The 57,671-nt window shown below is 45.3% G+C and carries 49 protein-coding genes; 29 read left to right on the top strand and 20 right to left on the bottom strand.

Annotated features, from left to right (window positions below; all coding sequences use genetic code 11):
* Positions 1-123: 123 nt before the first annotated feature.
* A complete protein-coding gene (locus QZW47_RS24130) occupies positions 124-258 on the top strand; it encodes a hypothetical protein (RefSeq protein ID WP_293132693.1) in 135 nt (44 codons plus the stop codon).
* Between the two features lie 295 nt (positions 259-553).
* Here QZW47_RS24130 and QZW47_RS24125 read toward each other — a convergent pair whose 3' ends face one another.
* Positions 554-1,234: a retropepsin-like aspartic protease gene (locus tag QZW47_RS24125; protein ID WP_293132691.1), complete on the bottom strand. Its 681-nt coding sequence runs from the start codon at positions 1,232-1,234 to the stop codon at positions 554-556.
* Positions 1,235-1,426: 192 nt separating this feature from the next.
* Here QZW47_RS24125 and carA point away from each other — a divergent pair, with 192 nt between their 5' ends.
* From carA to QZW47_RS24095, 6 genes are all read left to right on the top strand, one after another.
* Positions 1,427-2,578, top strand: coding sequence for a glutamine-hydrolyzing carbamoyl-phosphate synthase small subunit (gene carA / locus QZW47_RS24120; protein WP_293132688.1), 1,152 nt, complete (start codon positions 1,427-1,429; stop codon positions 2,576-2,578).
* 637 nt (positions 2,579-3,215) lie between these two features.
* Entirely contained in the window at positions 3,216-3,572 is a 357-nt protein-coding gene (locus tag QZW47_RS24115) for an STAS domain-containing protein (RefSeq protein WP_293132685.1), read from the top strand.
* 320 nt (positions 3,573-3,892) lie between these two features.
* Positions 3,893-4,348 (top strand): ribonuclease III domain-containing protein, encoded by a 456-nt coding sequence (locus tag QZW47_RS24110; RefSeq protein ID WP_293132682.1) that lies wholly within the window; start codon positions 3,893-3,895, stop codon positions 4,346-4,348.
* Between the two features lie 281 nt (positions 4,349-4,629).
* Positions 4,630-6,126, top strand: a complete 1,497-nt coding sequence (rlmB, locus tag QZW47_RS24105; RefSeq protein WP_293132679.1) for a 23S rRNA (guanosine(2251)-2'-O)-methyltransferase RlmB — start codon at positions 4,630-4,632, stop codon at positions 6,124-6,126.
* A gap of 392 nt (positions 6,127-6,518) precedes the next feature.
* A complete protein-coding gene (locus QZW47_RS24100; RefSeq protein WP_293132676.1) occupies positions 6,519-7,469 on the top strand; it encodes an RRXRR domain-containing protein in 951 nt (316 codons plus the stop codon).
* Between the two features lie 419 nt (positions 7,470-7,888).
* Positions 7,889-8,167 (top strand): DUF1816 domain-containing protein, encoded by a 279-nt coding sequence (locus tag QZW47_RS24095; protein ID WP_293132732.1) that lies wholly within the window; start codon positions 7,889-7,891, stop codon positions 8,165-8,167.
* A gap of 190 nt (positions 8,168-8,357) precedes the next feature.
* Here QZW47_RS24095 and QZW47_RS24090 read toward each other — a convergent pair whose 3' ends face one another.
* The 4 genes from QZW47_RS24090 to QZW47_RS24075 form a co-directional block, all read right to left on the bottom strand.
* Positions 8,358-9,194 carry an alpha/beta hydrolase gene (locus tag QZW47_RS24090; protein WP_293132673.1) on the bottom strand — a complete coding sequence of 279 codons (837 nt, stop codon included), beginning with the start codon at positions 9,192-9,194 and terminating at the stop codon, positions 8,358-8,360.
* Between the two features lie 113 nt (positions 9,195-9,307).
* Complete coding sequence (locus QZW47_RS24085) at positions 9,308-11,752, bottom strand: bifunctional serine/threonine-protein kinase/ABC transporter substrate-binding protein (RefSeq protein ID WP_293132671.1); 2,445 nt, start codon at positions 11,750-11,752, stop codon at positions 9,308-9,310.
* 25 nt (positions 11,753-11,777) lie between these two features.
* Entirely contained in the window at positions 11,778-13,040 is a 1,263-nt protein-coding gene (locus tag QZW47_RS24080) for a serine hydrolase (RefSeq protein ID WP_293132668.1), read from the bottom strand.
* A gap of 519 nt (positions 13,041-13,559) precedes the next feature.
* On the bottom strand, positions 13,560-14,015 hold the full coding sequence (locus QZW47_RS24075) for a helix-turn-helix domain-containing protein (RefSeq protein ID WP_293132666.1): 456 nt from the start codon (positions 14,013-14,015) through the stop codon (positions 13,560-13,562).
* 217 nt (positions 14,016-14,232) lie between these two features.
* On the opposite strand from QZW47_RS24075, the gene gatA reads away from it, so the two are divergent.
* Complete coding sequence (gene gatA, locus QZW47_RS24070; protein WP_293132663.1) at positions 14,233-15,693, top strand: Asp-tRNA(Asn)/Glu-tRNA(Gln) amidotransferase subunit GatA; 1,461 nt, start codon at positions 14,233-14,235, stop codon at positions 15,691-15,693.
* A 122-nt stretch (positions 15,694-15,815) separates the two neighbouring features.
* Positions 15,816-16,901, top strand: a complete 1,086-nt coding sequence (locus tag QZW47_RS24065) for an alpha/beta fold hydrolase (RefSeq protein ID WP_293132660.1) — start codon at positions 15,816-15,818, stop codon at positions 16,899-16,901.
* A gap of 173 nt (positions 16,902-17,074) precedes the next feature.
* Here the strand turns inward: QZW47_RS24065 and QZW47_RS24060 are convergent, their stop codons facing one another.
* Positions 17,075-17,818 carry a pentapeptide repeat-containing protein gene (locus QZW47_RS24060; protein WP_293132657.1) on the bottom strand — a complete coding sequence of 248 codons (744 nt, stop codon included), beginning with the start codon at positions 17,816-17,818 and terminating at the stop codon, positions 17,075-17,077.
* A gap of 710 nt (positions 17,819-18,528) precedes the next feature.
* Between QZW47_RS24060 and QZW47_RS24055 the strand changes: the two genes are divergently transcribed.
* The 3 genes from QZW47_RS24055 (at position 18,529) to QZW47_RS24045 (ending at position 22,234) form a co-directional block, all read left to right on the top strand.
* Positions 18,529-19,182: an ATP-binding protein gene (locus QZW47_RS24055; RefSeq protein WP_293132654.1), complete on the top strand. Its 654-nt coding sequence runs from the start codon at positions 18,529-18,531 to the stop codon at positions 19,180-19,182.
* Positions 19,183-19,477: 295 nt separating this feature from the next.
* Positions 19,478-19,816 carry a DUF3593 domain-containing protein gene (locus tag QZW47_RS24050; protein WP_293132651.1) on the top strand — a complete coding sequence of 113 codons (339 nt, stop codon included), beginning with the start codon at positions 19,478-19,480 and terminating at the stop codon, positions 19,814-19,816.
* Between the two features lie 366 nt (positions 19,817-20,182).
* The gene (locus tag QZW47_RS24045; protein ID WP_293132648.1) at positions 20,183-22,234 is read left to right on the top strand and encodes a serine/threonine-protein kinase; all 2,052 of its coding nucleotides are present in this window, start codon (positions 20,183-20,185) and stop codon (positions 22,232-22,234) included.
* On the opposite strand, the gene QZW47_RS24040 is transcribed toward QZW47_RS24045, so the two are convergent.
* From QZW47_RS24040 to QZW47_RS24025, 4 genes are all read right to left on the bottom strand, one after another.
* Entirely contained in the window at positions 22,211-23,869 is a 1,659-nt protein-coding gene (locus QZW47_RS24040; protein WP_293132645.1) for an OB-fold nucleic acid binding domain-containing protein, read from the bottom strand. The two genes, QZW47_RS24045 and QZW47_RS24040, sit on opposite strands and share 24 nt — an antisense overlap.
* A gap of 209 nt (positions 23,870-24,078) precedes the next feature.
* Positions 24,079-26,742 (bottom strand): DNA polymerase III subunit alpha, encoded by a 2,664-nt coding sequence (locus QZW47_RS24035; protein ID WP_293132642.1) that lies wholly within the window; start codon positions 26,740-26,742, stop codon positions 24,079-24,081.
* A gap of 189 nt (positions 26,743-26,931) precedes the next feature.
* Positions 26,932-27,351 carry a lysozyme inhibitor LprI family protein gene (locus QZW47_RS24030; RefSeq protein ID WP_293132641.1) on the bottom strand — a complete coding sequence of 140 codons (420 nt, stop codon included), beginning with the start codon at positions 27,349-27,351 and terminating at the stop codon, positions 26,932-26,934.
* Between the two features lie 16 nt (positions 27,352-27,367).
* Positions 27,368-27,682, bottom strand: a complete 315-nt coding sequence (locus QZW47_RS24025) for a DUF2499 domain-containing protein (RefSeq protein WP_293132639.1) — start codon at positions 27,680-27,682, stop codon at positions 27,368-27,370.
* 330 nt (positions 27,683-28,012) lie between these two features.
* Between QZW47_RS24025 and csaB the strand changes: the two genes are divergently transcribed.
* From csaB to trmB, 3 genes are all read left to right on the top strand, one after another.
* Entirely contained in the window at positions 28,013-29,059 is a 1,047-nt protein-coding gene (gene csaB / locus QZW47_RS24020) for a polysaccharide pyruvyl transferase CsaB (protein ID WP_293132636.1), read from the top strand.
* Between the two features lie 74 nt (positions 29,060-29,133).
* On the top strand, positions 29,134-29,844 hold the full coding sequence (locus QZW47_RS24015; RefSeq protein ID WP_293132633.1) for a Uma2 family endonuclease: 711 nt from the start codon (positions 29,134-29,136) through the stop codon (positions 29,842-29,844).
* A gap of 236 nt (positions 29,845-30,080) precedes the next feature.
* Positions 30,081-30,713 (top strand): tRNA (guanosine(46)-N7)-methyltransferase TrmB, encoded by a 633-nt coding sequence (gene trmB / locus QZW47_RS24010; RefSeq protein ID WP_293132630.1) that lies wholly within the window; start codon positions 30,081-30,083, stop codon positions 30,711-30,713.
* Positions 30,714-31,211: 498 nt separating this feature from the next.
* On the opposite strand, the gene QZW47_RS24005 is transcribed toward trmB, so the two are convergent.
* The 4 genes from QZW47_RS24005 to QZW47_RS23990 form a co-directional block, all read right to left on the bottom strand.
* A complete protein-coding gene (locus tag QZW47_RS24005; RefSeq protein ID WP_293132627.1) occupies positions 31,212-32,402 on the bottom strand; it encodes a lipase family protein in 1,191 nt (396 codons plus the stop codon).
* Between the two features lie 272 nt (positions 32,403-32,674).
* Positions 32,675-33,571 carry a Uma2 family endonuclease gene (locus QZW47_RS24000; RefSeq protein ID WP_293132624.1) on the bottom strand — a complete coding sequence of 299 codons (897 nt, stop codon included), beginning with the start codon at positions 33,569-33,571 and terminating at the stop codon, positions 32,675-32,677.
* Between the two features lie 22 nt (positions 33,572-33,593).
* A complete protein-coding gene (locus QZW47_RS23995; RefSeq protein ID WP_293132621.1) occupies positions 33,594-34,223 on the bottom strand; it encodes a hypothetical protein in 630 nt (209 codons plus the stop codon).
* A gap of 172 nt (positions 34,224-34,395) precedes the next feature.
* On the bottom strand, positions 34,396-35,910 hold the full coding sequence (locus QZW47_RS23990) for a phospholipid carrier-dependent glycosyltransferase (protein WP_293132618.1): 1,515 nt from the start codon (positions 35,908-35,910) through the stop codon (positions 34,396-34,398).
* 159 nt (positions 35,911-36,069) lie between these two features.
* Between QZW47_RS23990 and QZW47_RS23985 the strand changes: the two genes are divergently transcribed.
* Both QZW47_RS23985 and QZW47_RS23980 read left to right on the top strand, forming a co-directional pair.
* On the top strand, positions 36,070-36,228 hold the full coding sequence (locus QZW47_RS23985) for a hypothetical protein (RefSeq protein WP_293132615.1): 159 nt from the start codon (positions 36,070-36,072) through the stop codon (positions 36,226-36,228).
* Between the two features lie 54 nt (positions 36,229-36,282).
* Positions 36,283-36,483 carry a tetratricopeptide repeat protein gene (locus QZW47_RS23980; protein WP_293132729.1) on the top strand — a complete coding sequence of 67 codons (201 nt, stop codon included), beginning with the start codon at positions 36,283-36,285 and terminating at the stop codon, positions 36,481-36,483.
* Between the two features lie 102 nt (positions 36,484-36,585).
* On the opposite strand, the gene acsF is transcribed toward QZW47_RS23980, so the two are convergent.
* Positions 36,586-37,659: a magnesium-protoporphyrin IX monomethyl ester (oxidative) cyclase gene (acsF, locus tag QZW47_RS23975; protein ID WP_293132613.1), complete on the bottom strand. Its 1,074-nt coding sequence runs from the start codon at positions 37,657-37,659 to the stop codon at positions 36,586-36,588.
* Between the two features lie 701 nt (positions 37,660-38,360).
* On the opposite strand from acsF, the gene QZW47_RS23970 reads away from it, so the two are divergent.
* Together QZW47_RS23970 and rpmF are read left to right on the top strand one after the other, a co-directional pair.
* The gene (locus QZW47_RS23970; protein ID WP_293132611.1) at positions 38,361-38,837 is read left to right on the top strand and encodes a TM2 domain-containing protein; all 477 of its coding nucleotides are present in this window, start codon (positions 38,361-38,363) and stop codon (positions 38,835-38,837) included.
* A 756-nt stretch (positions 38,838-39,593) separates the two neighbouring features.
* A complete protein-coding gene (gene rpmF / locus QZW47_RS23965; protein WP_293132726.1) occupies positions 39,594-39,767 on the top strand; it encodes a 50S ribosomal protein L32 in 174 nt (57 codons plus the stop codon).
* Positions 39,768-39,921: 154 nt separating this feature from the next.
* Here rpmF and queA read toward each other — a convergent pair whose 3' ends face one another.
* Positions 39,922-41,052 carry a tRNA preQ1(34) S-adenosylmethionine ribosyltransferase-isomerase QueA gene (gene queA, locus QZW47_RS23960; protein WP_293132608.1) on the bottom strand — a complete coding sequence of 377 codons (1,131 nt, stop codon included), beginning with the start codon at positions 41,050-41,052 and terminating at the stop codon, positions 39,922-39,924.
* A gap of 145 nt (positions 41,053-41,197) precedes the next feature.
* Here queA and QZW47_RS23955 point away from each other — a divergent pair, with 145 nt between their 5' ends.
* On the top strand, positions 41,198-41,587 hold the full coding sequence (locus tag QZW47_RS23955) for a hypothetical protein (protein ID WP_293132605.1): 390 nt from the start codon (positions 41,198-41,200) through the stop codon (positions 41,585-41,587).
* A 197-nt stretch (positions 41,588-41,784) separates the two neighbouring features.
* Here the strand turns inward: QZW47_RS23955 and QZW47_RS23950 are convergent, their stop codons facing one another.
* Positions 41,785-42,354: a YraN family protein gene (locus QZW47_RS23950; protein ID WP_293132602.1), complete on the bottom strand. Its 570-nt coding sequence runs from the start codon at positions 42,352-42,354 to the stop codon at positions 41,785-41,787.
* 14 nt (positions 42,355-42,368) lie between these two features.
* Between QZW47_RS23950 and QZW47_RS23945 the strand changes: the two genes are divergently transcribed.
* Positions 42,369-42,881, top strand: coding sequence for a pentapeptide repeat-containing protein (locus QZW47_RS23945; RefSeq protein ID WP_293132599.1), 513 nt, complete (start codon positions 42,369-42,371; stop codon positions 42,879-42,881).
* A 369-nt stretch (positions 42,882-43,250) separates the two neighbouring features.
* Here the strand turns inward: QZW47_RS23945 and dnaG are convergent, their stop codons facing one another.
* The gene (gene dnaG, locus QZW47_RS23940; protein WP_293132596.1) at positions 43,251-45,251 is read right to left on the bottom strand and encodes a DNA primase; all 2,001 of its coding nucleotides are present in this window, start codon (positions 45,249-45,251) and stop codon (positions 43,251-43,253) included.
* A gap of 332 nt (positions 45,252-45,583) precedes the next feature.
* On the opposite strand from dnaG, the gene QZW47_RS23935 reads away from it, so the two are divergent.
* The 3 genes from QZW47_RS23935 to QZW47_RS23925 all read left to right on the top strand — a co-directional run bounded on the left by QZW47_RS23935 (position 45,584) and on the right by QZW47_RS23925 (position 49,913).
* The gene (locus tag QZW47_RS23935; protein WP_293132593.1) at positions 45,584-46,519 is read left to right on the top strand and encodes an NAD-dependent epimerase/dehydratase family protein; all 936 of its coding nucleotides are present in this window, start codon (positions 45,584-45,586) and stop codon (positions 46,517-46,519) included.
* A 173-nt stretch (positions 46,520-46,692) separates the two neighbouring features.
* Complete coding sequence (locus QZW47_RS23930; protein ID WP_293132590.1) at positions 46,693-47,607, top strand: Rpn family recombination-promoting nuclease/putative transposase; 915 nt, start codon at positions 46,693-46,695, stop codon at positions 47,605-47,607.
* 212 nt (positions 47,608-47,819) lie between these two features.
* Positions 47,820-49,913, top strand: a complete 2,094-nt coding sequence (locus QZW47_RS23925) for a tetratricopeptide repeat protein (protein WP_293132587.1) — start codon at positions 47,820-47,822, stop codon at positions 49,911-49,913.
* 717 nt (positions 49,914-50,630) lie between these two features.
* On the opposite strand, the gene QZW47_RS23920 is transcribed toward QZW47_RS23925, so the two are convergent.
* Together QZW47_RS23920 and QZW47_RS23915 are read right to left on the bottom strand one after the other, a co-directional pair.
* Positions 50,631-51,368, bottom strand: a complete 738-nt coding sequence (locus tag QZW47_RS23920; protein ID WP_293132584.1) for a hypothetical protein — start codon at positions 51,366-51,368, stop codon at positions 50,631-50,633.
* Positions 51,365-51,691, bottom strand: coding sequence for an MgPME-cyclase complex family protein (locus tag QZW47_RS23915; RefSeq protein WP_293132581.1), 327 nt, complete (start codon positions 51,689-51,691; stop codon positions 51,365-51,367). Before QZW47_RS23915 ends, QZW47_RS23920 begins: the two co-directional genes overlap by 4 nt.
* A gap of 310 nt (positions 51,692-52,001) precedes the next feature.
* Here QZW47_RS23915 and cas10 point away from each other — a divergent pair, with 310 nt between their 5' ends.
* The 5 genes from cas10 to QZW47_RS23890 are packed head-to-tail and all read left to right on the top strand — an operon-like array spanning position 52,002 to position 57,608.
* The gene (gene cas10 / locus QZW47_RS23910; RefSeq protein ID WP_293132578.1) at positions 52,002-54,371 is read left to right on the top strand and encodes a type III-B CRISPR-associated protein Cas10/Cmr2; all 2,370 of its coding nucleotides are present in this window, start codon (positions 52,002-52,004) and stop codon (positions 54,369-54,371) included.
* Complete coding sequence (locus QZW47_RS23905; RefSeq protein ID WP_293132575.1) at positions 54,368-55,093, top strand: RAMP superfamily CRISPR-associated protein; 726 nt, start codon at positions 54,368-54,370, stop codon at positions 55,091-55,093. The genes cas10 and QZW47_RS23905 overlap by 4 nt, the downstream gene beginning before the upstream one ends.
* Positions 55,080-56,348, top strand: coding sequence for a CRISPR-associated RAMP protein Csx10 (gene csx10 / locus QZW47_RS23900; protein WP_293132572.1), 1,269 nt, complete (start codon positions 55,080-55,082; stop codon positions 56,346-56,348). Before QZW47_RS23905 ends, csx10 begins: the two co-directional genes overlap by 14 nt.
* 20 nt (positions 56,349-56,368) lie before the next feature.
* Entirely contained in the window at positions 56,369-56,893 is a 525-nt protein-coding gene (locus tag QZW47_RS23895; protein ID WP_293132569.1) for a hypothetical protein, read from the top strand.
* A gap of 52 nt (positions 56,894-56,945) precedes the next feature.
* A complete protein-coding gene (locus tag QZW47_RS23890; RefSeq protein WP_293132566.1) occupies positions 56,946-57,608 on the top strand; it encodes a putative CRISPR-associated protein in 663 nt (220 codons plus the stop codon).
* Positions 57,609-57,671 lie beyond the last annotated feature (63 nt).

Raw genomic sequence — 57,671 nt, 5'->3', positions numbered from 1 at the left:
TCCTTACAGAGTAACCATTTTAGCCTAAATCTAGGATTCTACTGATTCTGCACAGATCGCGAGCGGGGACACTCGCACTAGGTTCTATAGAACTCATTTGACATCTTTGAGTTTTTGGGTTGGGTGACGAGAAATACCGAGAGAAACCCGGTTTCTGAGATTTACGCCCGGGGCAAGAAACCGGGTTTCTACGAGTTTTTGGGTTGGATGACGAGAAATACTCCTAGAAACCCGGTTTCTGAGATTTACGCAGAATAAATCTCAAATGGGTTCTATACAGATCGCGAGCGGGGACAGCACTACAAAAGCTTGCTTCTTCCCTCTTCCTTCTTCCGTCTTCCTGATGACTAGCCCTCGGCTTGCTTCGGCGAGAGATCTTCGGACAAGATGCTCCGGCCAAGTCGAGAGCGGGTAAATTGACCAATGACCAATGACCAATGACCAATGACCAATGACCAATGACCAATGACCAATGACCAATGACCAATGACCAATGACCAATGACCACCCTTCGGCTTCGCTCTTCGGGCGAGATGACCAATGACCAATGACTTCACGATCGCGATCGAAACTCAATCACATCTTGCTTAATAGTCACATCTTTATTACCAAAAAAGTCGTGACCGAGCAGCCCGATTTCTAGTGCTGGCGAGATTGGTACAACGATATCTTTAATCGCCAAACCGCCAGCTTCGATTGAAGTAACACTACCCAGAGAAAAAGTAGCCTCTCCGTTGGGAGTTTTTGCTTGCACGGTTCCTTTCGGAACTATCCCCAAAGCGGTAGCCATTGCTGGGGTAATTACTGTGCGGCTGGCTCCAGAATCTACCATCATCTCGAACTTTTGCTTGCCATTAAAGGTGACTTCGATGACTGGGATATTAGCTTCTCGGCGTTTAATTTTGACCAGAAACACTCCCGACTTAGTATCAGCCTTAGTGTCAGACTTACTATCAGATTTAGTATCAGGCGAAGCAGCGGGAGTCGATTGTTGGGGGACAAAACCGCATACCGATCGGCTCAAGCTGACAGTTTGGCCGCTAGAGTTCCGCATGAAGCATCCCTCGCTCTCTTGAGCGGTCGCTCGCGAGGAGTTGACTGCGCTGTAAACTAACATTGAACTGCTCAGAGAAATAACGGCTGTTAAAGCCAGTACAGGTTTCCGCAGGTTTTGAGGGTTCAGCAGAGGTTTGATTGAGTTTGATGGTAAAGGCAAGGGAGATTGGCTGGTCATGGTTTGATAAAACGGTTTAGGTCGATCGTAACAACGACAACTGCCTTTTGGAATAGATAATCCTGGACTCGGACATCAACACATTCTGCCCTCGGCTTGCACAAATTAAAATAACTTCTGTATATTGCCGGCTAGCATCAAATCCCAGGCAGTGGTAAGAATTAAACCAAACGACTGTAATTTAAGGATGCCATGTCACTTTCAACTGCACAACCCGCCCTCCTAGTCTTGGCTGACGGTACTGCTTACCGCGGCTGGTCGTTTGGCGCTGACGCCACCGTCGTCGGTGAGGTCGTATTCAACACAGGAATGACCGGCTACCAAGAAGTTTTGACCGATCCGAGCTATTGCGGTCAAATTGTCACTTTTACTTATCCAGAATTGGGCAATACCGGGGTAAATCTTGAAGATGAAGAATCTGCACGGCCGCAAATTAAAGGTGCGATCGCCCGCAATGTATGCAGCCGACCCAGCAACTGGCGCTGTTCAAAATCCCTGCAAGACTACCTAAAACAGTACGACATCCCCGGCATTTACGGCCTTGACACCCGCGCCCTAACTCGCAAAATTCGCACCGTGGGAGCGATTAACGGCGGCATTTCGACCACAATTCTCGACCAGGCGGAGCTTTTGGAGCAAGTCCAAGACGCCCCCAGCATGGCGGGGCTGAATTTGGTGAAGGAAGTAACCACCCGCGAGGTTTACGAGTGGTCTGAAGCCACAGATGCAGTGTGGGAGTTCAGTCCGACTGTTAAGCCTGCTAACGGCAAAATGTGGACGGTGGTAGCGCTAGACTTTGGGATTAAGCGCAACATCCTGCGGCGTTTGGCGAGTTACGGCTGTCGGGTGATTGTTGTTCCTGCTGACACCTCAGCCGAAGCAATTCTCAAATACAACCCGGATGGTATTTTTCTGTCCAATGGCCCTGGAGATCCTTCGGCGGTAACGGAAGGGATCGCGACTGCGAAAGCTTTGTTGAAGTCGGACAAACCTGTGTTCGGTATCTGTATGGGACACCAGATTCTGGGCATTTCCTTGGGTGCGGAAACGTTTAAACTGAAGTTCGGCCACCGGGGATTGAATCATCCGGCCGGTTTAACTCAGCAGGTAGAAATTACTAGCCAAAATCACGGTTTTGCGATCGACCCTGACTCCCTAGTCCCAGAAGTAGAAATTACTCACCTCAACTTGAACGATCGCACCGTAGCCGGATTGAAGCACAAAACCTTGCCCCTGTTCTCAGTGCAGTACCACCCAGAATCCAGTCCCGGCCCCCACGACGCTGACTATTTGTTCGATCGATTCGTGCAGTCCATGCGAGACCATCAAAAAGTAAAAGCTTAGCCATTTCTGGGGAGTCATTGGTCATTAGTTATTAGTCAAGAGTCATTAGTCAAGAGTCATTAGTCAAGAGTCATTGGTCAAGAGTCATTGGTCAAGAGTCATTGGTCAAGAGTCAAGAGTCAAGAGTCAAGAGTCATTGGTCAAGAGTCAAGAGTCATTGGTCAAGAGTCAAGAGTCATTGGTCAAGAGTCATTAGACTGGAATTGGCTTACTCAGTCCTTTTAATCAAATTTTCCAGGAGGCGGGACGGCTAACCCTCTAATCCCTACAAGAAAAAATCATTTTTGTGGGATCGACCCTCCTGGCCCGTCACAGCTATTTTTGCAATTGCTTACCGCTCTGAGGGTGTTTATGTAGATGGCTTCTGACTAAATCAATAGTCCGGACAGTTTTTTGGATAGCGACTAAAACCCGCATTCTACCGTTAATATTTCACAGATCGCGGAACCCGGAACCCTTATTCTACCGTTGGTGATTCAAAACAGTCCGGACTATTAACTAATGACTAACGACTCATGACTAATCACAAAAAAAATGACTGATGACCAAAAAACTGTAGACAAAAAACCAAAAAACTCATATAATGAAGCCTCGACTTTAAGCCATATCTAGCTAGGAGGGTGTCATTCCTGAGTCATTGACCCTGACCGTTAGCCTCAGAGGCACTCGCGAAGTCAAGAATAACCATCAGTTATTTCGCTTGACTGGCCTGCTGGACGCTTTTTCTGAGGCCACTTTTCGGAAGGTACTGAGCAAATGTATTGACGAGGGCCCAAAACACGTAATTTTGGACTTGTCTCAGATAGACTTTGTGGATAGTTCGGGCTTGGGTGCACTTGTGCAACTTGTCAAGAAAGCCCAAACCTTGGAAGGGACATTACAAATTGTCTCAAATCCCCGCGTAACTCAGACTGTTAAACTGGTTCGCTTAGAGAAATTTTTGTCTTTGCAGCCTTCGGTTGATGAGGCGGTTAAAAACGTCAAGGATGCTTGACGCCAAAGTGGTTTAATTCGCTATCCGGTTGTTAACGCTGGATAGCAAATTTTTATGGTTTGGCGACCCAAAAATAGCACTTTTCCCAGAACCTGCTCCCTACGGTGCTATTTTCCTCCATGCTTAGGTTTCCGGTGGAAGGGTAGTAAAATATGTGTGGCAAATACGCGGAAAAATGGTATAAGAATTAGGGAGCCAGCAGGTGTGAGCGATCGCCTTAACCAAGCAGTACAATCGCTATAATTGCTGAAGAGACTAAAGACGAAATAAGTAAGTGTAGAAAAACCAACAAGCTGTGCGTTCGTTTTATTTAAAAAAGTATGTCGCCGATCGCAGATGACGGACTCAAACTGAGTCTGACTGATATCAGTTTAAATCGAGTGCATCCTGCGAGGGCAACACCAGCAGAAATAGAAAGAATTTCGCCCGCAGCCTGGGCATATTTGGGAGATGCAGTCTACGAACTCTACATTCGGAGTTCGTATTTAATGCCCCCCAGAAGATTGCAAGCTTATCACGAATTGGTGGTAGGGCAAGTACGAGCCGAAACTCAAGCACGTCACTTGCGATCGCTCTCTCCTTACTTGAACAGTACAGAATTAGCCATTGTCAAGCGCGGCCGCAATGCCGTATCCGGCCGCTCCAAGCGAGCCGATCCAGAAATATACCAACAAGCCAGCAGCTTAGAAACTTTGATCGGATATTTGTACCTCACCGATCCCGAAAGATTGACCGAAATTCTGGGATTTTTAGAACTTGAGACTGAAAGTATTTAGCCGTTGAAAGTTGGAACGGCGAGGAATTAATTCATAATTCTGGTACGCCAACCTTACACAGCAAACAGCTCGCGAAGGCAAACAGGATTTATCAATTATTAATTAGCAAGTTTAGCACAGCAAAATCCTTGCTCCCAAACCAGCCAATCTAAAATCTCGATGCCCCAAGATTGCTCCCTCAAATCGAAAAATCGAAAAATGGCAAATCTTCAAGATCGATCGGTCAATCCAAAATCTCAAATCGAAAAATCAAAAATCGCTGTGACTGCGACAAAAAACCAATGAGAAAATTTACCAAACCCAACTCTTCGCGATCGAACTCCGACAGCAAGCCATTCCGCAGCGAAGGCCGCCGTCAAGACTCACAACCGTCCTCTGCCCGCTTTGAACGCAAGCCCCGTCCCGACACTCGGGGAGTAGACGCCCCTCAAAAGCGATCGACTTTCTCCCCCCAATCCCGAGAAATGCCCGTGCGATCGATTTACAAACGGAATGTCGATGGCGACAGCCAACCATCCATACGCAGACATTTCAAAGACAGAGACGCAGACAGCAGCCCGCAGGAATCCCGCAACAATTTCCGAGACAGAGACAGAGATAGCAGCCCGCAGCCAGCCCGCAACAATTTCCGAGACAGAGACAGAGATAGCAGCCCGCAGCCAGCCCGCAACAATTTCCGAGACAGAGACAGAGACGGATACAGCAGCCCGCAGCCAGCCCGCAACAATTTCCGAGACAGAGACGGAGACGGATACAGCAGCCCACGGCCAGCCCGCAACAATTTCCGAGACAGAGACGGCAGCCCGCAGCCAGCCCGCAACAATTTCCGAGACAGAAACAGAGACAGCAGCCCGCAGGAATCCCGCGGCAATTTTTACAAAGACAGAGACAAAAACAGAGACAGAGACAGCAGCCCGACGGAATTCCGGGGAAATCATTTCCGAGACAGAGACAAAGACAGAGACACTCGCCCGGTTGACACTGCCTCAAATACCGTCGTGCAGCCAGACGCAGACACAGACGACATGATTTACGGGCGCCATGCGGTGCAAGCAGCCTTAGAAACAAACCAAGTTCTGAACCGCATTTGGGTTGTCCCGCACCTACGCTACGATCCTCGCTTTCACAGCTTGCTAACCGAAGCCAAGGCCAACGGCAGCATCATCGACGAAGTTGACGATTTGCGCCTCGACTACATCACCCGCAAGGCAAACCACCAAGGCGTAGCAGCCCAAGTATCAGCCTACGAATACCTCGATTTGAGCGAACTGATCGCACAGGCTAAGGCGGATTGTGCAGATCCCGTAATTGTGGTAGCAGAAGGACTCAACGACCCCCACAATCTAGGGGCGATTATTCGCACCGCAGAAGCATTGGGAGCTCAGGGCATGGTGATTCCGCAGCGGCGGGCCGTTGGCATTACCTCAGCCGTGAGAAAAGTTGCAGCCGGTGCATTGGAAAGCCTGCCAGTATCGAGGGTTGTCAATCTTAACCGGGCGCTGGAACAATTGAAAGAAGCTGGCTTCTGGATTTATGGCGCTGCTGCGGGCGTGGGTGACTCGGTAGAAACCATCAAGTTCTCCGGGCCCACTGTTTTAGTTGTCGGCGGTGAAGCTGATGGTTTGAGCCTTTTGATACAGCGCGGATGTGACGGATTAGTTTCAATTCCTTTGAGGGGAAAGACTCCTAGTTTGAATGTCTCGGTAGCAACGGGGATGGCTTTATACGAAATTTATCGCCAGCGCGGGCCCAAAAAATTTCACGTCCACGGATCGTGAAATTGGTTGAAAAAAACAGCACAACAGAGTAATTTATGTAAGTAGCTAAAGCGTTGCGATCGCTGTCTGTAGCTACTTACACTTTGCTAGCATAATGCCGATCAAATGTCAGCGGGAAAAACACCATGTATGGACTCAAATTAGAGGTAAAACTGAATAGATAACAGATCACTGTCACTAACCCCGGCCTAAAGGCACGGGGCTTGTCAGGACTCTAAGCCAATAGAGAAAAGCAAGCGCAAGTAGGACTAGACACTAGCTGAGAAGCTAATTTGAACGATCGGAAGGTGGCACTTCTGGCAACGTTAAGGACACCTCCCTAATCCCTAACCTCTTGGATCGTCAAAGTCGAAGGGAATTAAACAATTAGCCTTACCGGCAAACCAACCAAGATGCAATACGTTCCAGTAGTTGACTCAAGCCAGCGACCTTTGATGCCTACAACACCAATGCGGGCCCAAAGATGGATTGAATCTGGAAAAGCAACTCCATTCTTTCGTAAAGGAATCTTTTGCATTCGCTTAAACGTTGAGCCGTCTAATCGTCTAATGCAACCTGTAGCAGTTGGAATCGATCCGGGTTCCAAGCGCGAAGGGTACACTGTCAAATCCAAAGCTCACACCTATCTCAACCAGCAATTCCATGCGGTTGATTGGGTTAAGGATGCAGAGGAGGCGAGTACCAATGCCAGACGTGCCAGACGCAACCGCAAGACACCGTATCGAAAGAATCGCCAAAATCGCAAGCGCGGCGGGATTCCTCCGAGCACAAAAGCAAGATGGCAATTCAAGGTCAGAGTTGTTAAGGTCTTGGCCTCTATCTTCCCTGTTTCCCATATTGGGATTGAAGATATCAAAGCCACAACCAAGAAAGGTTGCAAGGCTTGGAATACATCTTTTTCACCCCTGGAAGTTGGAAAGCAGTGGTGCAACTGGGAATTAGAAAAAATTGCACCCGTGACCAAGTTCGACGGCTGGGAGAATACCTATCAAACCAGACAAGCGCTGGGACTGAAGAAGTCCAAGAAAAAACTATCTAACAGTTTTGACGCTCATTGCGTTGATTCGTGGGTTTTGGCTTATTTGCTAGTGGGCGGTGATTCTGGGCCAGACAATACAGCGGTAATGGAGTGCCAGCCGCTCCGCATTCACCGCAGACAACTTCATGTTTTCAATCCCGGCAAGAATGGATACCGCCGCCCTTATGGGGGTTCTATGTCGCAAGGGTTAAAGCGGGGCGGGATTGTCAAGCATCCCAAATACGGTAAATGCTGTTTGGAGGTGGTGAAGACCTTCAAAAGTCTCGCGTCAGCCTGCACAGTCTTGATACAGGCAAACGCCTAACTCAAGGTGCAAAGCCGGGAGATTGCAAATTCCTTGCCTACAACTCTTGGCGAACTGTAAAGCCGTCCTAGAAGGACGGGGTTTCACACCATTTTTTCTGATGATGAGAAACCACTTGTTTGGTTATTTCCAGTTTTTCAGCAGCTACAGCGATGCAAAAATAGGTGGATTTCGCCCAAAAATGCTAGTTGCATAGCCTGAATAAGTAAGGATAGCTGCTCGGTTTTCGTTAGTTAAACACAGGGGAAAGTTTAAGGGGCATTAGTCATTAATTTCTAACAGGAATTAGACCCGAATCTATTTAGATATTACCTTTAAATAGGTTGGATAAATTCTTAGTAGCATCGCAGCCGCGTCAATAAAAAAAGCGCGTTGCCCGCACCACCATGAAAACACCGCTAAATACATTAGAAAAGCCGATGAAAGAACTCTTGATTAGCTTGCTCAACTTTTTCGGATTGGCTTGGTGGGTTGAAGTTAAAACTTCAGCGCCACGGTGCATTTACTATTTTGGCCCCTTCTTGACTTCTCAAGATGCCGAAGGTGCAAAAGCAGGTTATGTAGAAGACATTGAAAATGAAGGTGCAGAAGGTCTTAGTGTTTCCATTCAGCGCTGCAAACCTATTGCTTTGACTGTTGCAGATGATTTGGGAAAGTTTGGTGAGGGAGGGTTGTTGCCTGTTTTGAGCGGTCAGTAGCAGGAGGAATTGTGAGTTTTGAGTTTTGAGTTGTAAATTCAAATCCGGTAATATCGGAATTATACGCTGCCAGCGAACCCCGATCGCTCTTGGGGACGATCGCACTGTTTAATTCGGATGCAAACGCAAACGAGATAAATTCAAAACTTTTGACTGTTTGGTGATTAATTTCTTCTAACAAGTTCAAAACTCAAGACTCGCAATTGCCCACTGCTTCGGGGAAATTCTCAATCCAACGATCGATATCTGCGATTACTTGCTCGGGAATTTCCCACGGAAACAAGTGGGCTGTATTGGGATAGCACTCCCACTGACTCTGCTGGAGGTGGCGGGCTGTTTCTAAACTGGATGCTGAGGTGATATGTCGATCGCCCTCTCCAGCCAATACCAAGCAGGGACATTGAATGTCAGCAAGTTGTGGCAACCGATCGTATCCTGCCCTGAGAGCCGTATTTAAGGCATTTGTAGCGGCGCTGGAAGTCTGGAGGTAGGCGGGAGTACCTGCCCGTGCTAAGTAGCGGTAAGGGGTCGCTGTATGCTGCTGGATCAAGTAACGAAAGAGCGATCGCCTGCCAAAAGTATCAATATTCCACTGCCAACCGGGTACAACCCAGTTGATAATTCCGGCTAAACCGGTGTAAAGATTATCTTGCCAAGAGATGGGCGGGTGACTGCCGCGCGGTTTGGCGGCGGAGGCTAGGACAATCAAACCGGTGACTCGCTGGGGATATTTCATCGCTAATTCTAGGGCTAAAATCCCTCCCAAAGACCAGCCGATGACTAAAGTGCGATCGACTCCCAATCGGTCTAAAAGTGCCTCTAAATCAAGCAAGTGGTCGGTCATTTCAAAGGAATTTGAGGTGCGGCTGTTGCCGTAGCCGCGCAAGTCTGGGGCGATCGTCCGAAACCGCTGTGATAGGTGTTCTGTGAAGACAGACATACAATCGCCGGAACCGGGATGGCCGTGCAAGCAGAGAATCGGAAATCCTTCTCCTTTGACGGAAGCGTGGAGTTTTGTGTGAGACATTTACTGATTGGGCGATCGAAGGACAATAAAGGTTTGTAGTGAGGACTTTAGTCCGCATCCATCCGAGGACTAAAGTCCTCACTACAAACCTACAATCATTTGAGCTAGTTATGTCAATCGCACTTTAAACCTGCCGCTGCCGCTGTCGGATACTTGACTGGCACAAAAGCGAGGCCGAACTGCTCTTTTGGACATTTTACAATATGCACCAAATCGCTAGGGGGATTTTTGCGATCGCCATTTTTGGGCGATTCAAACTGAATAGTTCCGGTTGCTCCGTAAGCGCTAAATTTGGGATTCGCAAGCATTTTTTGCATTCCTTCACGACTAGGTTTTGACTGCATTTCCAAAGCTTTGATCAGTGCCTGCGTTGCATCGTAAGCTGAAGATATACGGGTATTTCTCTCTTCTCCCCACAGCGATCTCGCCTGTTGGGAAAATGCTTTGTTAGGACTGCTTAAAGGATGCCAGCTAACAGAAAAAATCAGTTTTTTAAACAAATTTTGCTTTTGCTGTGATGCCAATTCTAACATTTGCGGAAATACTAGCGTCCATCCCCCGACAATCCAATTTTGATCTTTATTAAGTTTGATTATCTCAAATGCGCTGTCTAGGGATCTCGTCAGATGAGGGTCTGGAACTAACACGATCGCAGTTTCTCCTTTTCCCTGAATTTCTTCGATAACTTTTTTGGCGCTGAACTTTTGTTGAGATAAATCGAAATCGCGAATCTCGACTATTTTTCCCCCTCGGATGTCTCGAAAATACTTTGTGAACTCTTCCCTAAAAGATGCTCCGAATGGGCTGCGAGGATTGTATAAAATAACTGCTTGTTTTTGATTTTTTGTGAGCAGGTATTTCGCTAAATCTTTAGCAATTACACTGCTCGTATATATACTCCGAAAGAAATTTTTCTTGGGTTCATAGGTCAGTTCTTCGGTAGCTGCACCCGGGGACATCAAAACCAGATTATTGTTATTGTAAATATCTACAGTGTGCATCGTCATCTCGCTGCTACCGTGACCGACAACTGCTAAAATATCCGGTTGATTTACCAGTGAAATTGCTCTTTTTTTTGCCTTTGCCCCATCATTTTCATCATCACTAATAATAATTTTCAGTCCTTTGCCATTAATGGCTTTACTTGCTAAAAAACCTTGACCGAAAAAGTCTCGATCCCTGTTAGGATTGAGCAATCCCAAATTAACTTCTGTTTGCGCTTGAGCCACTCCGCGCAGAAATTCTTTCCCCCGATCGCCCATGTAAACAGAACGATCGGGATTTCTCCGGTTACTAACAGGAAGAGCCACAGCTATTGTGTAATAAGGAGTCTTGCTTGCCTCTAGAAAGGCATTATTCATATAAATTAAAGTTTCTGGATCTTTGCCGTATTCTTGATTCCAGGATTTTTTGAATAAATTCAAAGCAGATGGATAATTTGATTTGGCAAACTCCTTAACTCCCTTTTCCTTTAGCCGAGGCGAAGAAGTTTTTACTAGGATTTCTTCGCCACCACTCACAGCATCTCCCTGGATGAAAGGATGAGTTTTTGGTTGAAAACAATTGTGTATAAAAAATGTTGCTGGCCCGACTAATACTGCGATCGCGATAAATATAGGTAATCTATGTTTAGGCAGAAATAGCAGTGATTTTTTCAAAGGTAATGAAGGTAATGGCGGTAGTTGTAATCCTGTGATCGATCGCAAATCGTGCAACACTTCAGCAGCGGATTGATAACGATAAGGATCGATAAAATGGTAGCGCACCATTTTATTTAAAATTTTTTCCAATTTGTCGCTAATTTGTACCATCGGGCGATCGTGCGTTGCATAGCGCCAGATGATTTCGGAAGTTTTTTGATCGGTAAAAAATTCTTCAATATGTAAACCTGTGATCGCTCGGATGCCTATGATTCCCGTAGCATAGATATCACTGTTAAATTTTGGTTGATTTTTCAACTGTTCCGCTGGCATATAACCCTCAGTACCAATTACGCGAGTTTGAGTTATTTGACCGCCGTCTAGCACTAAATTCCTAATACCTTTGACTGCCCCAAAGTCAATTAAAAAAATTTTGCCGTCACGCTTGCGCCGGATTAAGTTTGACGGTTTAATATCCCGATGAATCATACCTAGAGAGTGGACGAAATTTAAAATCGACAAAATCTCTAGCAATAAATCAATGACTTCTTTTTCCTCAAACTGCTTGCAGGGAAGGATATCTTCGCTCGGGAGTTCTTTGTTCAGCGGAGTTCCTTCGATGTATTCTTGAATTAAGTAAAATTTTCCATTTTGTTGAAAATGATCCATTAACCTAGGAATGCACTGGCACTGATCGAGATCCTTCAGAGCTTTAGCTTCTTTATTAAATAGTGCTGTTGCTTCCTGCAAAACTCTCGGATCGTTTGATTTAGGAGACAAAATTTCCTTGACGACGCAAGGAGAATTTTCGGGTTGCTCTAAATCGTTAGCTGTATAGGTAATCGCAAACCCTCCACACCCCAATTTAGCGATAATTTGGTAGCGATCGCACAGAATATCCCCTGGATTCAGGCACATAATTTTTTAACAAATTCTCAGATTTTCAAAAGCTGGGATTCTTACTAATATAATCGGCAATTTTAGCGATCGACTGGCGGATTTGTAGATCGCCGCTGGTGCGGCTGTCTATCACAGTCATCACATAGGCTTCGCCGTCAATGTTCATCGCTAAAGTTGTGCCGAGCACCAGGGAATTCTCCCCAGTTTTTTCGCCCAACCACTGGGCGTTAGTTCCTTTCAAGGCGGCGAATCCCAAATCGCGATCGTACTGGCGGTTGAGAGTTTCTACTAAAAGTTTAGCGCCTGGTGTTTCGCCGCTATAAATTTGCACCATCATTTCGGTGAGTTCGTTAGCAGTCAGGCGGTTAGGGCCGGAACCGGGGTTGGCGGGCATAGTTTTTTCGCCCATTAATTTGAAGTTGACGCGGGTGACTTGGTAGCCGCGATTGTCTAAGAATTGATTGATGTAATCGGCACCCAAATAATCGATCAGTTGATTGGTGGCGATGTTGCTGCTGCGATCGATCATTTCTTCTAACAGTACCTGCACCGGGTAATTGCGATCGGACACAATCTTTGTCGATGAGTCTTCGGTGAAATTGCCCGGATCGACTAATACTTCATGGTTTAGACTAATTCTTTCTTTTTCGAGTTTTTGCATCAGGGCGACAGCAATCGGCAGTTTAATTAAGCTGGCCGGGCTGACAGGAGGCACATCGCCCCGCAGGTTGACGCACTCTCTAGAAAGGTGGCAAATGCCGATCGATGCTTGATCCGACAAACCGCTTTCCCGAGCCACCACAGCCAAAAAATCAGATTTTGCTTGCTGCACTTGAGAGGTTGCTGCGGTTAAATTTTCCCGGTATTCCTGAGCTTTTGAGCCTGTGAGGGGAGCTAGAAATGAATTTTGGGGGACTTCTTGTAAGTTGTTGAGGGCCTGGTGCCACAAAAATTGAGTTTGCTGCGAAGATTCGATCGACTGATTTTGCTGTTTTCCAGTGTCTACGGCTTTGTTGGCTAAACGGACTGCTTGCTGTAAGCTGTCGTTTGCTCTCTGTTCTACTAATATTTGAACTTCTACCTCTTGCAACTGCTGTACCAGTTTTTCTTGGGGATTGCCCGCGAAGGGAACTAAGCCAGAGAGCAGGGTTGGTTCTGGGGAGGGTGAGGCGGGTTGTTCTAGTTGGGTGACGAGTTGATCGCGAATTTTGTAGAGTTCGTCTAGGGAACGCGGGTTAGATTGGGAGAATGAACTGGCGATGGTTAACACTTGAACCAGTCCGATGCTGGCTGCTACTGCTGCCATCTTGTTTGCGATCGACAAAAAACGCCCGAACCCTCGCATATTCCACATCCTCAACACAACCAAATTCAATCTAAGCAGCTCTTGTTACAAGAGTCAAACGATTTTAGATTTTAGCCCTAGCCGTAGGGTGCGTCGCGATCGACAATCCTGAAAAAAGAGCGACAATCCTATAGCGACGCACCTTTGCTTTTCAAGGGCACAGGAAACAAATTAGATTTGAGATTTTAGCCCTAGCCGTAGCCGTAGGGTGCGTCGCCACCGACAATCCTCTAGAAAGAGCGACCATCTCATCGCGACGCACCTTTGCTTTTAAAGAACGCAAGCAACAAACCCAACATTTTTGTTGTAGCAGCAAACTTTTTATAAATGATATTAAGGTGCGTCGCCACAAAATTGTAGATTTAATTTAGGGATTGTTAATGGCGACACACCCTACGAATACTACGCGAAAAGAAACAAAATAAAGGGATCGATCGCACTCAATGGCGATCGACCCCGTTTAAAAATATTGCGAACTATCTACTTTCGGCGGCGGCGCCGCCAATCAACACCCAACCGCTTGAGATAATCCCAGCCGCGTTGGGGCCAGACATGAGCGCTACCGGTCTTTTCGGCAATCCAGCGAGCTACTTTGGGGCCTGTCCAGTCTCCGCCATCGGGGGCGGGGCTTTGGAGGGCTTGGCGCAGTTCTTCTTGCTGTTCAGGACTCAGCAAGGATTTGGCAGGAGGAGGCTGGCGGTCTCCGCTGCGGTTTCTCACCGAGTTAGGCCCTTCTCGGTTGTAGCGCTGGACAATTTCTTTGGCGTAGTCGTAGTTGAGACCTACGACTTGGGCTGCTTGTTTGATAGTCCAATTTCGGGAAACTAAGAGTAGCAAGTGCCAGCGGCGCGACTCTGTGGTGTTTTGTGCCTGCCGGTAGCGAATTTTGAGTTCCTCTGCCGTCAGGTGAGATTCTAGGTGGGCTTTAGGTGGCATTCCTCCAACGGGGCATCGGGAACTTCTTAGCATATATCTCTGCTTTTGGGGATAATTCCGGATGAAATTTTCTTCTTGGGGATCGTTGGGGCAAATACCTAGCTTTTTTGACCGCAGATGCAGGGAGATAGATGCAGTTAAAGAAGCGCTGTAAGTGGGTACAATTGCCAGCTATATTGGCTAAGTGGCTGAAAGTAGAATTGATAAAGGTACGAGCATGGCATCCATCCGCGAGTTGCACCGACAACTGGTCAATAAAGAACGCTCTGCTGTGGAAATTACGCAAGAAGCATTAGACCGAATTACCCAGCTAGAGCCGAAATTGAAAAGCTTTCTGTGCGTGACAGCAGACAGTGCATTGGCGCAGGCCCATAAAGTCGATGCCCAAATCGCAGCAGGCGAGAAAATTGGACTGTTGGCGGGCATCCCGATCGCCGTTAAAGACAATATGTGCACCGAGGGCATTCCCACAACCTGTGGATCTCGGATTTTGGAAAATTTTGTGCCTCCCTACGATGCAACCGTCGTCTCCAAACTCAAAGCAGCCGGTGCCGTCATTCTGGGCAAGGCAAATATGGACGAGTTTGCCATGGGGAGTTCGACGGAAACATCTGCCTATCAAGTTACTGCGAATCCTTGGGACTTGGAGCGCGTGCCCGGAGGTTCTTCTGGCGGTTCTGCCGCAGCGGTGGCTGGCGGAGAATGCGTCGTGAGTTTGGGATCGGATACTGGAGGCTCGATCCGTCAACCTGCTGCTTTTTGCGGTTTGGTGGGGCTAAAACCGACCTATGGGTTGGTTTCTCGTTACGGTTTGGTGGCCTACGCTTCTTCTCTCGATCAAATCGGGCCCTTTGGCCGGACTGTTGAGGATACGGCGATTTTGTTGGGGGCCGTGGCTGGTTATGACAGTAGAGATTCCACGAGTCTCAATGTCCCAATTCCTGACTACGCCCAAGCTTTGAGACCCAGTTTGCGACCGAAGGGTCAGATTAGAATTGGTGTAATTAAAGAAACTTTTGGGGTAGGGCTGGACTCGTCGGTGAAAGATGCTGTAACTAAGGCGATCGAGCAATTTCAACAATTGGGCGCCGAAATTCAAGTGGTTTCTTGTCCCCGGTTCCGCTACGGTTTGCCCACTTACTACATTATTGCTCCCTCGGAAGCTTCGGCTAATTTGGCGAGATATGATGGAGTTAAGTACGGTTTCCGATCGCCCGATCCCGACAATCTTTTGGATATGTACGCCAAAACTCGGGCTCAAGGGTTCGGTGCAGAAGTTAAACGCCGAATTGCGATCGGCACTTACGTGTTGTCCGCTGGATATTACGACGCCTATTATCTCAAAGCTCAAAAAGTTCGGACTTTAATTAAAGAAGACTTTGAAAAAGCTTTTTCTCAAGTTGATGTTTTGGTTTGTCCCACAGCTCCGACTACGGCTTTTAAGGCAGGGGAAAAATTCAACGACCCCTTGAGTATGTATTTGTCAGATTTGATGACTATTCCGGTGAATCTTGCTGGTTTGCCAGCTTTGAGTTTGCCCTGCGGATTTGATGACAAAGGACTGCCGGTGGGGATACAATTGATTGGTAATCTGTTGCAAGAATCTCGGCTGTTTCAAGTGGCTCATGCTTACGAACAATCCACGAATTGGCACTTGCGTCACCCGGAATTAAATTAATTTTGGGAATTCGGCGGAACGCTGCTGCGGAAGTTAGTAATCGATCGAAAGCTAATAGTTTAAATTAATCATTTGCCATTAGCTTTTGACCGATTTCTAATTTCCCGCGTGTCCTATTTTCTATGAACAACCTGCTGGTATTTCTTGTTTCTAAATTGCCGATCATTTTGGGGATAGTTGTGGCGGGCGCTTATGCTGCTGCTTGTCTATTTCTATTGGTAGCGCAAGGTAAGTTTATCTTTTCTCCGGCGCGGGCGATCGCCACAACCCCAGATAATTTTCAGTTGAAATATCAAGATGTTTGGCTGCCAATTCCAGCGAAAACAGGGACGGTGGAAACCGTGCATGGGTGGTGGATTCCGGCTTCGGAAAACCCTCGTAAGCAGAGGGGGGGAGCAAGAGGGGCAGTTCCGGTTTCTCCATCGGAAACCCCCCCCAGCCACCCTTCGTTAAGGGGGGGAGCAAGAGGGGCAGTTCCGGTTTCTCCATCGGAAACCCCCCCTTTGTTAAGGGGGGGAGCAAGAGGGGCAGTTCCGGTTTCTCCATCGGAAACCCCCCCCAACCCCCCCTTGTTAAGGGGGGGAGCAAGAGGGGGAGTAGTTTTGTACCTGCACGGTAATGGTTCAAATGTGGGTGCAAATGTCGAACACGCTAATCGATTTCATCGGTTGGGTTTGTCGGTATTTCTGATCGATTATCGTGGTTACGGCAAAAGTCAGGGCGATTTTCCGAGCGAATCTCGGGTGTATGAGGATGCTCAACAGGCTTGGGATTATTTGGTGAAACAGCGGGGGATTAACCCACATCAAATTTATATCTACGGTCATTCTTTGGGAGGGGCGGTGGCGATCGATCTGGCGGTGCGTCACCCGGAGGCTGCGGGGTTAATTGTGGAGGGTTCTTTTACTTCGGTGCGGGCGATGGTAGATTTTCAAAAGCCGATGTTTGCGCTGTTTCCCATAGATTTATTGCTGAGACAGCGGTTTGATTCTCTTTCCAAAGTCGATCGGCTGAAAATACCCGTCCTGTTCATTCACGGGACTGCTGACAGTGTAGTTCCAGCCCAAATGAGCCAAAAACTGTTTGATGCAGCACCTGAGCCCAAACAGCTTTACATGGTTCCAGAAGGAGGGCACAATAATGCGGCACAAATCGGCGGCGCAGAATATCTGCACAGAGTGAAGGAATTTTTAGATGGCTCAAAGTAGGTAACAGTTATTGTAGGGTGCCTCATATTGCGTCCTCTCGATTGACCTTAACAAAAACTGTTCGTAGTGTGGACTTTAGTCAGCAAAATACTGCGGACTAAAGTCCACACTACGAACCTGTGCGGAGGCGAGTGCGATCGTCACGAAACAGAAAGTTATCGCGATGATACTGCTTAATTAAACATTAAAATATTCAACCACCAGTCATTGATGGGACGGCAGTAATTGCAGTAATTGTTCGAGCTAATCGCTTGTTGTGGGTTTAATTGGCAGCCTCTCCGAGATATTTTGCGGTTCGGCATCCGGGCGCCGCAGAAATTAGCATCTGTCAGATTAGCTTTGTTCAATCTCGCATCGCTCAAGTCTGCACCGCTGAGATTGGCACCGCTGAGATTGGCACCGCTGAAATCAGCTTCTTTGAGGTCTGCACCGCTGAGATTGGCACCGCTAAAATCGGCATTTCTCAAATCAGTGCGACTGAGTTTAGCGGCGCTCAAATTAGTGCATTTTAAGTTAGCTAACTGTAGGGATGCGTCTCGGAGAGAACTCTCGCTGAGGTTGGCATTTTCTAAGTTAGCTCCCCTGATGTCGGCCCTGCTCATGTCGGCTTTGCTGAGGTCGGCGTCGGCCAAAAAGGCGTTTCTCATGTTGGCGTTGTTTAAATTGGCTTCCATTAAGTCAGCCGCAGTCAAGTCGGCATCCACTAAGTCAGCCCTGCTGAGAGTGGCGCGGCTCAAGGAAGCGCCAAACAAATCTGCACGGCTCAAGGAAGCGCCAAATAAGTCGCATCCTGGACATCCTCTGGTTGCTAGCAGCCGCTTGACTAAAGACAGATTTTGGGCTTGTAAGGGAACGGCTGCCCAAAACGGCAGTAGCAGTATCGCTGCTGCGACAATTGTCTTTTTAATTTTCGTCATAAGCTGTTGCGGATTTAAATTGGATATTTCAATTACCTGTTCCCAAAGAGTCAAATTCTTGGCTTCTCCCCTTTTCCCCCTCGAACATAACAGACTCTGTGGATGCGAGCCAAGCTTTGTCTGGAGAAGTCATTTAACTCAGTTCGATCGTATAGTTTTCTGCTGGAATGACGCGTGCGGCGCTAAAAAACGGGTTTGAGCGTGAATTTTTCGCTGTCAAAGCCCATATTCTTAGCAGAAACTGGCTTGTTTGCCCAATTCCTCGTCTAATCGATTGGTCTTACGTGACGGTGTAAGCTTCGCTGGGACGATCGCTCGCGGATATTACTTACGCCTTTAGATTGATAGCGACTACATAAAGGCTTGGTTTGGGCGGCTGCGAACAACCGTTCGCAGCCGCTGAAAGTATTGTTTGTTGTCGCTTGCGACGGCTGAGCTAAGTAGTCAGATCCGCCAGCACCTAAGTATTTGTGCTCGATCGACCTGGCTGGTGCCGCTCGGGGCGATCGCTCTCGGTGCGGGCGATCGGTAAATAAGCCAATTGGCTTAGACTCTTAAGACATATTGCTGATGCGGTATCCTCGCTAAAAAAGATAGGATTCTTGGGTAATCGCCGAAATAATACTGAGCAAGCAAGTATAAAAAACTACAAGGTGTCTCGGCGGGTGTGAACATTGGGTACAACTAATACTTTTAGGAGACTAAAATAAATGTCGAACAGCATAGATCAACTGGCAGAAGGCGGCAGAGGCATCAAACTCATGTGGCAGATTGCAGACGAGCTAGGTTACACCCGCAATGTTGACGGTCGAAATTGTTTGTTTCTGAGCAAAAGGTACGAAGTAGAAAATAGCAACAAATCGCCAAATATAAAAAAGGCTAGCGCTTTAGATGGGTTAATGAATTTGTTCAAGAGGTGGGATTGGCAAGATGACATTGAGCAGGAAGAAGAACTGAATGAAAGTTCTGTTAAAAACATCAGCCTGCAAGTCAACACAGATATAAATGCTGTAAGTAAAGTTTTGGACTGGTTTGAGCAGTTGCAAGATTTATCTCTCCCCTCTGAGGTTTGGTTCCAGTTTCAGTTAGCTTTAGTGGAAGGTTTCACGAATGCTGTTCGCCACGCTCACAAAAATCTGCCAGTAGAAACTCCTATTAAACTAGAAATTACGGTATTGAACGGACTATTGGAACTCAAGATTTGGGATTGCGGCCCGCGTTTTGATTTAGAGGCTAAGCTCCAACAAATAATCGCAGTTGATAGAAAACCCTGCTTGGAGTTAGAGATTTTGAGCGAGCCTTGCTTGATGCCTTCGAGCAGAAATAAAAATTTGGAAAGGTCTCATTTTCTAATCGCTGGGTAGGTGGGTTGAGGAAAAATTAACAGACAGGCAAGGTTGAAAATGTGTTATGGTAACAACGGTGTTAGGGTAAGGGTTATGGGTTTTGTCTGCGCGTGGGTCAAAGGTTGTGAATACTGGCGACCTGCTGCGGTTTAGGTTGAGAGCTACGGGCTTGGGTGAGTCGGTAGCGGTTCGAGAAAAATGGGTTAATTTGTCGAATTAAACGCGATCGACTCAAAATAGAAAGTTAAAAATTATTCACACTAATTTTTTAGTTGGTAATTTATCATAGTATCTGGTCATTCACCAATTACTAATGATTTCCAAAGAAAGTTTATTTGTTATGTCTCTATTTCCCTACTTGGGTTTTCTCTGGTTTTTGACGAAATCTGGAAAAACACCTCGTTTAGCTTTGATGGGATTTTACGGGACTCTGGTTTTTGTGGCTGTGACTATTCCCGCCGCAATTTACGCAAAAGTTGCCTACAATGAGTCGCTAGCAAATGTCGATTGGCTGCACGGTTCTGCGGAACTATTCTTGACACTTGCCAATATTTTAGTAGTTTTAGGCTTTCGGGAAGCGGTGATTAAAGCTAAAGCATCCTCACAGCATGAGGGCGAAAAGCAAGAGTGTGTTGTCAACGGGGGAAAATAGCCGCCCTTAACAGTTTAGTTTTGTTCGCCTGCGGGGTCAAAAACCCGGTTTCTGCCTTAACGTCCATCCCTCACAATTTGTGATTTTGCGTAGAAACCGGGTTTTTATGGTCAAGCGCCTCCTACAGTTAACTGTTGACATAGCAGTTGCCGATCGGCTTCCCCTGCAAAATTTTACGAAAGCATTAGAATATATGGAAACTCACCTCAAGCACTTTTAGCCCCGGGCTTACCTGAGATCCGAGATTTTGGGTGGATAAACGCGGTTTCTCAGGTACGATCGAGAATGCTGCTCTCGGGGTGAGTGGAAATCGACTACCATGTTGCTAAGTTTAGCTGTGGTGGGAATCTCCAGGCAGGAACAAAGATGAGCTATTGCCTCAATCCCCATTGTCAGAAACCGCAGAATCCTGACTCAACCAAATTTTGTCTTGCCTGCGGCTCAAAATTGCTGCTAAAAGAGCGTTACCGCGCCCTTCAACCTATCGGTGAAGGAACATTTGGCAGAACTTTTTTAGCTGTCGATGAAGATAGGCTGAAAACTCGCTGCGCCATCAAACAATTTTTTCCTCACGTTCAAGAAAAGGCAGAATTAGAAAAAGCAACTGCACTGTTTAAACAAGAAGCTCACCGCCTTTACGAACTCGGAGAACACCCGCAGATTCCAAGTTTGCTGGCTTCTTTTGAGCAAGCACAACAACTGTATCTTGTGGAAGAGTTGATCGAAGGAAAGAATTTGTTTCAGGAGTTGCAGCAGCGGGGAGCTTTTAGCGAGGAGCAGATTTGGGAATTGTTGATTAATTTGTTGCCTGTTTTGCAATTTGTTCACGAGCAGCAGGTGATTCATCGCGATATTAAGCCGGAAAATATTTTGCGGAGAAATGCCCAAATTCTCTCGACGGCGGCGGGATATCCCAGCTCGACTGGTGGTAATGGAAAAAAAGGGATAATTCCGGCGGCATCTCCGGCTGTACAGGGTGCGGCGAGGGGGGGTCAGTTTGTGCTGGTAGATTTTGGAGTGGCAAAGCAGATTAACGCCATTTCTGAGGCAAAAACTGGTACGATAACGGGAACTGCTGGCTATGCGCCGATCGAACAAATCCGCAGCGGCAAGGCCTATCCGGCGAGCGACCTTTACAGTTTGGGCGTTACGTGCATTCATTTGCTGACAGGGGCGGTGCTGAATGATTTGTTCGATGCTTTGGAATGCAAATGGATTTGGCGATCGCACTTAGCGCAAAAAGGCATCAAAACCAGCCAAAAATTAACAACTATTTTAAATAAATTGCTCAAAGATTCAGTAAGAGAGCGATATCAATCCGCGGCCGAAGTGCTGCAAGACTTGATAAATTTTGGGCAATATCCGCGATCGCAAATTGCTTATAACTACCGCCCCAAAATAGCTATTAATTCGGCAACAACGAACTCACAGCCCCATACAGCAACTGCCGTCTTTACCCCGCCGCCCCAAAAAAATCAGGTTCCGCCATCCGCCAGCAACCCGCAATTATTGTCTCATAACTGGCAGTGCGATCGCATTCTTCGCGGTCATGCAGACTCGGTTAATGCTGTGGTTATTAGCCCTCAAGGCAATATCCTCGCTAGCGCCAGCGACGATAAAACAATTAAACTGTGGAACCTGCAAACAGGGGAATTAATCCATACTTTTTTCGGTCATTCTGCAACGGTTGATGCTGTGGCGATTAGCCCCGACGGCAGAATGCTGGTGAGCGGCAGTTTTGACCGCAAAGTGATTGAGTGGAAGCTGGATAAAAAGGCGATGATTCGCGAGTTTTACAGCGATTATGGTTCACCGTACAGTCACCGGTACGGCTCCGTGTATTCGGTGGCTTTTAGCTGCGATGGAGGAACAATTGCGAGTGCTAGCGGCGACAAGAGTATTAAATTGTGGAACCAGCGCAACGGAGCTTTGGTGCAAAAACTTTCTGGCCATTCTGACAAAGTTTTATCTGTGAGTTTCCGGCCTCAAAGTATGATGATGGCTAGCGGGAGTGCTGACCAAACAATCAAGGTTTGGCGTGTAGGTATTGCGGAGAGTGTGCGGACTTTTGTCGGTCATTCTGATTGGGTTTATGCGATCGCCTTCAGTCAAGATGGTAAGATGATTGTGAGCGGTAGTGCCGACGGTACGGTTAAATTGTGGAATGTCGATACAGGGGAATTGATTAATACTTTGAGCGGTCATTCTGACGCGGTGATTTCGGTGGCTATTAGTCCCGATCGCGAAACTATGGCTAGTGGCAGTCGAGATGGTACTGTTAAACTGTGGAACTTGCACACAGGAGTATGTTTGTCGAGTCTGGTTGGGTGCAATCCGGTGGCTTTTAGTGCTGACGGTCAAACTTTAGTCACCGGTGGAGATAGGGGCGAGGTGTTAGTTTGGCGGGCGTCGGTTTAGTTGGGCGAGATAGCCCAGATACTGGGAAATGCGATCGATATCTGCGTCAAGTAAACGATTGGCCCAAGAATGTATGTTAAGTTGCGATCGAACTTCTCGAAACACCGCAGCATCCCCGCGATTGTCGAGAGGAAAAACCCCAGCATCAAATCCCGCCGACTTGAGACGGCTAACAGCACCTTCCCCATCTTGTAGCCACAATTTAGGGTTAATCCGAAGCGGCTGACAGGAATATTCACCGACAACGATTCCGCCGACAGAAACGCTAGCATCCTCTCCGCGATTGGAAAGTTCTTGCAAAATAGCTTTCAAGGAATTAAGATTTTTGGCATCTTGTACTTGCTGCGGTGTAAACTTGACAATCACCATTTCTAGAACTTCCACTGGTTTTGTAACTCGTGGAAAGTTGACAGGTTGCGCCGCCCAAGAATTTTGCGTTTCCGGTAGAGGCGCCCAAGAATTTTGTGTTTCCGGTGGAGGCGCCCAAGAATTTTGTATTTCCGATTCGGCTACCTCAATTTCCTCTGCAATCTGTGCTGTATCTACAGGCTTTGCAGTGTCTACAATTATCTGAATTTCCTCGCCATCTTTCTCGACTTTTCCCGTAATCAGCAATACAGCATTATCTATAATATGCGGTTTTAATTGTTCGTAAGCCTTGGGAAACACCACAGCTTTGATTTGATGTGTCAAATCTTCTAATTGCAAAATTGCCATCGCATCGCCTTTCTTTGTCACCACCATTTTGATAGCATTAATCATGACAATCACCGAGACTTTCCCCTTTTTGTCTGCTAACTCTCCGAGAGTCACAACATCTGGATCTTGGTTAAATTGCAGCAGAACTTTTAGGGGATGATCTGATACATAGAAGCCCAGCAATTCTTTTTCTAAACGCAATTTTTCCTGTGGTTCAAAATCTTTCACAGTCTTTGATTTGGGTGCAGAATCATAGGTACTTGTGGACTTAACGAAGCTATTGGCACCTAACAAGTCAAACAGATTACCTTGACCGCTTTCCCGATCTTTTTTGCGATCGCCGGCCCATTTCATCACGCCTTCGAGGTCGTTGACTAATTGTTGGCGGTTCTGGTCGATTTTGTCAAAAGCACCGCACTGAATCAAGGCTTCTAGGGCGCGGCGGTTGACAGAATGTAGATTTACGCGATCGCACAAATCAGCCAGCGACTTAAACTTACCCCCTTCCTGGCGCGCCGCTAAAATAGTTTCAATTGCTATTTCCCCGACATTTTTCACCGCCGAAACCCCAAACAAAATCTTATCTTTTACTGCTCCCGTCATCTGTTTCGGAAGCGGTGAAAAAGTAAGTTCAGAACTATTAACATCCGGCGGCTCAACTTCAATACCCAGCTTAATACAATTAGCGATATATCTCTGTACTTTATCCTGATCGCCCCTGTTAGCCGTCAACAGTGCAGCCATGTATTCCACAGGAAAATTCGCCTTTAAATAAGCAGTTTGATAAGTGATATAGGCATAGGCCATTGAATGGGATTTATTAAAGCAATTAGATGCCACCAGACTATTTTCTAGTGTAAAATTATGATCTCGTTCAACCCCAATATCATATACTTCTTGAGTTCCTAGCGATTTTCGACTAATAATTTTAACCATGTTTTTTAGTTGACAGTTGACAGTTGACAGTTGACAGTTATTGTAGGGTGCGTCAGGTCAGAATATGACGACCACAAACTAATGATTTTTTCCTGACGCACATTACAACCTAATGTTAGTATTCGTAGGGTGCGTCGCCATGAGATTATTTATCTTTATTTAGGAATTTTTGATGGCGACGCACCTACAAACTACTGACATTATATATTTTATATATCTGAGCTAGCATTGATTTGTTTTAATTCTAATCCTTTTTCAAAGATTTCGTCAATGGGGAGCATTTGACCGTCAGCAGTCATAAACTTGTGATCTTTTGTGGCGCGAATTATGGAGTCATCTTCCAGAGAATACTCAAATACCTCCTGCTGACCTCGGCGATGCCACTGTACAATTGGCTGTGTATAAATATAGCCATTATTATCAACACTATAAACCGTACATTGAATTTCTTCCTCAACGATTTTGCCAATAGCCATCAGCCCATACTCCACAGTCAATATCTGCGTGTCATAGCTCAAGCAATATTCAGCGAATTGTAGCATTTGCCCGAACAACTCTTCGGCAATTCTTTGAGTAACACCATTCTTAGTTGCACCATCGATAAAACTTTCCTTTTGCTTCTGCATTTCATCAGCTTTCTTCTTACCCATTGCGCGACGCAGCAAGTCAGCTTGACCTAAAGAATAGCCCGCCAAATCTTGAGCCATCCGCATAATTTGCTCTTGAAAACAAAGCGTTCCATAGGTCTCTTTTAAAATTGGTTCTAACAGGGGATGGTCATATTTAACCACCTCTCTACCGTGTTTGCGATCGATAAATTGTGGAATCAAACCAGCGTCCAGCGGGCCGGGACGATAAAGCGCCAGAATAGAAGAAATATCATCCAGACAGGAAGGTTTAATTTTTTTTACTACATCCAGCATCCCAGAAGATTCTAGCTGAAAAATACCTTCCAAATCTCCTTTTTCTAATAGTTGATAAGTTTTTGCTACATCACCGGGCAACTTGTTGTTCCTAGTAAATGTCTGTTGAGCTCTGCGTTCTATATCAGAAGGTAAGGCTTCGGCATCGATAGTTATATCTTGCGTTTGCTTAACATATTCGACTGTTTTTTGGAGAGTTGTTAAATTTTTAAGTCCCAGAAAATCCATTTTCAGCAATCCCAAAAATTCCAAGTCTTCCATGAAATATTGGGTGATTACAGCACCTTCATTATTCTTTTGCAATGGTACAATTTCATCAAGGGGTTGGGAAGAAATGACCACACCGGCCGCGTGAACCCCATAAGTTTTGTTAGTTCCTTCAATGCGAATTGCCATGTCAATCCACTGACGAACTGGGACTTCTGTGCCTGTTTCGGCATTTATGCAAATTGTATTTTCGTAGTTGTCTTTAAATTCCTGTGCAGGTGTTGCATCGGAAATCATCACTTTGAGTTTTTCCGGTTTTCCCCGCGACACTGGAATTAATTTTGCCATTTCGTCTGCTTTTTTGTAGGGAATGCCTAAAACTCTGGCAACATCTTTCAAGACAGCTTTTGAGGTCATTCTGTTGAAAGTAATAATTTGCGCTACTCGCTCGACACCATACTTTTGAGTAACGTATTTAATCATGTCATCCCGTCTTTCGATGCAGAAATCGCTATCGATATCTGGCATAGATTTGCGTTCGGGATTGAGAAATCTCTCGAATAGCAATCCGTGGTGTACTGGGTCTATGTTGGTAATCTTGAGGACGTAAGCAACTAAAGAACCTGCCGCAGAACCACGTCCTGGCCCGACGGGAATATTGTTGTCTCTAGCATATTTCATGTAGTCCCAAACTACTAAAAAATATTCAGAAAAACCCATCTGCTGAATCATTTTTAGCTCATACTCTAGTCTTTGTTTGTAGACTGGGGGAATTTCGTTTCTGGTGCGGGTTTTGAGGCGATCTAATAGTCCTATCCAAGATATTTCTTCTACATAGGTATCGGCGGTATGTTCTGGGGGAATGGGAATTGTGGGAATCCGCGCTTCTCCTGTTAACTCGTATCTTGATACTTTGTTTGCTACTTCTAGGGTAGTTTCGATCGCCTCTTTGATGGTTTCGTCGTCTAAATGGTCGCGAAACAGTTGCGCCATCTCGTCAGCAGACTTCAGATATTCAGTACCGCTGTAGCGCATCCGCTTTTCTTCTTCAATCTGTTTGTTGGTGTTGATACACAGCAAAGCGTCGTGGGCTTCTACGTCGTTGCAGGAAATATAGTGAGAATCGTTGGTAGCAATTATTTTAATGTTAAATTCGCGGGCAATTTTGACGATTTCAACATTCACCATCCGGTCTTCTTGGGAACCGTGGTCTTGAATTTCTATATAGTAGTCATCGCCAAATACTTCTTTATACCATTGGGCGACTTCGCGGGCAACATCTAGCTTGTTTTGCAGAATCATTTGGGGAACTTCGCCACCCAAACAAGCGCTGGTAACAATAAGACCTTCGGAGTATTGTTTTAGCAGGTCTTTGTTGATGCAAGGACGGGCAAAAATACCTTTTTCGGGCATTCCCTTGAGGTGGGAAATTGTGGTGAGTTTGACGAGGTTTTTATAGCCTTGGGTGTTTTTGGCTAAAACAACTTGGTGGTATTTTTTTTTACCTCGAACTTTGACTTCGATGTCGCCGTTAATGACGTACATTTCATTGCCAATTATGGGCTTAATATTTTTATTTCGGCAAACTTTGATTAGTTCGATCGCCCCATACATCACTCCGTGGTCTGTAAGGGCGATCGCGGGCATCCCCAATTCCACTGCTCGTTCGGCGAGCTGCTGTAGCTGAGACGCCCCGTCCAGCAGGCTGTAATCGCTGTGAATGTGCAAACCAACGAAGGACATGGCGATTTAAAATATAAGATTTGAGACTTTAGATTCTACACCATTAGCCTAGGGAAAGATCAAATAAAAAAACAAAGCTTCATATCACTTTTGATGTGATTTGGCCTGGGGGGTTTGACACCATAATACATCAGTTTGCTGTGCTATTGATGATTTAATGGTAAATTGTTGTCGATCGCGATCGGACATTTACAAACTTGCTTGTTCCAAATAACCCTCCAAATCTTTAACGCGATCTTGTGTGACTTTTGCTTTGCAAGAAACGTAAATAGGAGCAGCCAAAGTACCGCCTTCAAAGTTCCCTGCTGAATAATCACAAGTTTCATCTCTAAATTTTACCCAAGTACGCTGTGCCGCCGTCAATCTCTGCTTTTGTTTGCTGTTGATTTTTGGCAGAAGTTGCTGATATAATTGATTGAGCTTTGTGTCTGCTGCTTTGAACTCTTGACTAGAACATATATTCATGTCAACCGTGGTTTGAGGACTTTTGCAGTTAGGCTGTTGGGCGATTTCCACTCGGTTGTTGTTGGCTTGGCCGGGAACCAAAAATCCCGCAGTTAAAACAAGTAAAATTGCCGTCAATGTTCCCCAAATTCTGCGATTTTTCACTGATATTATCCCTGATTTAATCTTTAATGTTCTCTGTTGCTTGAGCCGATCGCCAAATCCACCAAGCCGCCGCCCACAGAGTAAAATTACCGATGACAGTCATCGCTGCTTGCAGCGTCACAATCCATTCTAGGGCTGGGGAGTTGTCGAAAAAGTGCCACGTACAGGCGCACATAGCGCTGACGAGGGCGGGCAGCATTCCGAAAGAAAGGGCCCACCAAGCTCGGTTTTGAGTGACTTCGCCGTAAGTCCAAATTAACCAAATGGCGGCCATCCACTCGACGACGCTAGAGACGTGAATAATCCAGGTGGGAATTGACAAAGCGTGCATTTTTTGTATTGTGAAGGAAGATGTGTGGCAGTTGACAGTTGACAGTTGGCAGTTGACAGTTGACAGTTAGCAGTTGACAGTTGGCAGTTAGCAGTTAGCAGTTGACAGTTAGCAGTTGACAGTTAGCAGTTGACAGTTAGCAGTTAGCAGTTGACAGTTAGCAGTTGACAGTTACACTGTTTATGGTAGCAGATTTGCGACTCTATTTATGAGGTTATTTGTGTAAATAGCTATCGGGCGGTTGCTATATTTTGTTGTTTTAAAAATCTTTTTTTGTAACAATAATTAGGTATTGTAATAGTTATATTCGATTCCCAACAAAGAGTAGAAATGCGAGCAATTTTGTGCGGCTATTACGGTAAAGGCAACGGCGGCGACGAGGCGCTGTTGGCTTCGCTACTGCAAATGTTACCAGATGGCGTGACGCCGATCGTCCTATCTGGCAATCCTGTCGAGACAAATCAGCGGTACGGAGTAGCTGCGCGCGATCGCATGAGTGCGTTTCAAGTTCTCGAAGCACTCCGCACCTCCGACGCGCTAATCTGGGGTGGCGGCAGCTTAATCCAAGACGCTACCAGCCTTGCGAGTCCTTTCTATTATGGCGGTTTGATGGGATTAGCGCAGCGGATGGGCTTAAAAACTGTCGCCTGGGCCCAGGGAATTGGCCCTTTGAAGCGGGAAATGACTCGCAAATTATCTCAGCGCTGTTTTGCTGGATGCACCGCCGTCAGCGTGCGGGATAAAGGCTCAGCTACCCTACTTGCAGATTGGCAAATTCCGTTTACTTTAGCACCCGATCCCGTTTGGGCTTTAGAAAATTCCCCCGTCTCCGGTTTGTGGGATTTGCCGGCGCCGAGAGTTGCAGTTTGTTTGCGATCGCACTCTACACTAACACCCGCCCGTTTGTCAATCCTAACTCAAGCTTTAGTTGACTTTCAAAAAGCCACTCGCACCTTAATTTTGCTGCTACCTTTCCAAGCTTCTCACGACTTAGAAATTGCCAAACATTTACACGAAGCACTCCCGAAAAGAAGTCGCATCCTCAGTTTAGACGATCCGAGGAAGTTGAAAGGCGTGTTCCGGGGAGTCGAAATGGCGATCGGGATGCGTTACCATAGTTTAATTATGGCAGCCTCCGAAGAATGTCGCTGCTTTGCCCTCAGCTACGATCCCAAAGTTAGTCAATTGATGGACGAGTTAGAGATGCCGGGATACTTATTATCAGAATTGCCCGAAGATCCCTATTTAATCAGCAAAACCTGGATCGAACACTACGCCAATGGTGCCGGATTATCGCCAGAAAGGATAAAATTCATTGTAGGGCGATCGCTCTTTCATAAAGAAGTCTTACAAGCCGCACTCCAGCAGTCTCCGTAAACAGTTGACAGTTGACCTGTAGGCAGTTGTGATTGCAGGGATACTGAAGCTATTTTTTTTTAAGGTAAAATACCATGACAGTCAGTACAGCCGACTTAAAAATTACCTGGGAAAAATTGCCAGACGATTTCATTTTAGACGAGGAACCAGTGGAAAACATCGACCAACCCCTGCTTGCAGCAGCCTTGCGCGAAATCCTAGAAATTGCGGGGCTAATCTTACAGGGAATCTTAGTTGCTTCAAATATGGGTGTGTGCGCGACAGTAGAGGGCAAGCTAGTTGTTAAAGCACCAGATTGGTTTTATGCGCGGAATGTACAACCGCTTCCCGCCCCAGAAATTCGTCGCAGTTACACGCCAAACTTAGAAGGAGAAATTCCCGATATCGCCGTGGAGTTTCTATCAGCTACACCCGGAGATGAATATTCAATTAAACCAACTTTTCCGCCTGGTAAATGGTATGTTTATGAGCAAATACTGCGAGTACCACTCTATGCTATATTTGCGCCGTCGGCAGGATTGCTAGAAGTGTATCGGTTGAATTCATCAGGAAGATATGAAGTACAGCCACCCGATACAAATAATCGTTATTGGATTGCAGGAGTGGGCTTATTTATAGGCGTTTGGCACGGAACAAAAGCCGAAAGAACGGGATATTGGTTGCGCTGGTGGGATGAAAGCGGACAAATGTTATTGTGGGGAGCAGAGATGGTGGAAAGGGAAAGACAACGAGCCGATCGACTATCGGCACAATTAAGAGCAGCAGGCATTGAACCAGAAGCTTGATACAATAATTAGAAATGAAAAATCATAACACAGCGATTTTTCATTTCTAAATTCATCTGCGTTCATCCGCGTTAATCTGCGAGAACTTACCCCGGAGGAGTAAGAAACCGGGTTTTTTAGGAGAATCATTCCCACTCACCCGCAGATTAGGTAAAAACCCGGTTTCTTTGGTATGAGCGCGTAAGTCATGTGTGCCTCGATCAGCGGTTAAACATTACATTCAGGAGATATCAAAATTGGCAAGAGTTAGAGTTCGGGAACACGTAAATCCCTTATCGATGAGATATCAAACATCCGCCAGTCCCCCAGATTGGAGTAAAATATATAGCGACTTAAATTTGCCACTGCATTTAGATATCGGCTGCGCCAGAGGACGGTTTTTGTGGCAAATGGCGCAAGTACAAACTGATTGGAATTTTCTCGGATTAGAAATTCGCGAACCTCTGGTAGACGAGGCGAATCTTTGGCGCGACGAAAAAGGCTTGACAAATTTGCACTATTTGTTTTGCAATGCGAATAGTTCCCTGAAACCAATTTTAGAAACTCTTCCCGCTGGTACTTTACAGCGAGTCAGCATTCAATTTCCCGATCCGTGGTTCAAGAAAAAGCACCACAAGCGGCGCGTGGTACAACAGGAATTAGTCGGCGAGTTGGCGACTTATCTGGCTATTGGCGGTGAAGTGTTTATTCAATCGGATATTGAGGAAGTAGAAGTCGAAATGTGCGATCGCTTTTCATCTCATCCTAGCTTTAAACGCACAAATAACGGCGAATGGTTAGCAGAAAATCCTATGCCCGTAGCCACTGAAAGAGAAATTGCGACTCTCAAACGCGGGGAAGCAGTTTATCGCGCATTGTTTCACAAATAAAGCTCGCCTAATAGAATTCGGGGAGTTTACGCGCGCACAAATAAAGCCCGCCGAATATAATTCCGATGCTCCACAAAGAAATAAAGCCCGCCGAATATAATTCAATACGGTTCACTTAAAGTTTTTTTGTCATTGCGAGCGTACCCGCGAAGCAATCGCAGTGTTTATTTTTCACATGATTTTATAGACTGAACAGTCTTAAGTAAACCGTATTGGAATATAATTCGGGGCTACACAAACAATGTCCGCCTACGCGGACTGAATATCAGAGGATTAATTGTGCTCATTTTGTGTAAGATATAATATCAAATTTGTTAAAAATTACGTTTGATACTATTTTGATACTATTTGGTTAGATTTGTATTTATCTCTTTTCTTGAGTCCGCGGAGGCGGACATTGTTTGTGTAGGCGCGAATTCTATTCGCCCGGACTATTCGCTTTGTTTGTGTAGGCGCGAATTCTATTCGCCCGGACTATTCTCGGAATTGTTATTTCCACTATTTTAAACCGGAATTTGGGGAGGTTCGCGGTTTGTTCGTTTCGACTTGTTTGTCGATCGCACTTCTGTAGGTATCCACCACGTGATTCGGCATCATATCCCCATTTTGCGCCAAAAAAGCCCACTCCTCACCCACGTGGACATATTCAGTCTTAAAGAACACCGTAAAAGGCACCAGCGTAATAGCATCCGCCAAATTTACCACGCGATAGCTGTTCGGTATAACTCGGTTGTGCTCCCTCGCAAACACCGGATCGCCCACCCTCGGACTGGCATAAGTATACAACTGCACCTGCTTTTTCAACCGAGGAATATTCACCGCAATGTCGATCGCAGCCAAAGTTGCGATCGCAGCGCCCAAACTGTGCCCCGATACATAGCAAGGAACCGACGGATTCAGCTTTTTGGCAATTTCCAGCGTTTGAGCGGCAATATTGCTGTAAATAGTTGAAAAACCCGGATGAATTGTACCGTAGGACTTACTAAAAACCTTACTTTCTTTTGTAGCGTAGACAGCATTGATATTGAGTACCCATTCGATAGTTCTTTGCGTGCCGCGAAAGACAATAATATTGTGTTTTTTTGAGCCGAGTACAAAACCAAAATAAACCGGAATTCTCCGCTTAATTCTAACTACTTCTTTAGCCGTATTTCTAATGAAATCTTGAGCAGTATCTGCATTTTCTCCGATTGGATCTGGTGCGGTATTCGGAGATGCCACAGGCTGAATAACATCTATCTCAACTTCTTCGGAAATATTGGCTTCTTCTCCTTTAATAGCAGCAACGAAAGTGTAATTGTTTAACTTAGCAGTGTAAGCTGGCAAGGATTTGATATTACCATCATAGTTAGGTTCTAACTTACCTTTGAGGTACTGCTGTGTTGCCAATTTGCTGCACAGAATGAGCAGTTTAGAAATCTCGCGATTGTAGGGAATTGGCGGCGGAGACAGCTTGACAGATGCTTGGATTTGCCGGGATTCATTGATTTTTTTGGCATCCGCTTCTAAGCTTTTCAAGAAAATTCTATTGGCTTCTCTGTCGTTGAGTAAAGCTAAGGCTTGTTTCTGGCGATCGCTTTGTGCTTTCCGTCGCAAATATTCAGGTATTGCTGTAGCTGCTGAGGCGGCGGCTAATCCTGCAAGTAACAGTTGTCGGCGGGTGATTTTTGGTGCAATATATTTAGTCATAAACTCAGTCTCAATATCAATACTAAAGAAACCAGGTTTTTCACCTAATCTGCTGGCTGCAATCCAGGATTCTCGTAAAAAACCAGGTTTCTCACCTCATCCTTTATTTCTTATTTGCCAATACAGTGCCATGTTGCAAAAATAGTTAGGAACGGGCAAGATGCCCGTTCCACAAAGATATTTTTTTATGTGGAACGGGCATCTTGCCCGTTCCCAAAGTTGATCAAAAAGACTTTTGCAAGAGGTCTAGCTCCCTCCCAACAAGGCTTTTATCACAATTGAGGTTCAATTCCGGCCGATCGCAACTGAGCGCGCAATTGCTCTAATTCTTGTTGAGTGCGATCGGCTCGTTGCCGTTCCTGTTCAGCTATTTGCCTTTCTTGTTCAGCTATTTGCCTTTCTTGTTCGGCTATTTGCTGTTGTTGTTCAGCTCGTTGCCTTTCCTGTTCAGCTATTTGCCTTTCTTGTTCAGCTATTTGCTGTTGTTGTTGGGCTCTTTCAAATCCAGTCAACAGCAAATTACCTTCATTATCCCACCAACGCAGCCAAGGTAAATCAACATTTTGATACATTCCTTGCCAAATTCCCAATTCCACTCCTAACGCTGGAATTGGATAATGACCGCGATCGTTCGCAGCCATTAATTCATACCTATTTTCTATCAAGTGATAAACTTCAACACTCGCCTTGGTTACTTCATAAATCCCGTAAAAAGCTGGACGGATCGCATTTTCATAAACCCAGAATTTACCAGGCTTAGTTTCCTGTTTACCCGATCGCAACAAAGGCGTTCTGTCCCGTTCCTCTGAACCATTTCCCGATACAAATTCCAACACAATTAACGGTGCTACAAATTCTTGCCACATCACATAGGAACGGCGCAATTGACCGTCAAGACTTGGCGGGACATTGGGAACGTAAAACCAATCTGGTGCTTCTGAACCCTTTTCTAGCGGCTCTGTCAATCGCCAGTAAATGCCGCTATCTTGACCGATACAGTAATTACCATCTGGATGAATACTTTGGAAGACAGGATTAATGGAATCGGTTAACAGAATGCTTTGGGGATGTTCTTGAAAGTTTTTCACAAAAGTGCCGTCTGATTCTGGTAGCTGAGTGTGGTCTGGTAAAGTTTTGGGATAGTTTTCTAGATCCAGGCTGAATTGCATATTTTTATTTGGGTGACAGGTTTTAATGAAGAATATCTTTAAGTTTTCCCTCAAACTCCTCTTGACTTATTTTACCATTGATCAAGTCATCATTGAGGGATTTAATCGAATTTTCTGCTACTTGATTCTGAGATGCGATCGCCCCAATATTCGTCTTAAACAAAGTTGCTCCTTCCGGTTGAGCATCATCAAATACTTGCTTCAGTTGCGCTGCATCCATTTGACGCCCGCTAGCATAATAAAGATGCGTCGCCTGTCCCACCCTCCAAGTCAGCGCAAACAGCGATGATGCCAGCGCAAAACCGCCCACAAACGGCACAAACAAACCCAAACCATACATCGATACCCAAGCCATAAACGCGACCCAAAACGAACCCAAACCCCCGAACAGATTGCCTCCGATAGCCAGCGCATCTTGACCCTTGGGATAGCCCCATCTTCCCCCAATATCCCGCATCATTTTTAACAGCAACACGCTTGCAGCTAGAAGCGTCACCGTCATAGTTCCCGGCAGGGGGTTGAGTCCCATAATTGCCGATCCAATGGCATAATCTATAATCAAGTCCCGGATTTGTTTGTTGATTTCAACAAGATTGGGTGCGCGGGCGATCGCCTCCATTTCCGCAGAAGTTTTTGGGGAGTTTTTAGACATAAGATTTCTATTATGACTGACACGCGGGTGGTGAGAAACCGGGTTTTTTACGACAATCCTTCGTTGCACCCGCAGATTGGTAAAAACCCGGTTTCTTTAGCTTGATGCGTAAGTCCAGTTTACACAAATAAACCGGGTTTCTAGAGCGTGTACAATTTTTGTATATTCTAACCTAAACCCAAGACGGCAGCCACATCCTAATTTTCCATTCCATTTGCGACAAAGGCAGTCCCAAATACAGAGGCATCCAGAAAATAAAAGCACCCAAAACTAGAAAAATAATTGTTACTCCCATGCCTCGGAGGCGAGTTTGAGGGCTGTGCAGCCACCTGTCAGTCCACCAAGCAAGCGCTAAGGCTGCAAACACAGAACAGCCCATATAATGGTACAAAAATACGCAGCGAGTCACCTTCACCCAAGGCAGCAAATTAGCCACCCAGTTAACTATTAAATACAGCGCCAGCCACATTTCGGCAGTTGGCGGAAACAAAATCGGTCGCTGCTGTTCGATCGCCTCAACAGAAGTCTCGCTGCGCGTTTGCTGCCACACTAAAACCCGGTGAACTAAAACTCCTATTACTAGCAGTAAAGCTAAGGTTGACAGCCACCAAAGAAAAGGATTACCCATCGCGTGCACGTCAAAAATTACCGGATTCACACCGCTGGGTAAAGCTGGCAAAACAGGATCTGGTTGGGCATTACTGCTAACAGTTTTGTAGAAGTAAACTATTGGGCGCAGCATCAAAGGCCAACTATACCACGCCGAACAGTAAGGATGCACGTTAGGGCCGCTTTTAATCCGCTGGTGATAAGTCAAAATTTCCGTTTGCATCTGCCAAAAGTTGGGAGTCGGATTGAGATGCAGGTGAGGAATCCAGGAGATGCTGTAAACTAAAATAGGAATCACAGCTAGACTCAATCCAACTTCTATAAAATTGAGTTGAGTCAGTTTTTGTACTGGACTTTCTGGCGGTAGAAGAGCCGCATTTACTTCGGCATTCTGTTCTCGCTCTCCTTGGTTTCCTTGGAAAAAACGCACCACCCACGCGCAAATTAAAATTAGATATGTACCGAAGAGAAACCACAGCCCGTTCCATTTAATGGCAGCAGAAGCACCGAAACCTATCCCGGCTAGCACCAACCACAGCCAGCGCTTTTTGCCTTTTGCTTCTACGGATTTCAGAATAAATAACTGTCCTAATATTCCGAACAAAACCAGATAAATATTGTTCAGTGCATAGCGAGATTCAACTAAAAATAAACCGTCACAGGCGATAAAGAAAGCAGCCAAAAAAGCAAAGGTACGGCGCCGAAGTAGCTGATAAGCCAGGGCTCCGACAACTAGCGGAATAAAGGAGCCTGTGAGGGCATTCAGCCAGCGGTAATCCCAAGGGGAGAGCATGGAGCCTGCCAGACTGTTGACTGCGGTTTTGCCGAAGGGGAGGTGAGTGCCGATCGCAATCCCGATCGCAATTATGTACTGACTCAGGGGCGGGTGAGCGTTGAAAAAAGGTGTTTTCGTGAGATAATCGTTGGCAAACTTCGCGTAATAAACCTCGTCAAATACAAAAGCGTTAAATCGCTCCAGTTCCCAAAAGCGCAGCAGAAATGACATCAGGAAAACGCCGAGCATTCCCAGGGCAAAAATCACAGTTGATTTGTTGAATAGTTTTTTGTTGAGTCTCATAAAACAGCAGAAAATATAGATGGCAGATGGCAGAGCGATCTCTAAGATTAAAATACTAATTTGACAATAGCGTAAGCGGCACGCAGCGGGAAAGCACACGCGAGCAAGATCCGATCGACTATGATAGCGCTTAACAAGGTGTTGTTTAAGTGGGTGTTTATGAATCTCATGCTTTGGGTTTGGGGGCGCTGGAGCTTAGCGATCGGTGCTAGCATTCTGCTAAGTCCACCTGTCATGGCTGCACCCACTGTGATTAAAAGTCAAGCCGGATCGCAGCAACAGGGAAACCCAGAAGCCGTGGCGGCTGAAAGGGCCTAGGATCGAGCAGAGCAACTTTCTAAGCAAGGCACAGTAGAATCGAAGAGACAAGCGATCGCCAAATGGGAAGAATCATTAAAACTATATCGAGAAGCGGGCGATCGCTCCTCAGAAGCTGTCACCCTCAACAATATCGGTTTAGTCTACTCAGATTTGGGAGAAAAACAGAAATCCCTAGAGTATTTCAGCCAGTCGCTATTCATAACTCTTGGCCGCACACGGCAATGCCGTTTCCCTACAGATGAAATTCTCTAATTTGTATGTAGCAATATTTTTCATAATTGGTATAACATCATAGCAAAAAAAAGCGGTTCCGCTTCCGCAGAACCGCCGTAACAGAGGATGAAAAATCAAAAATTAACGCACTGCACCTTCAACAGAAGGCGATTCGATCGTCTTCATGAAATACAGTTTCACCAACTGCCAACCGTTGGACACATACAGAGGCAATTTTTGGAACAATTGCAAAATTTTCGGAGTTTCAGAAGCTACAATTGCGGTCAATTGCTGATTGTTTTTGAGGCAAATATCCAGCCGTTCATAGAATTCTGGATTGTTCACGTCTAGCATGACGGGGAAGACGCGGCCTGCGGTTTCGTTGGTCTTTTTGATTACTTCAATGTCGTATTCCCGAGCATCGAGTCCGAGCGATCGATAAAAACCACCGCGCTGGATATCATTGAGATACATCGTGGCGAATACCGACAGCAAGAAGAAGCGGCACCACAGCTTAGCGCGCCAGTCATTCAACATCTGAGGCTGAGCTCTCATCACCGCATCAAAGAAATCTCCGTGGCGGTTTTCATCCTGGCACCAATTTTCAAAGAAGCGGAAAATCGGATAAATCTGATCTTCAGGATGCGCTTTCAAGTGCTGATAAATTGTGATGTAGCGCCAATAACCGATTTTTTCGGATAAGTAAGTGGCGTAGAAAATAAACTTCGGCTTGAAGAATGTGTAACTACGGCTCTTTGTCAAGAAACCCAAATCCAAGGACAAACCAAAGTCCGACAGCGCTTTGTTGAGGAATCCGGCGTGCCGCGCTTCGTCGCGAGACATCAGCAAGAAACCTTCGGCGAGTACCGGATTTTTGTCCTTGAGCTTGCGGGCCAATTCTTTGTAGAGCAAGAAGCCGGAAAACTCAGCGGTGCAAGAGCGTTCGAGGAATTCAATAAACAATTTGCGCTTTTCGCCGTCGATGTGTTCCCAAGATTGATCGAACTCGGCATCTCGCACAAAGTGGGTTTTGTTGTAGTCAACGCGGAACTCTTTGATAATTGCTTCGAGTTCGGCTTCGTTTACCGAGATGTCCATTTTGGCCATCTCGTCAAAATCTGTTGTGTAAAATCTCGGTGTGAGAATAGTTTCTTTGGCTGGGGTTTTCGCTTCTTGCTGTTCGGCAAAAGCGGGTTTTTTGAGGGAATCTACCATATGTTTATTAGATTTTTTGCTTTTGACACTCCCCTGCCTAAAGGCAAGGGGATTCTTAAAACCTTTCGGCCGTAATATCCTGAGCAATCAGGTTTCTGGGCGCAATCCTTTTGCCAAAAATGGCGGGCTGCTATCCTAGTCTTACAACTAGCTCCTCAGACGTATACTTTCCCCCAGTCCGGGGGTAGGTTTTAATGTCTTGTACTGACAAAATTAATGAAAAAACTAATTTTAGCCTGCCCTGGTTAATTGTGTCAAAGCAAACTAAAGTCTGCCATTCCCTTTCATCCTTGGGCTGAAGCCACAGGGTTTTCAGGGAGCTTTCTTATAACAACTTGCTTGTTTCGGGTGTCGGGCGGGTGAGGTCGATCGCCCTTGTATCTCCGGCCAGCACCGGTAGCCCGAACCGCGTAGAATCCAGCTCAAAGCTGCTGTAATTTCCACGCCCTCTAGTTTACCAAGCTCTTGGCCCCAAAAATATGTCGCTGGCGTTAAGAATTGCTACGCACAATTACTTACGGGCATGGGCATGGGCCAAACAGGGCATGAGCCAAACAGGGCATGGGGAATTGTAAATAACCAATAACTTCCGACAATGCACAAATATCTGCTGCTGTCAAACTGTTCAAACACCAGATAGAAAGTACAAAATGTATAAAGGGACTCCAATTCTTAGAATAACCAGGCAGGACGGGCATAAAATGAGCAATTTAGGTGTTAGTTACCTTTTATGGGCAGCTTGTTTTTTCGGCCCATTCGGACTCCACCGCCTCTACAACGGCAAGATTGGCACAGGTTTGCTGTGGCTGTGTACCTTTGGGTTGTTTGGGTTCGGGCAATTGTTTGACTTGCTGCTGCTGCCGCAGATGGTGGACGAACACAATGCCACTCTCAGGGGCAAACTCGGCGTATCTCCCCAAGGTATACCGCTATCTTCTACCAACGGGGCGATCGCCTCGACATACCAGAAGCAAACCGCGGAACAGTTAGGGATTAAACTCCTGAAGGCAGCTTATACCAAGAACGGCAGATTATCTGTCACTCAAGGCGTGATGGCTACCGGTGCTACTTTTGCCCAAGTGGAAGAGGCTTTCACCGCAATGCTCAAAACCGGTTATGTCAGCATCGAGAATGACCCTGTTACTGGCATTGTAATGTACTACTTTCACGAACTATAAGCAGGAGAGGGGGAGATGGGAAGATTGGGTGGATTTAACTGTAGGGTGCGTCAGTCTGGGGATTTGGCGTGTGGTTCGAGAGGCTAACTGCTGACGCACCCTACGATACTACGATACGACGAATATGGGGATTTAACTGTAGGGTGCGTCAGCCTGGAGATTTGCTGTGTGGTTCGAGAGGCTAGCTGCTGACGCACCCTACTGCTACGGGGATTTAACTGTAGGGTGCGTCAGCCTGGAGATTTGGCGTGTGGTTCGAGAGGCTAGCTGCTGACGCACCCTACTACTGGGGATTTAACTGTAGGGTGCGTCAGCCTGGAGATTTGCTGTGTGGTTCGAGAGGCTAGCTGCTGACGCACCCTACTGCTACGGGGATTTAATTGTAGGGTGCGTCAGTCTGCTACGGGGATTTAATTGTAGGGTGCGTCAGTCTGGAGATTTGCTGTGTGGTTCGAGAGGCTAGCTGCTGACGCACCCTACTGCTACGGGGATTTAACTGTAGGGTGCGTCAGCCTGGAGATTTGGCGTGTGGTTCGAGAGGCTAGCTGCTGACGCACCCTACTGCTACGGGGATTTAACTGTAGGGTGCGTCAGCCTGGAGATTTGCTGTGTGGTTCGAGAGGCTAGCTGCTGACGCACCCTACTGCTACTGCGGGATATTGCTTGGCTAACACTTATCGGAGAGTCGATCGAGCCAGCGAGGCAAAATCGGCTAGAATGTTTGTTTGTCTATACAACCAGAAAGTATTTAGCGTCATGGCAGTCCCTAAAAAGAAAACCTCCAAATCCAGAAAGAATATGCGTAAAGCCACATGGAAGCGCAAAGCTGTAGTGGCAGCTCAGAAAGCTCTGTCTCTGGGCAAATCAGTTCTGACTGGCCGCTCCAACAGCTTCGTGTATCCCGGCAATGAGGAAGAGGAGGAAGAATAAAGCAATTAAAAATTAACAATTGGCATTTCTGATATTTTGCACCATTCTCGCTTAACAGGCTTTCCGGGCTGTTGGCCAACACATATATTTTCTTGTGGGGTGGCCATTTCGGGCCGCCCTAAAGGAAAGGTTGAGAATGGTGTCAGATATTCACTTAATCTTTTTTTGCCTCCGGTAAAATCAGCATGGCATCGCCAAAAGAATAAAAACGGTACTGATGCTCCATCGCCTCTTGGTAAAGTTCCAACAGCCGAGGCCTTCCAACCATCGCGCTTAACATCATCATCAAAGTAGAGCGCGGTAAATGAAAATTGGTAATCATCCCGTCCACAACCCGCCACTTGTAACCTGGATAAATAAACAAATTTGTCTGGCCGCAAAAAGGCTGCAAGGAAAAATCGCCACTCGCCGCAGCCGCTCCCTCTAAAGCTCGTACTGCTGTTGTACCCACAGCAAAGATCCGCCCGCCTCTAGCTTGAGTTTCGCGGATTTTCTCGACGGTGGTAGCGGATACTTCCACCCATTCGTTGTGCATTTGGTGAGTTGTCACGTCTGCTACTTCCACGGGGCGAAACGTTCCTACCCCGACATGGAGGGTGACAAAAGTTTTATCAATTCCCCGCTCATCCAAGCGGCTGAACAATTCTTCGGTGAAGTGCAAGCCTGCTGTAGGGGCAGCCACCGCCCCAGGTTTTTCTGCATAAACAGTCTGGTACTGTTCCGGTGCAGCCTGGGACTTATCGATGTAGGGCGGCAGAGGTACGTGGCCGTATTCATCCAAAAACTTCGCCAGAGTCGCATCTGTGGGGATGTCAAATTCTAACAGCCGTCCTCCTGTTGACTCGTCCCTAGCAATTACTGTCGCAGTCAACCGACGATCGACTGCCACAGCATCGGGAAGGCAACAGCAAGGGCCTTCTGCCGATTCATCACAGGAGGCGGGTTCAAACTCTATTTTGGCTCCCAACTTTAAGCGTTTCCCCGGTTTGACCAAAGCCAGCCAGCAGTTGTGCTGCCTTTCTTCCATCAACAATATCTCCACAGCCGGGCCGTTGGGCTTGTGCCCGTAGAGCCTCGCCGGCAGAACACGGGTGTTGTTGAGTACCAGCAAGTCTCCGGGTTCAAGCAAATCCGGCAAATCCTGGAAAATCCGGTGTTGCTGGCTGCTGGGAGAGTCTACCACCAGCAAGCGAGAACTGTCCCTCGGCACTACGGGATTTTGGGCAATGCGATCGGGCGGAAGTTCGTAGTCATAACCGTCCAAAGACCAGTCAATCTCTGTCATCGGGTGAATTCCTGTCAAAAATCTGTCAACTGGGTAACAAATTGGGTAAAAACCCCCATCCCAAGTCGGGTGCTTTTCCCCTTGTGGTTGCCGGTATAGCCCGCGACGATAGAGGTGTAGCATCAGCTTTGCTCGAAGGATAGTTATGGAATACCTCTACTACATCGCCAATACTAGCCTCACTCTGAGAGTCGTGGATTTCCTACGCACGGCTAGTCATCTTCCATTGCAATTTATCACTGTTATTCACCAAATAGACGGCTGGGTGGTGAAGGTGAAAATGAGCCAATATTTGACTCCAGAAATGCACGGGGATTTTCGGGCTTTTATGAACGAACTCGGAATTCCTTACGATGCTGAAATTCGCTTGCAGATGGCACTTTGGAGTTTGGAAACCGGACAGTCGCCACTGAGCGTGATGCGCCGCTACCAAGTCGCCGTGGTTTGTCACGGAAGCCCCGATCGCAAGGAAATTGAAGCGTTTCGCCAGCAGTTTGTCAAGGGTCTGGGATATTGCCCGGAAACTCTCGCCTAGACTGCGGAGCATATAAATTGCCTGCGATGATCGCAGAGTCCGAGCGGGAGAAGGCAAGAGAGGCAGAGGATTTAACGCTTTTTCCACGCCCGTTACAGATGAAGAAACCAATGGGCCAAAGTCAAGGCAAGTTAACAATTAAAAATTACCAAGTGGCATTGCTTTTTAATTTTAGCCTGTAATTTTTCATTTGACTTCTAATCGCTAAAAGCCGATCGAATGTATGCTTGCAGGGTGAGCAGGTAATTTCCGGCAAGGGCGGATTGAGAGTTAGGGCCCGTTAGGGGTGGTATGATGTGCTTAGTGTTTTGCCCAGAGGGTTCGCACCTGACGAGGGCGACATCAAAGCGACAAGAATTATTTGCTAAATCTGGACGAGTGCTTAAAAATATTTCGGCGGTTTGCCAAAGTTTGGCTTGTTTTGTGGCACTAACAGCCAGCATTCCGCCAGCATCCCAATTTCCCCGACGGCGAGTTTTGACCTCTACAAAAGCTAATATCGGGAATTGGTGATTGGAAATGCCTGGGTTTTTTTGGCTTGCTTCATCTCTTCCGAGGGCGATGATGTCAATCTCTCCCCAGCGACAGCGGTACTGACGGTGCAGGATTTCCCAGCCTTGCTGCTCTAACCACTCGGCGACTAAGTTTTCTCCCAACGTGCCCAAATCCCGAGAGTTTGTGGATTGCGGAGAATTAGAGCCGGCATCCGTCAGCGAAGAGGATCGCTTTCTGGTAGAATTCAATTTTGAACTGTCATCGCTGCCCATTAGCTTTAATTTGTATGACTTCTGGAATTCGCCAACATATTTATACTTTCTTGCTCAGCTTTGTTATTTTAGCAATAATTGCGGCTGGGGCGATCGGTATCAATCCCGCACCTGCTTTCGCCTTGGATCACGACAAAGAAATTTTAGTGGGCGCTGATTTTACTGGACAAGTTTTGACTGACGACAGTTTTAATAAAGCTAATCTTCGCAACAGCAATTTTACCAAGGCAGATTTGCGGGGCGTCAGCTTTTTTGCCGCCAATATGGAAGAAGCAAATTTAGAAGGTGCAAATTTTACTGGTGCGACTTTGGATTTGGCTCGCATGATGAGAGCAAATTTAACTAATGCTATCCTTGAGGGTGCTTTTGCTTACAATACCAGACTCGAAGGAGCGGTGATTGATGGTGCTGATTTTACTGAGACACTGCTGCGAGACGATATGATCGAAAAGCTTTGTAAGGTTGCCAAAGGTACTAATCCGGTGACTGGTAGGGAGACTCGCGAAACTCTGTTTTGCGATTATTAAAACGTTGGTGAAAAGAAGGACTGAAGTCCTCACTACGAACCTAGCTTGTACCTTGTAGGGTGTGTCGCCCTCGAAAATTCCTGAATATAATCGCTCATCTCATGGCGACGCACCCGCTCCCATTTATAATAGTATTTGTAGGGTGTGTCGCCCTCAAAAATCCCTGAAGGTAATCGATAATCTCATGGCGACGCACCTTATACCATTTACAAAAAGCTTTGTTACAGAACAAATGTTGTTTTCTCCACCCCATGTGTCAGGTGCGTGGCTACGAACGAAAGAAGGACTGAAGTCCTCACTACGAACCTGTTTAAGGACTGAATTCCTCACTACGAACCTGGTTTGTAGTCAGGACTTTAGTCCTTCTTCTTAAGCCCAGGGTATGGAGGTTAAATCGTAAAAATTAACTTGACGCAACCTCTCTAATTCCTCTATCCATTCTTGTTCGGCGCAGAGTTGTTGGTAATATTCAATTGCTGCATCGGTTTTTTTCCACATATCGAGGGCAATTCTACGCCGCTTAATACTGAGAATTTGCTCGATACAGGCGATCGCCGATCGAATGACTAAAGGCGCGCGATAAACATTTTTTTCTGAAAACTCGTTTAAGTGAAATAAATGCGATATTTGATTGAGTTGAGTTGGATACTCAATGAAACTATCTTGCAATTTCAATATTAACTCAGTCGGCGCTATTTGTAAAGACATTTTGTGCAATAATTCTGCATTCAAAATCAGGTGCCACAAAAATCTGTGGTGAGAAAGGCTAAACTGTACGTCTCTAGCTTCTATGGCTTCTCTGACTTCTTGCCGATATTCGGGACAGTGCAAGTAAATCTGCAATAATTGCGCTTCTGCTTCTTCTAACAAACTCCGGGCTGCTACTGAAAATCCTGTTTTTGAGTTTTTAGTGGCGCTGCTGGTACGCTGTTTTTTATATTGTTTGCTAGGCTTGAGTTTGTTTCTGATTAACAGTGGCATTGTCAAAGTTTCGTCTTGATTCAGCCGCTGTCCCCAATCGCTGACTACTTGATTGAGTAAGTTTTCGGCTATCATCTTGGTAAGGCGAAAATCTCCTTTGCTAAGAATTTCGGCGCACTTTTGCAAATAATGCGATAACTGATTGTCGTCACTAATATTGGTTAGTAAGTTAATGATTTTCTTGGTGATTTGCTGGGAAGTATCTGCTTGCTTTAAATCTTGATTGATGAGCATTTGTTGCAGTTGCCAGTCTAGCCATAATGGAGCGTTTTCGAGCAATTCTCGATATTGTTCTGGAGAGTAGGTTTTGAGATATTCGTCGGCATCTTTGCCGTCGGGAATGTTGAGTACCCGCAGTTGTACTTCTCCTTGATAGGCGAGTTGTTCTATTTCTCCGATCGCTCTTTCTGCTGCTTTCGTGCCTGCTTTGTCGGCATCGAAGTTGAGGATAATTTGTTTGGAATCAGTATACCGCAATAACTGCCGCACTTGGTTTAAACTCAGGGCTGTGCCGAGGGAGGCGACGACGTTGGAGATGCCGGCTGCTTGAAGTGCGATCGCGTCAAAGTACCCCTCTACGACGATCGCGCGATCGGCTTTGCTAATTGCTGTTTTGGCTGTATCTAAGCCATATAAAGTCTTGCCTTTGTCGAATAGTTCTGTTTCGGGAGAGTTCAGATATTTGGGTTGTTCGTCGCCGAGAGCTCGCCCGCCGAAACCGATGACTCTACCTTGGGTATCGCGAATGGGAATCATGATCCGATTGCGGAAGCGATCGTAATAACCACTTCCGCCTGATTTGCGCGGTACAATTAATCCTGCTTGTTCTACTAATTGCGCCGGATAGTTTTTTTGTTCTACTAAATAACTGTAAAGTGCTTCCCAACCTTGGGGTGCATAACCTAGTTGAAATTTTTGGATAGTTTCTTCGCCCAGGTGGCGATCGGATTTGAGATATGCTAAGGGTTCTTCTCCTTGGCTTTGTCGCAGGGCGTGTTCGTAAAATTTGGCTGTTAGTGCTGAGATTTCATAGAGTTGTTCGCGCAGTGAAATTTGCCTTTGCAATTCTTGTCGGTGCTCGGGTTCGACGGTTTTGACGGGGACTTGATAATTTTTAGCTAGTTCTAATACTACTTCGCTGAAAGAGCGTTTATCCAATTCCATGATGAATTTAAAGGCATTTCCGCCTGCACCGCAGCCGAAACAATAGTACATTTGTTTGGATTGGTTGACGGTAAAGCTGGGAGATTTTTCATCGTGAAAAGGACACAATCCGACGTATTCTTTGCCGCGTTTTTTCAATATTACTCGACCGGAAATAACGTCTACTATGTCTGCTCTTTGTTTGACTTCTTCGATGGTTTCTGGGTGCAGCCGGGGAACTTGCATAGGGTTATTTTAGGGGATTAAAATTATGTTTATTTTGAGCGATCGCACTATTTGAGTTTTCCGGGACGTAGAAAACGGGTTTTTTACGAAAATACACAGGTTGCCGCCAGGATATTCGGCTTAAAAACCGGTTTCTTTCTTTGGTGTTGATGCGAGCGCGAACTGTTAGTAAAGCAAGATAAGCTGTTCTGTGTTTAAATTGTATATTCGGGACGGGCTAGAAGCCCATCCCACAAGAATTTGATTTATGATTGACGCGCAATTTAAATGCAGAATAGCTTACTCGCTTTATTGTAAGATATTTAGACTAACTGTAAGGAGCATCGGCAATAATGCGAATTTTAATGATGGGCGGTACTCGGTTTATTGGGGTTTATCTTACTAAGATTTTAGCAGCACAAGGGCATGAGGTGGTGTTGTTTAACCGGGGCAATAAGCCTGTGCCGGTTTCGGGTGTGACACAGATTTTGGGCGATCGCACAAATGTCGAACAATTACAAGAAAAATTATCTGCGGTCGAGTTTGATGCGGTTTTTGATAACAACGGTCGGGAATTGAGCGATACGAAGCCTTTAGCTGAGATATTTAAGGGGCGGGTGCAGCACTTTGTTTATATGAGTTCTGCGGGGGTTTATTTGAAATCTGACCAAATGCCTCATATCGAAGGAGACGCTACCGATCCCAAAAGCCGACATTTGGGTAAGTGCGACACTGAGAAATATTTAGCTGAGTCCGGTTTGCCTTGGACTTCGATTCGCCCGACTTACATTTACGGGCCCCAAAATTATAACGATTTGGAGGCTTGGTTTTTCGATCGCATTGCGCGCGATCGCCCGATTCCGATTCCGGGTAACGGGATGCACTTCACGCAGTTGGGGCACTGTCAGGATTTGGCGATGGCGATGGCGGCGGTTTTGGGTAACTCTAGGGCGATCGGGCAAATTTACAACGTTTCGGGCGATCGATTTGTCACCTTTGACGGTTTAGCGCGCGCCTGCATTCAAGCAGCAGGCAAATCACCCGATGCTATTAAGATTGTACACTACGATCCGAAACAATTTGACTTCGGCAAAAAGAAAGCTTTCCCGATGCGATTGCAGCACTTTTTCGCATCAGTTAATAAAGCTGTCACCGAGCTTAATTGGAAGCCGGAATTTGACTTAGTTTCGGGATTGAAAGATTCATTTCAGAATGATTATGTAGTTTCGGGAAGGGACAAAGCGGAGATAGATTTTTCTGTTGACGATGAGATTTTGAAAGCCGTTTAAAGTAAAATAGGACTTACTCACGCTCACATCAGAAACCCGGTTTCTTCGTAGATTTATCGCTATTGTTGGCACAAATCATAGAAACCGGGTTTCTAGCCCATGCGTCTAAACCATGTTAAATCAAAGTAAAGTGTACAATCCGCACCATACGCATATTAAGGGAGAAAAATAACATGAGATTCATCAATCCCAAAATTGACTTCGCCTTCAAAAGAATATTTGGATCGAATCAAAATACAGATATTCTGATTAGTTTCTTAAATGCTCTGCTTTATGACGGGGAAACCATAATTGAAAGTTTGGAAATCATCGATCCTTCTCTAGTCCCTCCGATAGTCGGACTTAAAAACAGCTATTTAGATGTCAAAGCCAGACTCAATGACGGCACATTTGTAATTATCGAAATGCAAGTGTTGAACGTGCAGGCATTTAGCAAGCGGGTTTTGTACAATGCTGCCAAAACCTATGCACTGCAATTAACAATGGGAGAACTTTACCGACAATTGCGGCCTGTGATTGCTTTGACTATCACAGATTTTAAAATGTTTGATGACTCGGAAGATGTGATTTCGCATTTTGTTTTTAAAGAAAGAACTCGCCTATCGGATTATCCCGATAATCAAATGGAGTTAGTATTCGTAGAGTTGCCGAAATTTCATAAAAAATTGGAGGATTTAGAAACAATTGCAGACAAGTGGATTTACTTTATTAAAACCACTGGTACTTTGAATGAAGTGCCTCAAACAATGGCTACAGTTCCGCAAATTCAGAGAGCTTTTGAAATTGCAAATCAAGTTAGTTTGACACGAGAAGAATTTGATACCTTGCAAGAGCAAGAGTTTTTAGTTCAAGATCAGGAGGGATCTGCGGCTTTAAGCAAAGAAGAAGGTAGGGAAGAAGGTAGGCAACAAGGACAAATAAACACTATTATGCGTTTGCTAAATCGCCGTTTTGGTCAAATAAATCCCGATGTTCAAACCCAAATTGCCGAATTGTCGATCGACAAATTGAATGATTTAACAGAAGCCCTGTTAGATTTTTCAAACGCCGAAGATTTGACAGCCTGGTTGCAAGCTAATTCTCCATAAACTGACTACTGTTTTTTGACTGACAACTGTCAGGGAAAAGATGATTAGATGACCATTTTACCACTTGTCGGCAGAATCTACTGGTATTGTGACAGACTTTCTGCTACAAGGGCGATCGCAAATTAGTTAAACTAAATCAGATACAAAACCTCTCCCCAACCCCTGTTTGACTCCGAAAGGGGAGAAAAACTCGGAAATATCAGGTAAACTTCATGCTTGGAATCACACTCGGCACTCGTTACAGCATTATCCGTCACTTGGGAGGCGGCGGATTTGCTCAAACTTATTTAGCTGAAGATAAGCAGCTACCAGGTAATCACCTTTGCGTCGTCAAGCAGCTTAAGCCTCAAGCAACCGATCCCGAAACTCTACGGGTAGCAAGACGTTTGTTTGATACGGAAGCACAAGTTTTGTATAAGTTGGGAAATCACGATCGCATTCCGCAACTTTTTGCTTACTTTGAAGAAAATCAAGAGTTTTATCTCGTTCAAGAATTTATCGAAGGCCACGATTTAAGTGAAGAAATCCCTCAATTTCCTGCGGGAAGTCCCGGGGGAATGAAAGAAGATGAAGTCATTGCTATTTTGCAGGAACTTCTAGAAATTTTAGATTTTGTACACCAGCAAAATGTGATTCACCGCGATGTGAATCCCCGCAATATTCTGCGCCGAGATCGAGATGGTAAGTTGGTGTTAATTGACTTCGGCGCAGTCAAGGAAATTACTACTCAAATCACCAATCCTCAGCCCAAGAATAGCTTAAGCGTGAGTATCGGTACGCCCGGTTATATGCCCAGCGAACAATCTCATGGTAATCCGAAACTCAGCAGCGATATTTATGCCGCAGGTGCGATCGCAATTCAGTTTCTAACGGGCATCAATCCTCATCAAATGCCGAAAAATCCTGATACAGAAGAAATAATTTGGCAGGATAAAGCATCGGTGAGTCCTGAATTTGCCAAGATTTTAGATAAGATGGTAAAGTACGATTTTCGGCAGCGTTATTCGAGTGCAGGCGAAACGCTGGAAGCTATTAAAGAATTGAAAAAATATTTTAGTGGTACTATTCCGGTATTACCTCCAGTTGTTGCTGTGAAGAAGCCGCAAAAACCACGAAAAAAACTATATTTTAAAATATTAGCGATCGCGAGTTTTATTGGCATTACTATTATAGCATCAATTTATGGTGTAAATACTTTTAATTCTGCTAATGCAACTGACTTGCATAATCGAGGTATTACTCTTTACAATTTAAGCCGATTTGAAGAAGCTCTAGCCGCCTACAATCGAGCCATAACTCTCCGTCCTGAATACGCGGAAGTTTGGCAGGAAAAAGCTAAAACTTTATATGAGTTAAAAAAATATAAGGAGTCACAGTTAGCCTATGATAAAGCAATAGAATTACAGCCGGAATATTTGGAGGCTTGGGCGGGACGCGGTTATGCTTTGGACAAGTTGCAACAGTCAAAAGAGGCGATCGCATCTTTTGACAACGCTTTAAAAATCCAACCCGACTATGCCGCAGCGTGGCAAGGTAGAGGCGATACTTTGTTAGACTCGCAGCGGTACGAAGAGGCGATCGCATCCTACGAAAAAGCCGTCCAATTTCAGCCTGATTTGTACCGTGCTTGGTACAATCGAGGACAAGCTTATCAAAAGTTAAAACAGTACGATCGAGCGGTAGAATCCTATCAAAAAGCAGTTGAGATTAAATTTGACAATTCTGATGCTTGGTACAACTTAGGTAATGTTTACTTAGAGTTGAACAAAAATCAAGAAGCTTTTGAGGCTTACGAAAAAGCGGTGCGATTTCAGCCAAATTTTTATCAAGCCTGGTACAGTAAAGGCATCGCTTTGCTGAAAATGCGCCGCCATGAAGAAGCGGTACAAGCTTACGAACAAGCTGTTAAATTAAAACCGGATTATCATCAAGCATGGTATAATTTAGGTTGGTCGTACCACGAATTACGCAAGTACGAAGCAGCTATTGAGTGTTATAGGAAAGCCTTAGATTTAAATCCGAAACAATCTCAAGGCTGGTACAATAGAGGCAATGCTCAATACAATTTGAAACGGTACGAAGATGCGATCGCCTCTTACAACGAAGCCGTCTATGTGAAACCCGACTACCCGGAGGCGTGGTATAGCCTCGGTAACGCCCTGGTAGCGGTAAAAAGATTCGGAGATGCGATCGGCTCCTATGATAAAGCAATCCGCTACAAACCGGATTACGGAGCCGCAATCGAAGCAAAAAAACGGGCCGAAAGTCAGCCGGGAATTAGCCCACAGCCTCCCCAAAAACCATAAATTGTTAATTAGGAAAACCGGGCGAATGGAATTCGCGTCTATACAAACAAAACCCGCCGACACGGGTTAAAAAAACCCGGCGAATGGAATTCGCGTCGATACAAACAAAACCCGCCTCCGCGGGTTAAAAAAACCCGGCGAATGGAATTCGCGTCGATACAAACAAAACCCGCCTCCGCGGGTTGAAAAACCCCGGCGAATGGAATTCGCGTCGATACAAACAAAACCCGCCTCCGCGGGTTGAAAAACCCCGGCGAATGGAATTCGCGTCGATACAAACAAAACCCGGCGGTTGAAACCGCGTCTACACAAACACTCACGCGCCTCCGCGGGTTGAAAAAACCCGGCGGTTGAAACCGCGTCTACACAAACAAAACCCGCCTCCGCGGGTTGAAAAAACCCGGCGGTTGAAACCGCGTCTACACAAACAAAACCCGCCTTCGCGGGTTGAAAAAACCCGGCGGTTGAAACCGCGTCTATACAAACAAAACCCGCCTCCGCGGGTTGTTGAAAAAACCCGGCGGTTGAAACCGCGTCTACACAAACAAAACCCGCCTCCGCGGGTTGAAAAAACCCGGCGGTTGAAACCGCGTCTACACAAACAAAACCCGCCTCCGCGGGTTGAAGAATTGATTGTAAAAATTACGTTATTTTCTTAAGTCCGCGGAGGCGGACATCGTTTGTATAGACGCGGTTTCAACCGCCGTCTTATCTCTTTTACCTAACAGCAGGAGTAATTACCGTAACCCGGCGGCTGTCTACCAACATCGGCCAAAAACCTCGATCGCTTAATGCTTTTACGGCCGCAGTAGCAGCATTTTGATCCGTTGTATAAGCAACGAATAAAAAGGGACGTTGGCCGTAGGAAGCTAAGCCTACTTGCGTACCCAATGCTTGCTTAACTTGGCCGGCTAATTCCGGTTGATTGAAGTAATCTACCAACACGGCGTAACCGGGGCCGAGGGCTTGCGGATTGAACCCACTATTCCCAGTCTGGCGATTGGCGATTGCTTCTGAACCTGCTGCTGGCTGGGGGTTGTAGACTGGCAAGTTTTGCGGAAGTGCTGCTGCGGGCGATCGAACTACGTAAGCTTGCAGTCCGACAACATCTTTGATGTATTTCACCCAATCGGTAGCAATTTGCGAGTTACGAAACCCACCAACCCGCGTCACCGTGTCGTTAATGTACCGACAAACTGTATTGTCAGTATTTCCGGGGAAAGAGCGTTTTGCTCTTTCTTGCTGTTCCGGCGTTTTGGTAACAATTAACAGTAAATACTCGTCTGACTGTGGCGGTTCGCAACTTGATTCAGCTTTAACAGAACTCGATAAAACTGTCAAGACTAAAAGGGCGATCGAAGTAGCAGAAAATAAGGGAAAACGAACTAAAAGTTTGTTTAAATTCCCCCTTAAAATTCCCTGCTTTGCTGTAGATTTTTGTGCTAGTTTGTTCATGCTGGCTGTAGGGATGCGAGGGCATCGGGAATAGTTGCTGATGGTGCTTGGAATTCACCTGTCAGCACATATTCTAATCGTAGTTTTAACCAAGTAATAAACACAGGATCGGTAGAAACAATGGCGGCGGCTGGCTGAGGGCATTTTGCTTTAATTTCTGCCATAGTCGGTGATTCTAAAAAAGCAGGCTGTTTGACTAACCAGAAGTCAATCTGTTTTTCTTGTTCGTTGTAGTTACGAATTCTTTCTTTAAACACTTCATCAAGGGCTTCTTCTTCGAGTAAAAAGCGTTGGCTGGCTAAAACGTAGTAGTAGGTTTGCATTTTTTTCGATTGTTAGGGGTTAGTATCGCCTGTACGGGCGGTTTGCCGAGTTGCGGCAGTTGGAGAACCTTAGACTATTGTGCCGTTTACTTTACCTTATTTGTTGTCATTTTGGGTAGGTGCAGAGCAAGTTATGTGCGAAAAATGATTGGCTTGATAGGAGTTGGGGGATTTGGGAATTATTTTTCTGGCGGTTGATTTTGTCTGTAATTTAGGTAAAAATAGAAAGTTAGATGGAATTGCACGTTAAATAATTGCCAGTTATTAAGACAATTTTGGGCTGTCATACCGGATTGGGAGTGGTTTGCATATGGACAGTATTGCGATCGGTATTGCTTGGTGTGTCGCTTGGGGCGATCGACGCGAACCTCAATTTGCGATCGATGTGTTGCAGGAAATGCGACGGGCGTTGGCTTCTGGGGAGGAAGTGCCGGCTCAGGTGAGGGAAATTGTCGATCGGGTTCGGGAACTTCTGGCTATTCCAGAGAAGATTTCCAGAGAAGAGTTTCCGCAAACAATAACTGATTTGCAAAATAAATACCCGAATTTGTGGAATCAGCCGGGGAAAATTGGTTTAGTGTACGGCGGTGTCACCAAGGTTAAGCAATATGTATTTGAAGATGCCAAACTGCCAGATATTCGCGGTGCATCTGCACTTCTAGATCGCATCAACTTACTTGACTTACCTGCTTTTTTTGATAAACGTCCTGAATCTCCAAGTGATAAAATTCAGTCTTTAGAAGTAAGAAAATGGCTGGGTAAAAACTTTGGCGGACAACCTAAGCTTTCAGAAGCTTTGATTCCTGAGATGATTGTCTATTCCACTGGTGGGAATATCTTAGCTTTTTGCCCAGCAGCTTTTGTAAATGAGTTAAGTGATGCCATTGAAAAACGCTATTCTTTTGTAACCCTAACTGCTAATTCCTGTGCGGTTGGAGATAAGTTTAATCTTTTAGAAATTCGATTTGGTTTGTTACGAGACTCGATAGAACAAACTTTCTGGCTAGATAAATACCGCCAAACATATAATGATGCCGTAGTTGAGGCTTATTTTGGCAAGCTGGATCGAGAGTCAAACGAACCTGTCCAGGTATCTCATGTGGAAGAGGCGTTTATTAATCGCAAGAGTTTTAATGAATTAACTACTAAATTGGCCGTGATGTTTAATCAGCGGCGCAGTGGCAATGACTTTGAAAATCGCCCCAGCCGCCGCTATCCGCCGATGCTGGAAACGCACCCTTATTTGCAAAGAGATGAGTCGGATCGGCGATCGGCTATCACTCGCGCTACCGACAATCCCGACAATCGCAGTGAAAAAGGTCTTCCGGGGAGTCCTTGGTTTTCGGAGGTTTCTGCACGAAAACGCAAAGCGGGCGATCGGGCTAAGAATGGAATAATGAAAGAAACTCATTGGTATACAAACGAAGAATGGGCTGCTGATGTCATTGAAGGTTGGGTTGACAAGTTTGAAGATTTCTTAAAAAAGCATCCCGGAAAACTTCAAAAATACTGCGGCAATCGCGAGATTAAAACAGTGGAAGTGGCTCAATCTTTAACTCAGCTTGGTAGTATGAGTAATGGCTTTGTAGCCTACATCTATGCCGATGGCAATAACATGGGTGGCTACATTCAAAAAATTACCACTCCCCAAGAATATCAAAATTTTAGCGAAGATGTTGACAATGCTACTAAATATGCTGTTTTTCAAGCCTTAGCCGAACATCTTCATCCCCGCCAAGTCAAAGAAAATAACAAGTCAGAATCGACTCTTCCAGATGGTGCTTGGATTCATCCCTTTGAGATTATTACGATTGGTGGTGATGACATTATCTTGATTGTGCCGGCCGATCGGGCATTAGCGATCGCCAAAACCATCGGCGAACAGTTTGAACAAATCTTGCTCAAACAAGTTGAAATCTCCGGCGTCAACATCAAAGGTAACTATCAAGCCAATCTGCAAGAAAAGCCGATCGATCTAAGTAAGTGTCACCGCTACTTAAGTCCAGATTTGGAAAAACAACCAAAACCTAGCAATTGTCAATTAAGTACATCGATCGGCGTGTTAATTGCCGACTATAAAACTCCGATTTACTATGCCAAAAAACTTTACGAACAATTGCTCAAATCAGCCAAAAAACGTGCTAAAGAGTTAAAAAAACACGGATACTGTGGAGGTACAGTTGATTTTTTGGTGATGAAATCTGTAACTGCAATTTCATCCAGCATCGAAGACTTCCGCAACGAAGCATTAACCAAAGACAGTTCTCCAAAACTTAAGTTGTACGCGGCACCTTACACTTTGTACGAAATTGGCGGATTGATTGAATCTGTCAAAGCGCTGAAAAAAGCTGAATTCCCCAAATCGCAACTCTACCAAATTCGCAGTTTCCTAGAACAAGGAAAACAAACAACAATCCTCAACTACCGCTATTTCAGAACCAGACTCAAAGATGTTAACTCAAAACTACTTCAAGAAAAGTTTGAAGAAGCTTGGTGTAAACCCAAAAATCCAGAAAATAATGGTAATCTGGCTCCCTGGATGTCTGTGATAGAGGAAAACAAACTAACAGTATATGAAACCATTTGGCGAGAAATTGTAGACATTTACGATTTCATTGAGATTGAAGAAGATTCCCAATTAAGTTCAGAGATTTCGGTAGATGCGGAGGTTGAATTATGATTGTTCTCACGACTTTATCAAGGTCAATTGATAGTTACACAGTTACAGCAGTAATTGATACAGCTTTGTGTGTAGGTGCGGGCGGTTCCTCCGGTTCCCTTGCAGATAAGCCAATTGTCCGCAATGCAGAAGGAAACCTGCTAATTCCTGGTTCTCAAATCAAAGGTCGCCTCCGCCACGAATGCGAGAAAATTGCTAGAGGTTTGGGTTGGAAGATTTCCGAGTCTCCTAGTCCCGGAAACATGGTAATTCGCAGAGACAAAGAACCGAATATTTTTGGTCGCAGCGAATACGAAGTTTTAGGATATAATGAGACTTATCACTGTTTAATTAGTCAAATATTTGGCGATCCAGTTTTGCCATCGCGGGTAATCTTTGAAGATTTAATTTGTACGGAAGAACCAGAAAATTTAGCTGAGTTTATACGTCCGGGAGTGACAATAAATCGCCGCCGCGGCACCGCAGAAGAGAAAAAGCTTTACTTTTTAGAGACTTCTCCACCTAATGTTTCACTGAGATTTAAAGGTGAAATTCATCTGTTACCAAATTGTCCCAGTTACGCCAAACCTTTGATGTTGGCTGGTTTCAAACACATTCACGCATTAGGTGGAAGTAAATCGGCTGGTTTGGGATGGCTGAGTTGGGAAACTTTACCGAACTTTGAAGTTACTGATGCAGATTGGGATTGTTTAGCAAGGGGAGGGAAAAATGCAGCGAATTGAACTGGAAATTAAGGCTTTGTCTCCTTTGGCGATCGCCCGTCAGAAGCCGGGAGGTTCGATCGGCGAGGCTGTAGACTATATCCCCGGTACGGTGATTCGGGGTGCTGTGGCTGCTCAGATTTTGGATCTGTCAAATGGGCGATCGACCGATTTGACCAAAAATGGCGGCGATTTTCAAGCTTTATTCTTGAGTGAAAATCCCGCAATTTTTCAAAATGCTTATCCAGCACTGATAGTTGATGGCGATATAGTCTCTAAAGATACATTGGAAGAGTATGGAGTTTTACCTACAACAGCACTCAGTTCTAAAAATAAGCCTGGTTTCAAAGAGGAAGAGGACGATCCAGAAAAAAATGGCGTTTTTGACACTTTAATCGATCGCTTTTGTGCTGAAGGTTACGGATATCCCTACGATCCAAATTGCCCAAAAGACGGAGAGAGAGTCGATGCTACTGGAATTACTTTTTACTGTAAAGTCGATGATGAGTATCACAGTCTTAAGGTCAACAAACGCCTGCTAACGCGAGTTGGGATTAATCGTCGCAGGGCTACATCGGAGGAAGAAATACTTTACAGTTTGGAAGTTTTGAATGAATCTCAGGAAACCAAACAAAATCCTGTTTACTATCGAGGTGCGATTTTAGTCGAGGAGAATTTAGCAGAATCTCTACGGAATTTCATTCAGACTCGCAATCAAAATTTTCGGTTGGGCGGTTCGACTTCCAGAGGATTGGGGAAAGTGGAAATTCACACAAAAAATCCTGTTGATGCTAAGATAGATGTGAGCGATCGCATCGCTAAATTCAATAAAAAATTGAAAGAGCGTTGGGATAAATGGGGAGTTTTTGGTGATCCGATTAAAGAGTCACCAACAAGCCGAACTTATTTCACCTTAGACTTGCAATCCGATGCTATACTGACTGAAAACTGGCGACGTACAACTATAATATCCGAAAAGATGTTGCACCAGTTTGCAGAGGTTAAAGATAAAGATGAATCTTTGCGTTTGGAGGCGGCTTACAGCAGTTACGATTTTCTGTCTGGTTGGAATGCTGGCTGGGGCTTGATGAAAGATGTAGAGTTGATCACCAATAAAGGAGCGGTTTATTTGTTCAGTACAACTCAACCAGGGCTTTGGATTGAGAGATTGGGAGAGTTGGAAATGAGGGGATTGGGCGATCGAACTTGCGAAGGTTTTGGTCAAATACAAATTTGCAACGAATTTCACAATGTATTTAGAGAGGAGGCAGTGTAGATATGTTAGAGATTTTGGATATGTCCTTACAAGAACAATTAGAACTGAGAATAGAGCGAGAAATAAGCAATCAGATGGACACAATACTTGAAAAAGTAAACAGGATCGCTAAAAAATTCTCCATTGACAACAAAGATGAAAAATCTCCGTTCAAAAATGTTCTGGCAGTTGCTACTGATTCTAGTTCTTCCCTTGAAGTTATCAAAAACTATATTCGCTATCAGATAGGTCGCAAAGATTCTAGTCTTATCTGGAAAAGCCTCGTTGAAGAAGATATGTTTGCGATAGCTTTAGTTAAAGAACTTAACAAATTAAATGAAGATGTTACAAAAATCTTACAAAAACTGAGAAAAAATATACCTAAAAATAATCCTCTGGAATCTTATCTGACCGATACTCAGAATCGGGAGAGAATCGAAAGAAACATTCATCTCAAAATTGCACAGCTCTATCTAGGCTATCTAGCACGAGAGCATACAGCAATGGTAGGAGAGAAAAAAGAGAGAGAAAAAAGAGAGAAAAAAAGAGAGAAAACTAAAGTTTAATCCACTTAGAACAATCTCAACATTGATACCTTAAGAATTAGGAGAACAAGCTATGCCTCGTCAAATTCAACCTCGTTTAGTTATTTCAACTGTTGGTACAAGTTTACTTACCAATCAAATTAATAGTAAGAAAAAGTCTGAATCCGATTGGTCTTTTTGCTTGCAGGACAATGCTAATCTAACTGAACAAAAGATTAATCCTGGTTCTGAGATTGATAATATCATTCAAGACTTAAAGCTGAGGGCTGAAGATAAGCTCAACAAAGCTAATACAATCGAGATCAGAGAAACGAGTGCTGAACTGAATGGTATTTATGGCTTATATGACGATCAACTAGAAAAAGGTAGGCTAGATCATCATGTACTAATTACTACAGATACAGCACAGGGAAAAATCACAGCAAAGATTGTTGAAGAATTTTTAAGGGAGCGAAGAATTAGTGTTGAAGTGTACACCCCTGCAAAACTTTCAACAGCTAATACTCAAGATTTCAATCACGGAATTGACAATTTGCTGGACTGGATTCATAGACGAGTGAAGGAAGACAAGAAGGAAAAAAACTATGAAATATATTTCAATTTGGTAGGTGGGTTTAAAGCACTACAAGGATGTATGAATACATTTGGGATGTTTTATGCAGATAAAATAATCGTATCCCCTCAATATTTCGGGGAAACAGTTATTCAGGCATCCATGACAAACCAAAAGGATTGAGAACAGATTTTTCACGAATAATAGTTGCCAAAGAGGGAATATTCCCAACCTGAGAAATGCGGT

Origin of the sequence: Microcoleus sp. bin38.metabat.b11b12b14.051 (genome assembly GCF_013299165.1) — a bacterium.
GTDB lineage: Bacteria > Cyanobacteriota > Cyanobacteriia > Cyanobacteriales > Microcoleaceae > Microcoleus.
The sequence above is the reverse complement of the archived record's forward strand: the minus strand, read 5'-3'. Positions and strand labels throughout refer to the sequence as shown.

What these genes read in the sequence shown, in the direction of transcription:
- QZW47_RS23905 (WP_293132575.1), top strand. Translation starts at nt 54,368, where the DNA reads ATGATTGTTCTCACGACTTTATCAAGGTCAATTGATAGTTACACAGTT.
- QZW47_RS24075 (WP_293132666.1), bottom strand. Translation starts at nt 14,015, where the DNA reads ATGCCACCTAAAGCCCACCTAGAATCTCACCTGACGGCAGAGGAACTC.
- QZW47_RS24025 (WP_293132639.1), bottom strand. Translation starts at nt 27,682, where the DNA reads ATGCACGCTTTGTCAATTCCCACCTGGATTATTCACGTCTCTAGCGTC.
- QZW47_RS24095 (WP_293132732.1), top strand. Translation starts at nt 7,889, where the DNA reads ATGAAAGAACTCTTGATTAGCTTGCTCAACTTTTTCGGATTGGCTTGG.
- rpmF (WP_293132726.1), top strand. Translation starts at nt 39,594, where the DNA reads ATGGCAGTCCCTAAAAAGAAAACCTCCAAATCCAGAAAGAATATGCGT.
- QZW47_RS23935 (WP_293132593.1), top strand. Translation starts at nt 45,584, where the DNA reads ATGCGAATTTTAATGATGGGCGGTACTCGGTTTATTGGGGTTTATCTT.
- dnaG (WP_293132596.1), bottom strand. Translation starts at nt 45,251, where the DNA reads ATGCAAGTTCCCCGGCTGCACCCAGAAACCATCGAAGAAGTCAAACAA.
- QZW47_RS23945 (WP_293132599.1), top strand. Translation starts at nt 42,369, where the DNA reads ATGACTTCTGGAATTCGCCAACATATTTATACTTTCTTGCTCAGCTTT.
- QZW47_RS23895 (WP_293132569.1), top strand. Translation starts at nt 56,369, where the DNA reads ATGTCCTTACAAGAACAATTAGAACTGAGAATAGAGCGAGAAATAAGC.
- cas10 (WP_293132578.1), top strand. Translation starts at nt 52,002, where the DNA reads ATGGACAGTATTGCGATCGGTATTGCTTGGTGTGTCGCTTGGGGCGAT.
- QZW47_RS24100 (WP_293132676.1), top strand. Translation starts at nt 6,519, where the DNA reads ATGCAATACGTTCCAGTAGTTGACTCAAGCCAGCGACCTTTGATGCCT.
- QZW47_RS24080 (WP_293132668.1), bottom strand. Translation starts at nt 13,040, where the DNA reads ATGGCAGCAGTAGCAGCCAGCATCGGACTGGTTCAAGTGTTAACCATC.
- QZW47_RS24000 (WP_293132624.1), bottom strand. Translation starts at nt 33,571, where the DNA reads ATGCAATTCAGCCTGGATCTAGAAAACTATCCCAAAACTTTACCAGAC.
- QZW47_RS23930 (WP_293132590.1), top strand. Translation starts at nt 46,693, where the DNA reads ATGAGATTCATCAATCCCAAAATTGACTTCGCCTTCAAAAGAATATTT.
- QZW47_RS24035 (WP_293132642.1), bottom strand. Translation starts at nt 26,742, where the DNA reads ATGTCCTTCGTTGGTTTGCACATTCACAGCGATTACAGCCTGCTGGAC.
- gatA (WP_293132663.1), top strand. Translation starts at nt 14,233, where the DNA reads ATGGCATCCATCCGCGAGTTGCACCGACAACTGGTCAATAAAGAACGC.
- QZW47_RS23950 (WP_293132602.1), bottom strand. Translation starts at nt 42,354, where the DNA reads ATGGGCAGCGATGACAGTTCAAAATTGAATTCTACCAGAAAGCGATCC.
- QZW47_RS24055 (WP_293132654.1), top strand. Translation starts at nt 18,529, where the DNA reads ATGTCGAACAGCATAGATCAACTGGCAGAAGGCGGCAGAGGCATCAAA.
- QZW47_RS23995 (WP_293132621.1), bottom strand. Translation starts at nt 34,223, where the DNA reads ATGTCTAAAAACTCCCCAAAAACTTCTGCGGAAATGGAGGCGATCGCC.
- QZW47_RS23955 (WP_293132605.1), top strand. Translation starts at nt 41,198, where the DNA reads ATGGAATACCTCTACTACATCGCCAATACTAGCCTCACTCTGAGAGTC.
- QZW47_RS24050 (WP_293132651.1), top strand. Translation starts at nt 19,478, where the DNA reads ATGATTTCCAAAGAAAGTTTATTTGTTATGTCTCTATTTCCCTACTTG.
- QZW47_RS24125 (WP_293132691.1), bottom strand. Translation starts at nt 1,234, where the DNA reads ATGACCAGCCAATCTCCCTTGCCTTTACCATCAAACTCAATCAAACCT.
- QZW47_RS24065 (WP_293132660.1), top strand. Translation starts at nt 15,816, where the DNA reads ATGAACAACCTGCTGGTATTTCTTGTTTCTAAATTGCCGATCATTTTG.
- csaB (WP_293132636.1), top strand. Translation starts at nt 28,013, where the DNA reads ATGCGAGCAATTTTGTGCGGCTATTACGGTAAAGGCAACGGCGGCGAC.
- carA (WP_293132688.1), top strand. Translation starts at nt 1,427, where the DNA reads ATGTCACTTTCAACTGCACAACCCGCCCTCCTAGTCTTGGCTGACGGT.
- QZW47_RS23915 (WP_293132581.1), bottom strand. Translation starts at nt 51,691, where the DNA reads ATGCAAACCTACTACTACGTTTTAGCCAGCCAACGCTTTTTACTCGAA.
- QZW47_RS24005 (WP_293132627.1), bottom strand. Translation starts at nt 32,402, where the DNA reads ATGACTAAATATATTGCACCAAAAATCACCCGCCGACAACTGTTACTT.
- QZW47_RS24110 (WP_293132682.1), top strand. Translation starts at nt 3,893, where the DNA reads ATGTCGCCGATCGCAGATGACGGACTCAAACTGAGTCTGACTGATATC.
- QZW47_RS23985 (WP_293132615.1), top strand. Translation starts at nt 36,070, where the DNA reads ATGAATCTCATGCTTTGGGTTTGGGGGCGCTGGAGCTTAGCGATCGGT.
- QZW47_RS24045 (WP_293132648.1), top strand. Translation starts at nt 20,183, where the DNA reads ATGAGCTATTGCCTCAATCCCCATTGTCAGAAACCGCAGAATCCTGAC.
- QZW47_RS23925 (WP_293132587.1), top strand. Translation starts at nt 47,820, where the DNA reads ATGCTTGGAATCACACTCGGCACTCGTTACAGCATTATCCGTCACTTG.
- QZW47_RS23990 (WP_293132618.1), bottom strand. Translation starts at nt 35,910, where the DNA reads ATGAGACTCAACAAAAAACTATTCAACAAATCAACTGTGATTTTTGCC.
- rlmB (WP_293132679.1), top strand. Translation starts at nt 4,630, where the DNA reads ATGAGAAAATTTACCAAACCCAACTCTTCGCGATCGAACTCCGACAGC.
- QZW47_RS24090 (WP_293132673.1), bottom strand. Translation starts at nt 9,194, where the DNA reads ATGTCTCACACAAAACTCCACGCTTCCGTCAAAGGAGAAGGATTTCCG.
- QZW47_RS24040 (WP_293132645.1), bottom strand. Translation starts at nt 23,869, where the DNA reads ATGGTTAAAATTATTAGTCGAAAATCGCTAGGAACTCAAGAAGTATAT.
- QZW47_RS24085 (WP_293132671.1), bottom strand. Translation starts at nt 11,752, where the DNA reads ATGTGCCTGAATCCAGGGGATATTCTGTGCGATCGCTACCAAATTATC.
- QZW47_RS23920 (WP_293132584.1), bottom strand. Translation starts at nt 51,368, where the DNA reads ATGAACAAACTAGCACAAAAATCTACAGCAAAGCAGGGAATTTTAAGG.
- QZW47_RS24060 (WP_293132657.1), bottom strand. Translation starts at nt 17,818, where the DNA reads ATGACGAAAATTAAAAAGACAATTGTCGCAGCAGCGATACTGCTACTG.
- acsF (WP_293132613.1), bottom strand. Translation starts at nt 37,659, where the DNA reads ATGGTAGATTCCCTCAAAAAACCCGCTTTTGCCGAACAGCAAGAAGCG.
- QZW47_RS23970 (WP_293132611.1), top strand. Translation starts at nt 38,361, where the DNA reads ATGAGCAATTTAGGTGTTAGTTACCTTTTATGGGCAGCTTGTTTTTTC.
- csx10 (WP_293132572.1), top strand. Translation starts at nt 55,080, where the DNA reads ATGCAGCGAATTGAACTGGAAATTAAGGCTTTGTCTCCTTTGGCGATC.
- QZW47_RS23890 (WP_293132566.1), top strand. Translation starts at nt 56,946, where the DNA reads ATGCCTCGTCAAATTCAACCTCGTTTAGTTATTTCAACTGTTGGTACA.
- queA (WP_293132608.1), bottom strand. Translation starts at nt 41,052, where the DNA reads ATGACAGAGATTGACTGGTCTTTGGACGGTTATGACTACGAACTTCCG.
- QZW47_RS24015 (WP_293132633.1), top strand. Translation starts at nt 29,134, where the DNA reads ATGACAGTCAGTACAGCCGACTTAAAAATTACCTGGGAAAAATTGCCA.